General features: G+C 43.4%; 62 protein-coding genes and 2 tRNA genes (2 of these 64 only partly in view). 24 read left to right on the top strand and 40 right to left on the bottom strand.

Annotated elements, in window-relative coordinates:
- The 3 genes in view from FD973_RS05665 to FD973_RS05675 are tightly spaced (at most 53 nt apart) and all read left to right on the top strand, a layout consistent with a single transcriptional unit that may run on beyond the window.
- Positions 1 to 546, top strand: the 3' portion of a protein-coding gene (locus tag FD973_RS05665; protein WP_215324633.1) for a septation protein A. 3 nt of this gene lie to the left of the window's left edge; the window shows 546 of its 549 coding nt (coding positions 4-549); its start codon lies off the left edge, out of view; it ends in the stop codon at positions 544 to 546.
- A complete protein-coding gene (locus FD973_RS05670; protein ID WP_215324634.1) occupies positions 543 to 827 on the top strand; it encodes a BolA family protein in 285 nt (94 codons plus the stop codon). The genes FD973_RS05665 and FD973_RS05670 overlap by 4 nt, the downstream gene beginning before the upstream one ends.
- Positions 828 to 880: 53 nt before the next feature.
- Entirely contained in the window at positions 881 to 1672 is a 792-nt protein-coding gene (locus FD973_RS05675) for a peptidylprolyl isomerase (protein ID WP_215324728.1), read from the top strand.
- A 7-nt stretch (positions 1673 to 1679) separates the two neighbouring features.
- Here FD973_RS05675 and FD973_RS05680 read toward each other — a convergent pair whose 3' ends face one another.
- The 4 genes from FD973_RS05680 to FD973_RS05695 form a co-directional block, all read right to left on the bottom strand.
- Entirely contained in the window at positions 1680 to 2837 is a 1158-nt protein-coding gene (locus FD973_RS05680; RefSeq protein WP_215324635.1) for an MFS transporter, read from the bottom strand.
- Between the two features lie 13 nt (positions 2838 to 2850).
- Positions 2851 to 3966 (bottom strand): chorismate synthase, encoded by a 1116-nt coding sequence (aroC, locus tag FD973_RS05685; protein ID WP_215324636.1) that lies wholly within the window; start codon positions 3964 to 3966, stop codon positions 2851 to 2853.
- Positions 3967 to 4009: 43 nt separating this feature from the next.
- Positions 4010 to 4465, bottom strand: coding sequence for a CBS domain-containing protein (locus FD973_RS05690; RefSeq protein WP_215324637.1), 456 nt, complete (start codon positions 4463 to 4465; stop codon positions 4010 to 4012).
- A 79-nt stretch (positions 4466 to 4544) separates the two neighbouring features.
- Positions 4545 to 5393 carry a YhjD/YihY/BrkB family envelope integrity protein gene (locus FD973_RS05695; RefSeq protein WP_215324638.1) on the bottom strand — a complete coding sequence of 283 codons (849 nt, stop codon included), beginning with the start codon at positions 5391 to 5393 and terminating at the stop codon, positions 4545 to 4547.
- 22 nt (positions 5394 to 5415) lie between these two features.
- Between FD973_RS05695 and wrbA the strand changes: the two genes are divergently transcribed.
- From wrbA to ppk2 (FD973_RS05725), 6 genes are all read left to right on the top strand, one after another.
- Positions 5416 to 6024, top strand: coding sequence for an NAD(P)H:quinone oxidoreductase (gene wrbA, locus FD973_RS05700; RefSeq protein ID WP_215322383.1), 609 nt, complete (start codon positions 5416 to 5418; stop codon positions 6022 to 6024).
- A 15-nt stretch (positions 6025 to 6039) separates the two neighbouring features.
- On the top strand, positions 6040 to 6429 hold the full coding sequence (locus FD973_RS05705) for a DUF2069 domain-containing protein (protein WP_215324729.1): 390 nt from the start codon (positions 6040 to 6042) through the stop codon (positions 6427 to 6429).
- Positions 6426 to 7844, top strand: coding sequence for an FAD-binding oxidoreductase (locus tag FD973_RS05710; protein ID WP_215322384.1), 1419 nt, complete (start codon positions 6426 to 6428; stop codon positions 7842 to 7844). The genes FD973_RS05705 and FD973_RS05710 overlap by 4 nt, the downstream gene beginning before the upstream one ends.
- Positions 7845 to 7943: 99 nt before the next feature.
- Entirely contained in the window at positions 7944 to 8129 is a 186-nt protein-coding gene (locus FD973_RS05715) for a hypothetical protein (RefSeq protein WP_015420997.1), read from the top strand.
- A 360-nt stretch (positions 8130 to 8489) separates the two neighbouring features.
- Positions 8490 to 8711 carry a hypothetical protein gene (locus FD973_RS05720; protein ID WP_215322385.1) on the top strand — a complete coding sequence of 74 codons (222 nt, stop codon included), beginning with the start codon at positions 8490 to 8492 and terminating at the stop codon, positions 8709 to 8711.
- The gene (ppk2, locus tag FD973_RS05725) at positions 8704 to 9486 is read left to right on the top strand and encodes a polyphosphate kinase 2 (RefSeq protein ID WP_215322386.1); all 783 of its coding nucleotides are present in this window, start codon (positions 8704 to 8706) and stop codon (positions 9484 to 9486) included. The genes FD973_RS05720 and ppk2 (FD973_RS05725) overlap by 8 nt, the downstream gene beginning before the upstream one ends.
- Positions 9487 to 9488: 2 nt before the next feature.
- Here the strand turns inward: ppk2 (FD973_RS05725) and FD973_RS05730 are convergent, their stop codons facing one another.
- From FD973_RS05730 to FD973_RS05755, 6 genes are all read right to left on the bottom strand, one after another.
- Entirely contained in the window at positions 9489 to 10385 is an 897-nt protein-coding gene (locus FD973_RS05730) for an alpha/beta fold hydrolase (RefSeq protein ID WP_215322387.1), read from the bottom strand.
- A gap of 58 nt (positions 10386 to 10443) precedes the next feature.
- On the bottom strand, positions 10444 to 10707 hold the full coding sequence (locus tag FD973_RS11055) for an EF-hand domain-containing protein (RefSeq protein WP_251368726.1): 264 nt from the start codon (positions 10705 to 10707) through the stop codon (positions 10444 to 10446).
- 9 nt (positions 10708 to 10716) lie between these two features.
- A complete protein-coding gene (locus tag FD973_RS05740; RefSeq protein ID WP_215322388.1) occupies positions 10717 to 11400 on the bottom strand; it encodes a DUF3313 domain-containing protein in 684 nt (227 codons plus the stop codon).
- A 71-nt stretch (positions 11401 to 11471) separates the two neighbouring features.
- Positions 11472 to 11879: a hypothetical protein gene (locus FD973_RS05745; protein WP_215322389.1), complete on the bottom strand. Its 408-nt coding sequence runs from the start codon at positions 11877 to 11879 to the stop codon at positions 11472 to 11474.
- Between the two features lie 53 nt (positions 11880 to 11932).
- Positions 11933 to 12009: transfer RNA gene (locus FD973_RS05750), tRNA-Arg, on the bottom strand.
- 43 nt (positions 12010 to 12052) lie between these two features.
- A tRNA-Pro gene (locus FD973_RS05755) sits at positions 12053 to 12129 on the bottom strand.
- A 60-nt stretch (positions 12130 to 12189) separates the two neighbouring features.
- On the opposite strand from FD973_RS05755, the gene FD973_RS05760 reads away from it, so the two are divergent.
- Both FD973_RS05760 and FD973_RS05765 read left to right on the top strand, forming a co-directional pair.
- Positions 12190 to 12558, top strand: coding sequence for a hypothetical protein (locus tag FD973_RS05760; RefSeq protein ID WP_215322390.1), 369 nt, complete (start codon positions 12190 to 12192; stop codon positions 12556 to 12558).
- A gap of 129 nt (positions 12559 to 12687) precedes the next feature.
- Positions 12688 to 14715: a TonB-dependent receptor gene (locus FD973_RS05765; protein ID WP_215322391.1), complete on the top strand. Its 2028-nt coding sequence runs from the start codon at positions 12688 to 12690 to the stop codon at positions 14713 to 14715.
- 12 nt (positions 14716 to 14727) lie between these two features.
- Here FD973_RS05765 and FD973_RS05770 read toward each other — a convergent pair whose 3' ends face one another.
- The 5 genes from FD973_RS05770 to FD973_RS05790 form a co-directional block, all read right to left on the bottom strand.
- Entirely contained in the window at positions 14728 to 15258 is a 531-nt protein-coding gene (locus FD973_RS05770) for a chromate transporter (RefSeq protein WP_215322392.1), read from the bottom strand.
- Entirely contained in the window at positions 15255 to 15827 is a 573-nt protein-coding gene (locus FD973_RS05775; protein ID WP_215322393.1) for a chromate transporter, read from the bottom strand. Before FD973_RS05775 ends, FD973_RS05770 begins: the two co-directional genes overlap by 4 nt.
- Positions 15824 to 16651 (bottom strand): hypothetical protein, encoded by an 828-nt coding sequence (locus tag FD973_RS05780; RefSeq protein ID WP_215322394.1) that lies wholly within the window; start codon positions 16649 to 16651, stop codon positions 15824 to 15826. The genes FD973_RS05775 and FD973_RS05780 overlap by 4 nt, the downstream gene beginning before the upstream one ends.
- A gap of 47 nt (positions 16652 to 16698) precedes the next feature.
- Positions 16699 to 17604, bottom strand: coding sequence for a polyphosphate kinase 2 (gene ppk2, locus FD973_RS05785; RefSeq protein ID WP_215322395.1), 906 nt, complete (start codon positions 17602 to 17604; stop codon positions 16699 to 16701).
- Positions 17605 to 17669: 65 nt separating this feature from the next.
- Positions 17670 to 18452 carry a 1-acyl-sn-glycerol-3-phosphate acyltransferase gene (locus FD973_RS05790; protein ID WP_215322396.1) on the bottom strand — a complete coding sequence of 261 codons (783 nt, stop codon included), beginning with the start codon at positions 18450 to 18452 and terminating at the stop codon, positions 17670 to 17672.
- 101 nt (positions 18453 to 18553) lie between these two features.
- Between FD973_RS05790 and FD973_RS05795 the strand changes: the two genes are divergently transcribed.
- The 4 genes from FD973_RS05795 to FD973_RS05810 are packed head-to-tail and all read left to right on the top strand — an operon-like array spanning position 18554 to position 21770.
- On the top strand, positions 18554 to 19360 hold the full coding sequence (locus FD973_RS05795) for a UDP-2,3-diacylglucosamine diphosphatase (RefSeq protein WP_215324731.1): 807 nt from the start codon (positions 18554 to 18556) through the stop codon (positions 19358 to 19360).
- Entirely contained in the window at positions 19357 to 20385 is a 1029-nt protein-coding gene (locus tag FD973_RS05800) for a glycosyltransferase family 1 protein (protein ID WP_215322397.1), read from the top strand. Before FD973_RS05795 ends, FD973_RS05800 begins: the two co-directional genes overlap by 4 nt.
- An 11-nt stretch (positions 20386 to 20396) precedes the next feature.
- On the top strand, positions 20397 to 20801 hold the full coding sequence (locus FD973_RS05805) for a diacylglycerol kinase (protein WP_215322398.1): 405 nt from the start codon (positions 20397 to 20399) through the stop codon (positions 20799 to 20801).
- Positions 20802 to 20843: 42 nt separating this feature from the next.
- The gene (locus FD973_RS05810; protein WP_251368727.1) at positions 20844 to 21770 is read left to right on the top strand and encodes a GNAT family N-acetyltransferase; all 927 of its coding nucleotides are present in this window, start codon (positions 20844 to 20846) and stop codon (positions 21768 to 21770) included.
- A 23-nt stretch (positions 21771 to 21793) separates the two neighbouring features.
- Here the strand turns inward: FD973_RS05810 and FD973_RS05815 are convergent, their stop codons facing one another.
- From FD973_RS05815 to FD973_RS05835, 6 genes are all read right to left on the bottom strand, one after another.
- Positions 21794 to 23332, bottom strand: a complete 1539-nt coding sequence (locus tag FD973_RS05815) for a Ppx/GppA phosphatase family protein (RefSeq protein ID WP_215324733.1) — start codon at positions 23330 to 23332, stop codon at positions 21794 to 21796.
- A gap of 122 nt (positions 23333 to 23454) precedes the next feature.
- Positions 23455 to 23688, bottom strand: a complete 234-nt coding sequence (locus FD973_RS11110) for a GDCCVxC domain-containing (seleno)protein (RefSeq protein ID WP_371816852.1) — start codon at positions 23686 to 23688, stop codon at positions 23455 to 23457.
- Positions 23689 to 23719: 31 nt separating this feature from the next.
- Positions 23720 to 24436 (bottom strand): MgtC/SapB family protein, encoded by a 717-nt coding sequence (locus FD973_RS05820; protein WP_215322399.1) that lies wholly within the window; start codon positions 24434 to 24436, stop codon positions 23720 to 23722.
- 2 nt (positions 24437 to 24438) lie between these two features.
- Positions 24439 to 26193, bottom strand: a complete 1755-nt coding sequence (locus FD973_RS05825) for an alkaline phosphatase (RefSeq protein WP_215322400.1) — start codon at positions 26191 to 26193, stop codon at positions 24439 to 24441.
- Positions 26194 to 26272: 79 nt separating this feature from the next.
- A complete protein-coding gene (locus FD973_RS05830) occupies positions 26273 to 27715 on the bottom strand; it encodes a DUF2252 domain-containing protein (RefSeq protein ID WP_215322401.1) in 1443 nt (480 codons plus the stop codon).
- A 65-nt stretch (positions 27716 to 27780) separates the two neighbouring features.
- On the bottom strand, positions 27781 to 28278 hold the full coding sequence (locus tag FD973_RS05835; protein WP_215322402.1) for an arsenate reductase ArsC: 498 nt from the start codon (positions 28276 to 28278) through the stop codon (positions 27781 to 27783).
- Positions 28279 to 28674: 396 nt separating this feature from the next.
- On the opposite strand from FD973_RS05835, the gene FD973_RS05840 reads away from it, so the two are divergent.
- Both FD973_RS05840 and FD973_RS05845 read left to right on the top strand, forming a co-directional pair.
- Entirely contained in the window at positions 28675 to 29151 is a 477-nt protein-coding gene (locus FD973_RS05840) for an MgtC/SapB family protein (protein ID WP_215322403.1), read from the top strand.
- Between the two features lie 82 nt (positions 29152 to 29233).
- Positions 29234 to 29434 carry a hypothetical protein gene (locus tag FD973_RS05845; RefSeq protein ID WP_215322404.1) on the top strand — a complete coding sequence of 67 codons (201 nt, stop codon included), beginning with the start codon at positions 29234 to 29236 and terminating at the stop codon, positions 29432 to 29434.
- A 3-nt stretch (positions 29435 to 29437) separates the two neighbouring features.
- On the opposite strand, the gene phoR is transcribed toward FD973_RS05845, so the two are convergent.
- The 8 genes from phoR to FD973_RS05885 all read right to left on the bottom strand — a co-directional run bounded on the left by phoR (position 29438) and on the right by FD973_RS05885 (position 37208).
- Positions 29438 to 30736 carry a phosphate regulon sensor histidine kinase PhoR gene (gene phoR / locus FD973_RS05850; RefSeq protein WP_215322405.1) on the bottom strand — a complete coding sequence of 433 codons (1299 nt, stop codon included), beginning with the start codon at positions 30734 to 30736 and terminating at the stop codon, positions 29438 to 29440.
- A 63-nt stretch (positions 30737 to 30799) separates the two neighbouring features.
- On the bottom strand, positions 30800 to 31513 hold the full coding sequence (gene phoB, locus FD973_RS05855; protein ID WP_215322406.1) for a phosphate regulon transcriptional regulator PhoB: 714 nt from the start codon (positions 31511 to 31513) through the stop codon (positions 30800 to 30802).
- Positions 31514 to 31531: 18 nt separating this feature from the next.
- The gene (phoU, locus tag FD973_RS05860; protein ID WP_215322407.1) at positions 31532 to 32236 is read right to left on the bottom strand and encodes a phosphate signaling complex protein PhoU; all 705 of its coding nucleotides are present in this window, start codon (positions 32234 to 32236) and stop codon (positions 31532 to 31534) included.
- 13 nt (positions 32237 to 32249) lie between these two features.
- Complete coding sequence (pstB, locus tag FD973_RS05865) at positions 32250 to 33086, bottom strand: phosphate ABC transporter ATP-binding protein PstB (RefSeq protein ID WP_251368728.1); 837 nt, start codon at positions 33084 to 33086, stop codon at positions 32250 to 32252.
- A gap of 8 nt (positions 33087 to 33094) precedes the next feature.
- Complete coding sequence (gene pstA / locus FD973_RS05870) at positions 33095 to 33961, bottom strand: phosphate ABC transporter permease PstA (RefSeq protein WP_215322408.1); 867 nt, start codon at positions 33959 to 33961, stop codon at positions 33095 to 33097.
- Positions 33958 to 34944, bottom strand: coding sequence for a phosphate ABC transporter permease subunit PstC (pstC, locus tag FD973_RS05875; protein WP_215322409.1), 987 nt, complete (start codon positions 34942 to 34944; stop codon positions 33958 to 33960). Before pstC ends, pstA begins: the two co-directional genes overlap by 4 nt.
- An 86-nt stretch (positions 34945 to 35030) precedes the next feature.
- On the bottom strand, positions 35031 to 36053 hold the full coding sequence (pstS, locus tag FD973_RS05880; RefSeq protein ID WP_215322410.1) for a phosphate ABC transporter substrate-binding protein PstS: 1023 nt from the start codon (positions 36051 to 36053) through the stop codon (positions 35031 to 35033).
- Between the two features lie 141 nt (positions 36054 to 36194).
- Entirely contained in the window at positions 36195 to 37208 is a 1014-nt protein-coding gene (locus FD973_RS05885) for a CorA family divalent cation transporter (RefSeq protein WP_215322411.1), read from the bottom strand.
- Between the two features lie 105 nt (positions 37209 to 37313).
- Between FD973_RS05885 and FD973_RS05890 the strand changes: the two genes are divergently transcribed.
- The 3 genes from FD973_RS05890 to FD973_RS05900 all read left to right on the top strand — a co-directional run bounded on the left by FD973_RS05890 (position 37314) and on the right by FD973_RS05900 (position 39615).
- Positions 37314 to 38150 (top strand): transporter, encoded by an 837-nt coding sequence (locus FD973_RS05890; RefSeq protein WP_215322412.1) that lies wholly within the window; start codon positions 37314 to 37316, stop codon positions 38148 to 38150.
- Between the two features lie 81 nt (positions 38151 to 38231).
- Entirely contained in the window at positions 38232 to 38651 is a 420-nt protein-coding gene (locus FD973_RS05895; RefSeq protein ID WP_215322413.1) for a hypothetical protein, read from the top strand.
- Positions 38652 to 38754: 103 nt separating this feature from the next.
- Positions 38755 to 39615: a hypothetical protein gene (locus tag FD973_RS05900; RefSeq protein WP_215322414.1), complete on the top strand. Its 861-nt coding sequence runs from the start codon at positions 38755 to 38757 to the stop codon at positions 39613 to 39615.
- A gap of 23 nt (positions 39616 to 39638) precedes the next feature.
- On the opposite strand, the gene glmM is transcribed toward FD973_RS05900, so the two are convergent.
- From glmM to FD973_RS05920, 4 genes are all read right to left on the bottom strand, one after another.
- Positions 39639 to 40982: a phosphoglucosamine mutase gene (gene glmM, locus FD973_RS05905; protein WP_215322415.1), complete on the bottom strand. Its 1344-nt coding sequence runs from the start codon at positions 40980 to 40982 to the stop codon at positions 39639 to 39641.
- Positions 40983 to 41032: 50 nt separating this feature from the next.
- Complete coding sequence (folP, locus tag FD973_RS05910) at positions 41033 to 41899, bottom strand: dihydropteroate synthase (RefSeq protein ID WP_371816853.1); 867 nt, start codon at positions 41897 to 41899, stop codon at positions 41033 to 41035.
- A gap of 20 nt (positions 41900 to 41919) precedes the next feature.
- Positions 41920 to 43800, bottom strand: a complete 1881-nt coding sequence (gene ftsH / locus FD973_RS05915) for an ATP-dependent zinc metalloprotease FtsH (RefSeq protein WP_215322417.1) — start codon at positions 43798 to 43800, stop codon at positions 41920 to 41922.
- 145 nt (positions 43801 to 43945) lie between these two features.
- Positions 43946 to 44620, bottom strand: a complete 675-nt coding sequence (locus FD973_RS05920; protein WP_215322418.1) for an RlmE family RNA methyltransferase — start codon at positions 44618 to 44620, stop codon at positions 43946 to 43948.
- 126 nt (positions 44621 to 44746) lie between these two features.
- Here FD973_RS05920 and FD973_RS05925 point away from each other — a divergent pair, with 126 nt between their 5' ends.
- On the top strand, positions 44747 to 45373 hold the full coding sequence (locus tag FD973_RS05925) for a YhbY family RNA-binding protein (protein WP_215322419.1): 627 nt from the start codon (positions 44747 to 44749) through the stop codon (positions 45371 to 45373).
- A gap of 25 nt (positions 45374 to 45398) precedes the next feature.
- On the opposite strand, the gene FD973_RS05930 is transcribed toward FD973_RS05925, so the two are convergent.
- The 7 genes from FD973_RS05930 to gloB all read right to left on the bottom strand — a co-directional run bounded on the left by FD973_RS05930 (position 45399) and on the right by gloB (position 55265).
- Positions 45399 to 45863, bottom strand: a complete 465-nt coding sequence (locus FD973_RS05930) for a DUF4149 domain-containing protein (protein ID WP_215322420.1) — start codon at positions 45861 to 45863, stop codon at positions 45399 to 45401.
- A 7-nt stretch (positions 45864 to 45870) separates the two neighbouring features.
- Positions 45871 to 46347: a transcription elongation factor GreA gene (gene greA, locus FD973_RS05935; RefSeq protein WP_215322421.1), complete on the bottom strand. Its 477-nt coding sequence runs from the start codon at positions 46345 to 46347 to the stop codon at positions 45871 to 45873.
- A 58-nt stretch (positions 46348 to 46405) separates the two neighbouring features.
- Positions 46406 to 49669: a carbamoyl-phosphate synthase large subunit gene (carB, locus tag FD973_RS05940; RefSeq protein WP_215322422.1), complete on the bottom strand. Its 3264-nt coding sequence runs from the start codon at positions 49667 to 49669 to the stop codon at positions 46406 to 46408.
- Positions 49669 to 50856, bottom strand: coding sequence for a glutamine-hydrolyzing carbamoyl-phosphate synthase small subunit (gene carA, locus FD973_RS05945; protein WP_215324735.1), 1188 nt, complete (start codon positions 50854 to 50856; stop codon positions 49669 to 49671). Before carA ends, carB begins: the two co-directional genes overlap by 1 nt.
- A 244-nt stretch (positions 50857 to 51100) precedes the next feature.
- Positions 51101 to 52996: a propionate--CoA ligase gene (locus tag FD973_RS05950; RefSeq protein WP_305798655.1), complete on the bottom strand. Its 1896-nt coding sequence runs from the start codon at positions 52994 to 52996 to the stop codon at positions 51101 to 51103.
- Between the two features lie 23 nt (positions 52997 to 53019).
- Entirely contained in the window at positions 53020 to 54456 is a 1437-nt protein-coding gene (locus FD973_RS05955; RefSeq protein ID WP_215322424.1) for a transglycosylase SLT domain-containing protein, read from the bottom strand.
- Complete coding sequence (gene gloB, locus FD973_RS05960) at positions 54456 to 55265, bottom strand: hydroxyacylglutathione hydrolase (protein WP_215322425.1); 810 nt, start codon at positions 55263 to 55265, stop codon at positions 54456 to 54458. Before gloB ends, FD973_RS05955 begins: the two co-directional genes overlap by 1 nt.
- 6 nt (positions 55266 to 55271) lie before the next feature.
- Between gloB and FD973_RS05965 the strand changes: the two genes are divergently transcribed.
- From FD973_RS05965 to FD973_RS05975, 3 genes are all read left to right on the top strand, one after another.
- A complete protein-coding gene (locus tag FD973_RS05965; RefSeq protein ID WP_215322426.1) occupies positions 55272 to 56099 on the top strand; it encodes a class I SAM-dependent methyltransferase in 828 nt (275 codons plus the stop codon).
- A 4-nt stretch (positions 56100 to 56103) separates the two neighbouring features.
- The gene (gene rnhA / locus FD973_RS05970) at positions 56104 to 56556 is read left to right on the top strand and encodes a ribonuclease HI (protein ID WP_215322427.1); all 453 of its coding nucleotides are present in this window, start codon (positions 56104 to 56106) and stop codon (positions 56554 to 56556) included.
- A gap of 109 nt (positions 56557 to 56665) precedes the next feature.
- Positions 56666 to 57671, top strand: partial view of an efflux RND transporter periplasmic adaptor subunit gene (locus FD973_RS05975; protein ID WP_215322428.1) — the 5' portion only. The gene runs 314 nt beyond the window's last position; only the first 1006 of its 1320 coding nucleotides appear in the window; the start codon lies at positions 56666 to 56668; the stop codon falls past the right edge of the window.

Consider the following 57671-nt stretch of genomic DNA (forward strand, 5'->3'; position numbering starts at 1 on the left):
AAATTTCTATTTGATCTTTTCCCCATCATCTTATTCTTTATCGCCTTTAAATTTGGTGATATTTATACCGCCACCATTGTCGCGATGGTTGCAACAATAGGCCAAATTTTATGGGTCTACTATCGCCATCGAAAAATAGATGCGATGCAATGGGTAAGCCTAGTAATGATTCTTGTCTTTGGTAGCTTGACTATATTTTTGCATGACAAAACATTTATTCAGCTTAAACCTACTGCGCTTTATTGGTTGTTTTCAGGCGCTCTATTTATTAGCGCTCAGTTCTTCCAAAAAAACTGGATTCAAGTCTTAATGGGTAAGCAAGTCACGCTCAAGGCGAATTCTGCTCACTCAGTTTGGCATCGTTTGAATATGGCGTGGGCCATTTTCTTCTTCATTATGGGAGCACTAAATCTGTATATTGCTTTTGAATACTCAGAAGAAACATGGGTCAACTTTAAATTGTTTGGTAGCACCGGCCTGCTATTAGTTTTTGTGATTATTCAGGGTGTTTGGCTTGCACGTCATATGGAGCATCCAAGCGAATGAATGTAAATGAATTACGCATTGCAGAGTTTGATCGCGACCTAAGAAAAGCATTTCAAGTTCAGCGCCTGAAAATTGAAGATGAAAGCCATCTTCATGCTGGGCATGCCGGAGCTGCAAGTGGAGGCGGTCACTTTAGGCTAGAAATTATCGCTCCAGAATTTAAGGGTTTAAACCTAGTAGCTCGCCATCGAGCGATTTACTCAGCTCTAGAACGCCATATCCCCAAAGAGATTCATGCTCTAACGATTTCTGCCCTTTCACCTGAAGAGGTCTGTAGTTAAAGCTCCCTTAAAATAGACTTATCTTTTTTATATTTAATTATTCAATTCCTATGATGAACTCAAGACAACTTTTTCCCCTTGGCCTTTTGGTTGCCACCCTTTTATCAGGGCATGTACTCGCTCAAAATGCGGTCATTGTGAATGGAAAGTCTATTCCTAAAGCGCAATTAGATAAGTTAGTGCAACGCTCTGGTCAGCCTGACAATCCGCAGGTGCGCGATCAGGCACGTGAAATGCTGGTAACGAAGGAATTAATCTTGCAAGAAGCGGACAAACGTGGCGTTATCCAAAAAGAAATTGTGCGTGAACAGTTGGAGCAAGCGCGTATGGGGGTTTTAGTTGCCGCCGTCTTTGAGGACTTTGTTGAGAAGGAAGGTATTGCTGAAGCAGATCTTCAGGCTGCATATGAGTCAGTTAAGGCGCAGTTTACAGGTAAGGAATATCACGTTGAGCATATATTGGTAGAAAAGGAAGCTGATGCGAAGGCTATCATCGCCCAACTTAAAGCAGGTGCTAATTTTGAAGAAATTGCAAAAGCAAAGTCGCTTGACCCTGGTTCAGCCAAAAATGGTGGTGATCTTGGCTGGGTAACAGAAAAAGCATTGGTTCCTGAATTTTCAAAAGCGATGGTTCAACTTAAAAATGGTCAGATTACTGATAAACCAGTCAAATCTCAATTTGGTTGGCACATTATCAAGATGATAGATTCACGTGATGTGAAGGCGCCAAGTATGGAAGAAATGAAAGATCAATTGAAGCAGATGATCATATCTGACAAAAACTGGCAAAAAGCAAAGTTCTCAGAAATGATGCAAAAGCTTCGTGCTAAGGCAAAAATTCAATAACTAAGCTCTACCTGGCAGGATAACGGCGCGGCCTCAATTTCTGAATAGCCATACCTGCCAGTCCGCATGCAAATGCGGACATTACAAAGACATCTCTGGGTTGAGAAGCTTCCCAGATCCATCCGGCAACCAAGCCTCCTAAAGTCCCTCCAAGCCCATAAGAAACAGTTGCCATAAGGGCTTGGCCTCTGGCCTGTACAGGTCCAGTAAACCATCGTTGCAATAACTTATTGGCAGCGCTATGGTGGGCAGCAAATGTACCTGCATGCATTAACTGCGCCACAATTAACACTGATGTGATCGGCATAAAGGCAATCAATACAAAACGGATTACTCCAATCCCAAATGTCGCCTGCAAAATCACTTCTGCATCGAGCCTGCTCATGACCTTGCTCTGAAAATAGAAGAAGACTACTTCTGCAAACACTCCTAGAGCCCAAAACAGTCCAATTTGAAATTTATCGTAACCTAAGCCAGCCAAATACAAAGAATAAAAAACATATAAAGAAGCATGCGCAAAGATCATAAAAAAGCCTGAAACCAAGAACCAGCGAACATCAGGATTAAATAAAACAACTAATAACTCCCCTTTGATCATTTTGCGACGTTCCATTTTGGGTTCGCGCAAAGAAAAGGTAATAAGCGCTAATAAACCCAAAACTACCGTGCCTACTATCGGATAGAGTTCAATAGTCTTGCGCTGAAATAACTCACCCGCAAGCAGGACCATTGCAATAAAACCAATAGACCCCCAAAGACGGAGGCGCCCATAACGTTTATCAAAAGAATTATCTTTATATAGGGCATGAATGGTTGCCGATTCACCAAGAGGCATTAAGCTACTAAGAATGGTATGCAGAACAAACATCCATATAAAAAAGCCGATGTAGCTCTGCAAAAAGTAGATACATAAAAAAATGATTGCAGCTAGGCACGCACAAAATCGAATAATGCCAATACGATTAGAAAGATAGTCTGAGAGCCACCCCCAAGAGAAGGGTCCAACTATACGAGTAATTTGTAGCATCGACATGAGCGCTGCGATTTCAATGACGCTAAATCCGCGATCTAAGAAAAAAAGACTTGCATATGGAGACACAAGTCCAACATAAGCAAAATATAAAAAGAAAAAGGACCCGAAGGCCCAGCGTAGTGAAGGCGTCATCTAATAATCTAAATTAATCGCGGTAAGAGCCTGGCTGAGATGCTGGAATATTGGCCGTGGGTGTAGATACGTCAGCGCACTGAGCACGATGACGCAAGGCGTGATCCATTAAAACGAGCGCCAGCATTGCCTCTGCTATTGGTGTTGCTCGAATACCAACGCATGGGTCATGCCGCCCTTTCGTTTGAACTGTTATTGGCTTTCCGTCCAGATCTACAGACTGCTTGGGGCTCATAATGCTAGAGGTGGGCTTAATGGCGATCGAAACACGTAAATCTTGACCGCTACTAATGCCACCCAAGGTTCCACCAGAATTATTGGATGCAAATCCATCGGGATGAATTTCATCACCATGTTCGCTGCCACGTTGAGAAACTGATTTAAAGCCCGCACCAATTTCAACGCCCTTTACGGCATTGATACCCATCATGGCATGAGCAATATCGGCATCTAACTTGTCAAACAATGGCTCGCCTAGCCCAGCAGGAACATTGCGAGCACGTACCTCTATGCGAGCACCACAAGAGTCCCCTGCCTTACGCAATTCATCCATGTAAGACTCAAGCTGAGGAATGATTTCGGCGTTAGCAGCAAAAAAAGGATTATTACCAATATGGGCAGCATCCTTGAACGGAATTTCTATTTCGCCTAGTTGGCTCATATAGCCATAAAACTCAGTGCCATATTTTTCATGTAGCCACTTCTTAGCAATCGCTGCCGCTGCCACAACAGGAGCAGTTAAGCGTGCAGATGAACGACCTCCCCCACGAGGATCTCGGATGCCGTATTTATATTGATAGGCATAATCAGCGTGACCCGGGCGAAACGTTTGCAGAATACCCCCATAGTCTTGACTTCGCTGATCGGTATTTCGTATTAATAACGCTATGGGCGTTCCTGTAGTTTTGCCTTCGAAAACACCAGAGAGAATTTCGACCTTATCTTCTTCTTTGCGTTGAGTGACATGGCGCGAAGTGCCTGGTTTGCGGCGATCCAAATCAAATTGAATATCGGATTCAGACAAACTCATGCCCGGCGGGCAACCGTCAACAATAGCCCCAATCGCTGGACCGTGGGATTCGCCAAAGGTAGTAACAGTAAAGAGAAGGCCTAAAGTATTTCCTGACATACCTACATTATGTCATTTGTGGGAAAAATACAGCTAGAAGAGCTTAAGAGGCAGCTTTTTCAGTATCCTCTGGCCAATCTCTAATATAGGCTTTGAGCATCGTATTCTCAAAGTCTTGGGCTTCAACAACGGATTTAGCCACGTCGTAGAAAGAGATCACACCCATCAACATTTTTTGATCAATCACAGGCAAATAACGAGCATGATCTACCAGCATCATGCGTCGAACTTCATCAATTTCGGTTTCCATATTGCAAGTTAGCGGTTTTTGATTCATGACTGATCTGACTTGAAGACCTTCAAGCTTGCCATGATGTTTTGCTAGGGCGGCAATCACTTCGCGGAAAGTTAGGATGCCCACCAGCTTGTCATACTCCATGACTACCAAAGAACCAATATCGTGCTCGCTCATGACTAGCACTGCTGTTTGCAGAGCGGTATCTGGTGCTACTGTAAAAAGGGTGCTCCCTTTAACGCGTAAGATGTCACGAACTTTCATTTGGTCTCCGAAAAACAAAGCATTTATGTTATCAATATAGACTTAAGACCTCTTTGAATCAAGGCTTTAGAGGCAACTTTTAGTAACGAATAACCCTAATGAGGCCATTCCGAATGTCTGGCAAGTTGGCCACTAGGACAGCGCCAGCCAGGGTAATCCACCACGTCAAATAGATCCAAATAAGACCCAATGGAAAGATGGCAAAGGCTCCATAAACCGTTTTATAGAAGGCGGTATGGCTCAGAAAAATAGCAAAACCGAACTTCATGAGTTCGAAGGTAAGCGCTGAAAATAAAGCACCTGTAAATGCATCTGCCCAGGAAACTTTGGCGTAAGGCAGGATTTTATAAACAACCGCATAAACGGCAATTGCAAGCAATATTGGCGCAAATGTTGCCACTAAACGAAAGCCCAGGGAAACAGCCTTGATCCACCCTTCCGAAGCGCTAAATAAAACGCCGCTCAAATAGATGCCGATACCTAGAAGCAAGGGTCCCAAAAAGGTGGCGGCCCCATAAATAAGAATCTTTTTAAAAACTGGCCTCTTTAGCTCTACCTTGAAAATATGATTAAACGCATCTTCAATGACGGCCAATGTCATGACGGTGGTGACTAACAGACCAAGCAAACCCAAATAAGTAAGGCCACGAGCCTGAGAAGAAAACTGATCCAAATAGATAAAGACCTGCTGATTCAGTCCACCAGGCATATAAGTTTCTAACAACCAGCTCCTAAAAGCATTCTTTACTTGAATGACGCTAGGAAGATAGCCAATCAGAATGGTCGCAATAGTGACCATTGGTATCAGGGATAAAGTAGTCGTAAAAGAGAGGCTTGCGGCAATTTGCTTCAAATTTTGGCCGCGATTACGCTCCCAGATCTCTTTACCCAGAGAGAGCCATAATTGAGGATTACGAATAATGCGCATCGCCTTATCATAAGAGATGAATATGAGCCAACACGATATTTTAGTTTTGTACTACTCCCGTTATGGTGCCACCAAGGATTTGGCTCGACTTATTGCCGAAGGAATCGAGAGTGTTCCGGGCGTAAATGCCCGTCTTCGGACTGTTCCCGCTGTATCGACAGTTTGCGAAGCTACTGAAGCGTCAGTCCCTAAAGATGGTGCACCATATGTTGAATATTTGGATTTGCAAGAATGTATTGGCCTTGCTTTAGGATCGCCTACGCGTTTTGGCAATATGGCTGCCCCAATGAAATACTTCTGGGATGGTAGTTCATCGGAGTGGATGAATGGCGCCCTGATAGGTAAACCAGCGTGTGTTTTTACCAGTACCGGCAGCATGCATGGCGGCCAAGAAAGCACTCTTTTAACCATGATGATCCCCCTCTTTCATCACGGCATGATGCTACTTGGCATTCCTTATAGCGAACCAGATTTAATGTCTTCCAGTACCGGTGGAAGCCCATATGGCGTAACACATCTTGCTCATGCAGATGGACGAGCTCCTATTAGCCCTGAAGAGCAACGTCTAGCTAAGGCTCAAGGCAAAAGATTGGCTGAGACTGCTTTAAAGCTTCAAATGAATAAGGGCTAGCATTATCAGTGCATGATGATGAATAAAATTCTTGAAAAAAATCCCTATCAACTTTTGGCCACAGCGGCATTCATAGATTTATTTATTCTCTGTGTTTGCTGGGAGTGGTTTATCTCCCCCCTTAGGCCAGGAGGTTCTTGGTTAATCTTAAAAGGTGTACCGCTACTATTTGCCATTCCAGGGATATGGAAAGGCAAGGTTTACACAATGCAGTGGGCATCCATGCTGATACTGCTATACGTTACAGAAGGCTTAGTTCGTATATTAGAAACAGGCGCTAATTTTTGGCTTGCTCTTCTTGAAACTGCCTTTGCGACTATTGGGTTTATCTGTTTATTAATGTATTTGAAGCCGATTAAAAAAGAAGCAAAACTTTTAAAGAAACAGCGCGAATCCGAGCAATGATCGAATCATTCTTTAAAGGCTTAAAAGATATCCTTGATCAGAAATATATTCTGGTTGAAGAAATTGATAAGGCACCATACCTTACTGATTGGCGCAAGCGTTTCACTGGTAAAGCCCAAGCAGTAGTGCTTCCAGGCAGTAGCGATGAAGTTGCTCGAATCGTAAAACTTTGTGCTTCAAACAATATTTCTATCGTGCCTCAGGGTGGCCATACTGGCTTTTGTGGTGGCGCCACTCCAGATGGTAGTGGCAATCAAATCATCATGAACTTTAAGCGCATGAATCAGATTCGTGAAATTGATATTGCCAACCAAACTATCACGCTTGAGGCGGGTTGTATTTTACAAGCCATACAAGAAAAAGCGGCTTCAAATGGTTTTCTATTTCCCCTTAGTCTTGGTGCTGAGGGTAGTTGCATGATTGGTGGCAATTTGTCCACCAATGCAGGTGGAACAAATGTCCTACGTTATGGCAATGCTCGTGACCTATGTTTAGGCCTTGAGGTGGTAACTGCCTCGGGTGAAATTTGGGATGGCATGAAGGGCTTGCGCAAAGACAATACCGGCTATGACTTAAGGGATTTATTTATTGGATCCGAAGGCACTCTTGGAATCATCACTGCAGCGGTTATGAAGCTGTATCCCCTACCCATTTCTCAATGGACTACGTTAGTTGCCGTCGAGAATATTGTCTCTTCGATAGCGCTTCTGAATCTATTTCAAAAAAGAGCCACTTCCCTACTAACGGGCTTTGAGATGATGACGAAAGAATCATTGGATCTCAATGAAAAACACTTCCCTCAAATGGCGAATCCGCTTCAAGGTAAACCGCCATATACGGTATTGATTGAGCTGTCCGATTACGAAAGTGAGGCGCATGTAAGGCAGTTATTGGAGTCTATTCTGGAGGAGGCTTTTGAGTCTGATCTGATTAGTGATGCTGTGATCGCAAGCAATTTAAGTCAAGCAAATGCATTTTGGCAAATGCGGGAGCACATTACCCTTGCTCAAGCTGAAGAAGGTGCAAATCTAAAGCACGACATCACCATTCCCCTTTCTTCGCTAGATTCATTTATTAGTGAAACAGATAAATTGATGAGAACAAAATTCCCAGGCGTCAGGATCATCAATTTTGGCCATCTGGGCGATGGGAACCTGCATTACAACATTGCCCCACCCTTGGGCATGGATCCAAAAATCTTCAATGAAACCCATGAAAAGCCGATTCATGAGCTTGTTTATGAGCAGGTTGAGCGGTGCAAGGGCTCTATTTCGGCAGAACATGGGGTTGGACAGCTCAAATTGGAGGGCTTAAGGGCTCATAAGGGCGCTGTTGCGCACGATCTCATGAAGACCCTAAAACGGGCTCTAGACCCTCAAAACATCCTTAATCCCAATAAAGTGGTCTCTATTTAGGCAAATGATCACTTTTTTCTAAAAATTTAGCAAATATTTTGTAATTCATGTCATCTCGACCTCTTTTCCATGCGTTACATGGTCATGGAGGTAGCAAATATGTCAACAAGACTTAAACGTTGGGCCCGTGCAATTCAACAGATCGACTTGTCCAAACGGACGCCTGAAGTCGCTATTGGGTACTTAGATAGCAAATATCGAGATATTGCTTGGCGTTATATTCGCATCCTAGGCTTTGAGCGCACTATCAGCTTCATGGCTAGCAACAACTTTCATCCGGAATAATATAAATACACCCTAAGTAATTGATTTACTTGGGGTTTTATTTTAGATTAGTAGTTTGCTTAAAAAATCAAGCAAAATCATCATTCCTTTTGAATGAGTTTCAAGCCTCATTCATTTGGTCTTGAGTTTGTAAAGTAATTAACTCCATCCAGACCTTCACCGCTTTTCAGCAAACTCCGCAAGAAGGTAAATCTATTCCTTTATTGCTATTGAATGCTAGCTCTTTGGTCATTCAACAGACTCAATTGCTTCAAAGTATTAAAGAAATATCTTCCCAAAGTGTCATAAACACTTGTATCAGATGCTATTAAATCGTAGGATCAAAAGGTTGAAATCAAATTAAATAAACAAGGAATCGTCATGAGCCAAAAGAAAAATATTAAAGAGCTATTTAAGAAGTTGGACAAGCTCGAAGCAGATAGAGAAAAGCTCATTGATAAGCTCACAAAAGCTTTAGAGAAGTTAGAAAAGAAACAGGCCGCCAAAAAAGCTCCTGCAAAAAAGGTGCCTGCAAAAAGAGTAACAGCTAAGAAGACGGCTGCAAAAAAGACCACCACACCTCCTTCCGTAAATAATGGGTAAAAAGGTTAAAGCAAAGGAACACGAGAGGGAATACGAGGACGAGCTCAGACTACTGCAGATTGAACTCGTTAAGCTTCAGCGCCAGATTATTGCCGGTAATCTGCGCCTCTTGGTTATCTTGGAGGGTCGTGATACTGCTGGAAAAGACGGCACTATTAAACGCATCGTAGAGCACCTTAGCCCTCGAGAAACGCGTGTTGTCGCTTTAGGCAAGCCCTCATCACGCGAAGAAGGCGAATGGTATTTTCAGCGCTACGTTGCCGAATTACCATCCTCTGGAGAGTTTGCAATATTCAATCGTAGTTGGTACAACCGCGCTGGCGTTGAAAAGGTAATGGGTTTCTGTACGCAAGCTCAATACAAGCAGTTCATGGATTCAGTAAATGAGTTTGAGTCTTTATTGGTTGATTCTGGTATTCAGATTTTGAAGTACTACCTTGATATCGACAAAAAAGAACAAGCGGAGCGTCTAGAAAGCCGAAAAACTGATCCTCTAAAGCAGTGGAAGATTAGTCCTATCGATCAGCAAGCCCAAAAATATTGGAAGGCATACAGCATTGCTCGCAATGCAATGCTATTAAAGACTAGTACAAGCTCCGCCCCCTGGACAGTGATTAATGCGAATAATAAAAAGTTAACTCACATCAATTTAATTCAAGATTTATTGTCTCGCGTAAGTTATCCAGGTAAAGATAAAAAACTATTAAAGACTCAACCAGACATAGTCATGCCATGTCCACCATTAGGTAAAAAGATCCCTAAATTGGCGCCCTAGTTTTAGACTCTAAAGAACTCCAATACTTCTTTTAGCAACTCTTGAGGCTGCTCTTCGGGAATGTAGTGACCGCAAGAAAGAGCTCTGCCTGAAACCTCTTGTGCAACTACTCGCCAATCATTCAACGGCTTAAAGCATTTATTCACTAGACCGTGCTCTCCCCACAAAACATGCAGAGGCATTGGTAATTGCTTCCCCGCCGTCCTATCAGCGCGGTCATGAACCAAATCAATCGTAGCAGCAGCACGATAGTCTTCACACATGGCGTGCATGGATTGTGGGTTGCTCACACCTGCTAAATATTCAGCCCATCTCTCTGCAGAAAATATTTCAGTGCCAGCATGGCGACCCATATGATTTTTAAGCCAATATTCTGGATTTGCACCAATCATGGTTTCAGGAACAGGTTCTGGTTGAATCAAGAAGAACCAATGCCAGTAACCTTTTGCAAATTCCATGGTGGTGTTGTCATACATGGTTAAGGTTGGAGATATGTCCAAAACCATTAAGCGCAAAACACTTTCTGGAAAATCCATAGCCAGTCGATGAGATACTCTGCCTCCCCGATCATGCCCAAGCAAGAAAAATTGTTGATGTCCTAAAGATTGCATTAATGCGTGCTGGTCTGCCGCCATAGATCTTTTTGAGTAGCTTGAATGGTCAGCCTTTCCATGGGGCTTTGATGATGCGCCATAGCCACGAAGATCAGAAGCTACTACTGTAAATTTTTTCGCCAATTCAGGAGCAATATGCTGCCAAATTGCCTTGGTCTGTGGAAACCCATGGAGCAACAATAAGGCCGGTCCTGATCCACCAACTAAACATGCAATTTCTATGGAACCGTCAGGAGAATCAACAGTAATCTTTTTTTCTTCAAATCCAGGAAAGATGATTGACATACAAGTTCCAAAAAAAGAGTCTCCATGGAGACTCTGTGTTGTTGTAAGTTATGAATGGTTATCGGTTAGCCATTGCCTGAATTTCAGCAACAGTTACATAACCCTTGTTACCAGTATCAATCGCGCTAAAGTGATCATAAATACGAGGCATGCATCCTTTAGCCTCGGCTTGCGTTAACTTGCCATCGTGATTGATATCGCATTTAGTGAATCGTTCAACTATCTGCTGATTTCGTGATGCCTCATCAGCAAAAGCAGTCAATGGAGCAATAAGCAGAAAAAAAGATACCGCTAAATAGCTAAACAGGTTGCATGCCCTCATGTTATTTGCTTATTTGCCAGTAGGTGTTGGATTTGCTGATGTTTCCATAGCAACTCGCACCACTTTTTTAGCCATGGCAATAAAAGAGTCTGCCGATCCCGATGCCGTTCTAAATGACTCACCTTGCACCGTTACCAAACCTTCGCCTAAGAGCTGTTTTGACTGGCTGTCCGTGATCTTGCTTTCAACCAATAAAGCTGGCGTTTTTGAATTAACGCCACCAGCATAGGCTGCAGCATTCATAGCCAAACCAATCGGGGTGAAATTCCATGGCTGCAAGCTATCAGCCGAGCTTTCTGCGCCAGTAATACCTACAGATATGCGAGCTACGCCAGGACCTGGCTGTGTAACGATACGAATGTTGCCACGGCTGTTAACTGCCTCAACCATTGAAGCCTGTAATGCTGCCTTGGCCTTGTTGATTACATCAGCGCTAACCTCTTTGGTGGCATTTTGATTCAAATAGATTGGATCCAAGATCACAGCACTATAGTTTCCAGGATTAACTCCAGAGATGCGATATCTCCACACGCGTGTATCAGATTCATTAGTGGCAATAGGAATCAAAAGATTGTAGTCAGGCAAGAAACCAGACCTTGGCATTGATTGAGTGGCTAATTTTGGTGCATTGCTACACGCAGCCAAAATAAGCGCTGTTGTGATGAAGGCAAATACTAAGGTAATTTTTTTCACTTACATTCCGATCTGGAGTTGGTTAATTGGCTATGGCTTGATACAGATAAATCATCATACTTATTTTGAAATTAATCTGCCGCAGGACAAGGTAGAGTTCCACCAGTCTTCTTGTGAATCTGAGGTTTGCATTCTGGGGTAATTGTGGAAACTGGAGCCGCGCTTGATGAGCTACTTGAGCCTACTCTTGCTTCTGCTTGGTTCGAGCTTGAGGCTACCCCACTAGGCGATTGAGTGGATGCTGAGGTCGGAGTAGATGAAGCATTAGTGCCAGCGGCATTTGTTTTAGCTGGCGCCAGTCCAACTGATGCATAAAAAGCCTTGTCGGATCCTGGACATGGCATTAAGGCGCCTGTTTTCGGATTTACAACATCCTTACATTGAGGATTTGCCTCAAGACGAGCTTCTAGCTTAGCAGTAGAGCAAGCGGAAATCACTGAGATAGCAGCAATCAGAAAAAATGGCTTAAAAGTAATCATCAAATCATTCTAAGGCAAAGCTTTATATGAATGTTGATCAAAACTTGGAAGGGTGGCCTGCCCAGCAGGAGTCGAACCTGCGACCTACGGCTTAGAAGGCCGTTGCTCTATCCAGCTGAGCTATGGGCAGATAAACGCTGGGTATTTAAATATCTAGAACTAAATAGAGAAAGTGGTCGGAGTACAAGGATTCGAACCTTGGACCCCCTGCTCCCAAAGCAGGTGCGCTACCAGGCTGCGCTACACTCCGACGGAATCGATATTCTACACCGAGAGCGCTATTGCAGGCAAATCCTGTAAGATTCGGGTCATGGTTGCCTATTTTTCCAGCAAATATACAAAGCAGTTTCAGTCTGCGTTAGCAGCTTTTTTGCTTATATTTTGTCTGCTTGGCACTCACTGGATTGGGCTTTCCCATAGCATTTCTCATGCTAACCCTCAAAGCCAGTCCATAGAAAAATATACAGCAGCTACTCCAGACAAAAGTTTCAATCACAGCTCTGATGCATGTCATTTATTAGACTCGTTGACATTGGCTGGATGCCTGCCAAGCGCACCTTACAGTCTCACCAATTTACATATTCAAGCGCTTGGAAAATTTTTTAATGCGCTTCAATTATTGCGTCAAGATAGTCTTGCGTTTTATCAGTCGCAAGCACCCCCTACTTTCATTCTTTAAAACTTTTGCGCATTAGCGCTTCCTCGTTTTAATTAATCGTCATCATTGTGACGAATTTGGATGAATATGAATTTCCGGTTTTACTCTACTCAAAATCCTTTTCTTGGGCTGCTAGTGTTTTTATTAGCCATGTCTTCTGCTCAAGCGCAGAGTCAGGCTCAAGCTTTACCAGAACTAGAAGTTACTGCTGTCCGAGAAGACGGGCAAGGATTTTTATCTCCCACCAAAGTTCTTGCTGGAGATGAACTTCAAAACAAGCTTTCCGGAACTCTGGGAGCAACATTGGCAAATGAACTGGGCGTCTCAGCGACTGGTTATGGCGCAGGTTCCTCCAGACCCGTTATTCGTGGCTTAGAGGGTGCGCGCGTCCAAATATTGCAGAATGGATTGTCAGTGGGAGATGTTTCCAGCATCTCACCTGACCATGCTGTAGCAAGTCCGATGCAAAATACCCATCAGATTGAAATCTTAAGAGGCGCCTCTGCCCTCCTGTATGGCTCTGGCTCTAGCGGTGGATTAGTCAATGTGGTGAATGATCGAATAGTTACAAGCAAGCTCGAAGAAGCCTCTGGAGCTATCAATACCAGTTATGAAACCGTGAACCAAGGAAAGACCGCCAACATTGAGCTAGATGCACCTGCGGGACCCTTAGCACTTCACTTTGATTCAGCGATTAGCAACTCCAACAACTATCGCATTCCAGGTTACGCCGAACAAGGTGGTCCCAATGCCAATTGGTCTATTAACCCTAGTGAGCCAGTCAATATTCCCTATAGCGGCAAACTTCCTTTTTCATTTAGCAATCAGAATAGCTTGGGCTTAGGCGCTAGTTATGTGCGTACCGATGGGTATACCGGCATTTCTCTTGAGCGTATGAACCATAACTATGGCATTCCTACTTCTGAGGGTGGATTTATTCAGCAATCACAAAATCGTTATGACTTCGCCCATCAAACGAATGATCCCTTTGATGGCTTTTCTTCAGTCAAAATTAGTGCTGCTAATACCAATTATCAACATACTGAATTTACAAATAATGGAGTAGCTTCAACCCAGTGGAACAATACCGCTACCGAAGCACGTGTTGAATTGGCGCATAAAGAGTTGCTTGGCTCAAAAGGTATATTTGGACTGCAAGTAACTGGGTCGACACTAAATGCCACCGACCTATCCACCAATAGTTATGCGATTGTTCCGCAAACGAAATCGAATTCAAGCGCTCTCTTTTGGGTTGAGGAAGGTCGTTATGGGCCTGTAAAAACCAGCCTCGGCGCTCGTTACAACTACGTTACCCAGAACCCCAATTCTGGAACGCAGTTCCCCAGCGTTGACAGCCAGCAATTTGTGCCAACCTCATATGCGCCACCCGGCTTGCAAAGTCGTCAATTTAATTTGATGTCATATTCAGTTGGTGGATTGCTTGATATCGCTAAGGGCTACGGTCTTGGGTTGATCTATACCGTATCGCAAAGAGCGCCATCAGCACAAGAGCTTTACTCTTACGGACCACATGACTCAACAGCCACTTTTGATATTGGCAACTCCAATTTGAGCACGGAAACTTCTCATAATCTTGAGCTGAGTTTTCAGAAAACTATGGGCTTAATTCGCAGCAAAGCTAGCATTTATCAAAACCAATTTAGTAACTACATTTATGGTTACTACACGGGCGCTTATAGTCAAGCCAATCAAAACTTTTCAGTTGTACAAGCATCACAAGCAAATGCTGCAATTCGAGGTATTGAGGCGGATGTGAGCTACAACTGGAATCAAACTGGATTAGGTGGCCGAATTTTTGGTGACGCCTCTCAAGGTACATTTAATGCCGGTGGCAACCTTCCTCTTCAGCCAGCCCCACGCTTAGGCGCTGAATTTACATACCAACATAATGGTTGGTTAACGGGTGCCACTTATGTTTATAGTTTTCAGCAAAATAAACTCGCCAGCTGGGAAATCGGACCAACGCCCAGCTACAACCTCTTAAATGCCAATCTCTCCTATACCGAGCGAATAGGTAAAGTGAATTGGACAGGTTATCTCACGCTGAAAAATTTGCTAAACGAAGAGATTCGTTATGCGACCTCTCCGATGGCTGTAAGACTCTATGCGCCTCAACCAGGAAGAAGTCTTTTGGTGGGTATAAGAGCTGCCTTCTAATCTCTCTCTGTGTTATGCGGAGAAGTATTTTAGAAGTACAAAACTGATCAGCCCTGATCCCAGTATTACAAACACTGGATTTATTTTTGTTTTTAAAATCAAAATCAATGTTGCTAATGCTAAGACCGCTGTAACAGGGCTAACAATAGAGGATTTAGCAACGGAGTAAACGCCTGATGCCATCAATCCAATGGAGATAGGTTCCAGCGCATTTTGAATACTTCTGCGCCAAGGACTATCACCAAAACGATCCCAAAGACGGCCCACATAGAAACATAAAATACTAGAGGGCAAGAAAAAAGAAGCTAGCACTACAGCAGCTCCAATTAGTCCCGCAACCTTAATCCCAATAACCAATACCATCAACATATTGGGGCCAGGGGCAATTTGACCAATACTGTAAATATGCACGAAATGTAGATGATCAATCCCAAATTGATGGGCCATCAACCTTTCCATTTCAGGCAAAACTGCAGTACCCCCTCCGACGGCCAACAAGGAAAGCAAGCCAAAACTTAGCGCAAGAGATATCAACTGAGTCATTCGTTGCCTCTTGGTCGATAAATGTAAATTGCAATTGGAGCCATGATCAATAAGACATAAGGCAAGCTAAGCTTAGCAATACTCATTAACAAAAAGGTGGCAATAATGATGCTTAAGGACTTGAAGCTCTTCCATTGATCATCGCCAATGCGATAAGTGATTGCTGCCAGCAGTCCGCAAGCAGCAGCTGCAACACCAGCCAAAATCACATTCGCCAGAGGATGATTTGTATTGGTCGTGTAAGCAATTCCAAGCACCAATACGAATAGTGAGCCTGGCAGGATGAGCCCAATCGTCGCTACAAAAGATCCAACCACCCCTCGTAGATGGTCACCCGCAAGCACCGCCAAATTAACTGAATTTAAGCCGGGCATGGTTTGGCTAATTGCCAAATAACCCATGAATTCATCAGGCGTTAACCATTTGCGCTTCTCTACAAGCAAAATGCGTTCATAAGCAATGATTCCGCCACCAAAGCTAATGGCACCTATGATGAGGAACTGAACAAACAGATCAATTAAGCTGGTTTGTGCAGATGATGGGATGTTCCCCTCAACTAAATCACTCATTCGGGCTTACCATAAACAAGGGCGGTCTTGGTGCTACCAATTTCCAGCCAATCCTCAAGTTCGTGCTGAAGTTTTTTGAAGAACTTGTCAGCGCGCTTATGGGATTTACTATCTGCTCTATTGCGGTCGTTTACGCGATAAGAAAAAGCTAGCTCTCCAATAATGGGATCGCCGACGCTTTTCATCCAGATTGCAATTTCACAATGGGCTTGAACACCATCTCCAAAGACCAAATTTCCTAATGGTAAACAAGCCTCAAGAATCTTATTAGTACTTCCGCCAACAATACGAAGAGGAACTTTTTTATTGATCGGTAATTTAGAGAGACTTGGGAAAAATTTAATCACGCTACTGAGTTTTCTCTCGAAAACCTTATCGATGGGAACGCTATCCATGATGGAGTTATTCGAGTAGATTTTTCTTTTAGATCCAATATCTTCGCCACGCAAAATTTCCTCTTTAAGGCGAATACGAGATTTGACATTGGTCTTGGGTGTTGGGTCGAATTTCTTGGACTCTTCTAAGTCGTGGGTCCTGCATTTAAGAGTCACTTCGCACCAGTCATCCACCCAAACATTCTGTCTAGATTCGCGAACTCGCAAGATAATATTATTTAGACGAAAATCCTCACCAGGTGTGTCAAAGAAATAGATGTTACGCAAGCCAGTGGTGGCGTTATCTAGGTGGAAAAACTCTACCTTATTCTTTTTGCAAAATGCAAGGATTTGTTCGCTTAAAGCCGTAATCCGACTACGACGATCAAGACCGCTTGGCTTGATTAATAACTTGAATTCGCGATTGGTAATCGATGGGTGAAGTTGCATAAATAATCCCTCAGGTTAGTGAGAGATTATCACCTTCTCGATATGATTCAGTAAATCTCTGGAACGTACATCTCGGGGGGTACTGGCCCGCGTAAATAGTCGGGGTTATGAACTCGCGCCGGCAAGGTAATGACTGGGTGATCGATTTCTTGATATGGAATCTGGCTCAAAAGATGGGAAATGCAGTTTAAACGTGCTTTTTTCTTATCATTAGCCGCTACTACCCACCAAGGAGCTTCTGGTATGTGGGTACGCTCAAGCATGGTCTCCTTGGCCTTGGTATAGGCCTCCCATAAGCGTCTAGCCTCTAAATCCATCGGACTCAATTTCCATTGCTTCAATGGATCATGAATGCGCATCATGAAACGGTTGTATTGCTCATCATCAGAAATAGAAAACCAGTATTTAATTAAGATGACCCCAGATCGAATCATCATGCGCTCAAGATCAGGAACAGTACGCAAAAACTCCTCGTATTCATCATCCGTGCAAAACCCCATTACCTTTTCAACACCAGCGCGGTTATACCAACTACGATCAAACAGGGCGATTTCACCGCCTGCAGGTAAATGTGAGATGTATCTCTGAAAGTACCATTGGGTTTTTTCACGTTCATTGGGCGCAGGTAAAGCAACCACCTTACAAACGCGGGGATTGAGACGTTGCGTAATGCGCTTAATAGCACCACCCTTACCAGCGGAGTCACGTCCTTCAAAAAGGACCGCTACTTTTACCTTATTGGCTACAACCCAATCTTGTAATTTAACAAGTTCACCTTGCAGTCGAAATAGCTCGCGGAAATAGAGGTTACGAGGGATGGATGACTTTTCACCACCATCGGGTGTCAGGCGGTCGTCATCAAGCTCCATTTCAAGCTCTTCGTCCATGCTATCCAGAATTTCTTCTTGGGCACGTCGATACCACTCAGCCATTTGCTTATGCTTAGAGCTCATTCTTTTCTCGCAAAATATTATTTATTCTACGCCTCAAATGATGACATATTTATTACATACAGCCTTTAGGTTGTATCTGTAAGGCATTTACTAATCTGTTCTTGACTATGTAAAGCCAGCCATTTGCGGTCTGTTGGAGGCAAAGGGCTAGAGGCAGCCGAGGGCAAGAATGTCAAATGAGCAATTAAATTGCGATGTTTAAGGATTTTTGCCATTGATTCTAATAAGCCCATATCTCCTACAAACGCAGCCACTTCAGATTTCTTGCCAGTTGATTTCGAGATGTATTGAATGGCCAAGGAATATACCGGAACGTTTGCCTGTATTGCAGCTTCAAATAAATTAGGTTTAAAGGGACGAACATCATGACCAGTAGTAGATGTACCCTCAGGAAATATACAAATCGGCTCTACTTTGAGAACGTCGCTCATCTGGGCAACTACTTGGTGAGCATGTCTGGAGCTGGCTCTTTTAATAAATACAGTGCCTAATTGTTTTGCCATCCACCCAAAGATGGGCCAAGATCGCACCTCTGATTTGGCAACAAAACGAATCGGGTGGAAGGAATTGATAGCATGAATATCTATCCAGGAAATATGATTGGAAGCTAAAAGAAAAGATTGGTTTTTTATAACGGCAGCATTTGTCACCGCTAATTCAATACCAAAAATAATTAACAAACGCTTTGACCATGATTGAATGTGCGCATGCTTTCTTGCTGTGCTTGCGCATGGAAATACTAAAAAAAGAATGACTACCCCATAAAGAACGTGCAGCACAATTAGCAACCAAAGGCCGGCTCTTAAAATGCCAGAGCTTGGTTTATCTATGATCTTAGTCTTGTTCATATGGTTTGAATATAAATCATTTTGAGAAGCCAAATTGTCATCAAATTGACTTGAAAGTGTCACTACACTTTCATGGAAGCTTGGCTTAATGTGGTTTCATGATGCATTACAGAGCCATCTGGATTTCAGACGTACACCTAGGAACAACAGGGTGTCAGGCAAACTACCTCCTCGATTTTCTTAAGCATAATGAGGCAGAAAAATTTTATTTAGTTGGCGACATCATTGATGGATGGCGATTAAAAAAATCTTTCTATTGGCCTCAGGCTCATAATGATGTTGTGCAAAAGCTCCTTCGAAAAGCCAGAAAAGGTGCCGAAGTCATATACGTTCCGGGCAATCATGATGAAAGTGCCCGCCAATTTTTTGGACTCTCATTTGGTGATGTCAAAGTGGTTGAGGAAGTAATCCACACGACTTTAGATGGAAAAAAACTTTGGGTAACACACGGCGATCTTTTTGATGGCGTAATGCAATATGCCAAATGGCTTGCCTATGTTGGCGACACCTTATATTCTTTTATTCTCTACGTAAATCGTTATTTCAATATGTTGCGAGTCAAGATGGGCTTGCAATATTGGTCTCTATCTCAATATCTTAAGCATCAAGTAAAGAATGCTGTTAGTTACATAGCGGATTTTGAACACATCATGGCGCGTGAAGCGCGTCTTCGTGGTTGTGATGGCGTTGTTTGTGGACATATTCATAAAGCAGAAATCCGAGAAATTGACGGATTGCTCTATTGCAATGATGGCGACTGGGTGGAGAGCCTCACTGCTTTAGTAGAGACACACACTGGCGAACTCAAAATTATTCACTGGCCGCATATTAAAGGCGAACCCATTGAGACTCCTGAAATTACTTATCAACCCGCTATTGAATCATTCATTAAAGAGGCTACGCTATGAAAATCATGATCATCACTGACGCTTGGGATCCACAAGTTAATGGTGTTGTACGAACATTAAAGCAGACACGTGAAGAACTGATTGCGATGGGTCATCAGGTTGAAATCATTACACCCAACGGCTTTAAATCCATCCCCTGCCCGACCTATCCAGACATTGCCTTATCTTTATTTCCAGGCAAAGAAGTATCTCGCAGAATTAAAGCCTTTGCTCCGGATGCGATGCACATTGCTACGGAAGGCCCGCTTGGTTTATCTGCACGCGCTTACGCAGTTAAAAATAAACTTCCATTCTCAACCGCGTATCACACTCGTTTTCCGGAGTACGTCAAAGCAAGAACTGGTATTCCATTGGCAATTACTTATGCCTTTATCCGCTGGTTTCATAGCCCCTCTATGGCCGTGATGGCACCGACAATAGTGGTGAAGGATGATCTTGAAAAATACGGCCTCTCCAACGTGGTACTTTGGTCAAGAGGCGTGGATCTTGATATTTTCAAGGTTCAAGAATCAAAAGCCCTGAATACAGCCCACCCTATTTTCTTGTACGTAGGACGGGTAGCGGTTGAAAAAAATATTAATGCATTCTTAGAAATTGATTTACCTGGATCAAAATGGGTTGTAGGTGATGGACCCGCTATGGCAGGCATCAAAGATAAATATCCTGAAGTGAATTATCTGGGCGTTCTTCAGCAACATGAGTTAGCAAAAGTCTACGCTGCCGCTGATGTATTTGTATTTCCCAGCAAAACCGACACATTTGGATTAGTTCTTTTGGAGGCTATGGCATGTGGTACTCCAGTTGCAGCCTATCCCGTCACCGGACCAATCGATGTACTGGGCAACTCTACGGCAGGCGTGATGAATGAAGACCTACGCGAGGCATGCATACAGGCTTTAAAAATTCCTCGTGAAGTTGCGCGTGCACATGCTGAAAAATTCTCATGGCGGGCAGCATCTGAGCAGTTTGTAAAGCATCTCAAACCAGTACCCACAACCGAAGTACATGTGACTGCCCTAGCTTAAAAGGACTTCTTTTGGATACCAAGTACCACATCGATCAAAATCCCCATAAAGGGAATCGAGGCTTAACAAGAGCATGGCATGCAGCCAAGAATTCATGGTGTGGACTGGTTTATGCATTTCTCGAAGAAAGTGCATTTCGTCAAGAACTCACTCTATGTACTTTGCTTACACCGATTGCATTCTTCTTACCAATAAGCCATTTTGAAAAAGCGGTCCTCATTTCTTCGCTTATTTTGGTTTTAGTGGTGGAACTTCTGAATTCTAGTGTCGAGGCTGCAATCGATCGTATTTCATTTGAACATCATGACTTATCAAAACGGGCTAAAGATTTCGGCTCAGCAGCGGTGATGCTCGCCCTTCTCATTGCATTATTACTGTGGGCTTCAGTTTGTATACCCATTGTCTTCAATGTGTAATAAAAACCTCCTAAGATCAGAGTAGATCAGATAAGGACAACTATGTCAGATATACCTAACCCAATTGCAGCATTCGAAATTTTTTCACCAAAGAAGGTGAAGAAACTCAAACCAAGCAAGGGCGACTCATTAAAAAAACTATCGAAAAAATTAGCTAAAAAGTTATTTGGTAAAAAGTTTGCCACCAAATCTCGGACACAAATCTCTGCGATTGAGTCAACTGTAGTCTTACCTAAGCTAGAAAAGGTTAAAAAACCGGCTTTTAAAATTGAATGGGCCTCTAGCCAAAATGAAATAAAAGAAGCGCAACGCTTACGCTACAAAGTTTTTGCACAAGAAATGGGCGCCAATTTACCTCAAAATGCCGAGGGATTGGACATCGATGAGTTTGACGCTTATTGCGACCATTTGTTGATTCGTGATCAAGATTCTCTAAAAGTTGTTGGTACCTATCGCGTACTGCCTCCACATAAAGCGCTGGAAATTGGTCGTTTGTATTCTGATGCAGAATTTGATCTATCTCGACTTAATCACCTACGTCCAAAATTAGTGGAACTAGGCAGATCATGTGTTCACCAAGACTATCGCTCTGGTGCAGTCATCATGGCACTTTGGAGCGGACTAGCCCAATACATGCAAAAGAATGGCTATGAAATCATGTTGGGCTGTGCCAGTATTCCCATGGCCGATGGTGGTCACTATGCGGCGAGCCTGTATAACTCTTTGGGTAACGACCAAATGGCTCCAACAGAGTTTCATGCATTCCCACGCTTGCCATTACCACTAGAAAAGCTTAATGGTGGTTTAGAGGTGGAACCACCTCCACTCATTAAGGGTTACCTTAAACTGGGAGCAAAAATTTGTAGCGCACCAGCCTGGGATCCAGATTTCAATACTGCAGACCTATTAACGATGTTGCGTTTATCGGAGATTAATCCGCGTTACGCCAAGCATTTCTTGGGTTTATAGGCTCCCGGCTAAGCCCTAGGGGCTTATTTCAGACTAACTTGATAAGAGCGGCCAATTCTTTCCCATTCGGCCGCTTCTTTAAGAAGACTAAATTCCGTCAGTGGATGTTCTGCAGCCCACTCCTTAGAGAGACTCACCAAATAAGAGCCATCATGCTCTGATACCTTAACCTTTGGTAGATCTGTATCACTTCTTCCGCGGCATAGAACCTGAGCTAAGCGAAGACAGAACAGCATTCTCCAGTCCTGAAAGCCTTGGTTATTTGCTAGCTTACCAAGCTTACCAGTGTGCCCAATGAGAAGCGCCGCAAGGCGTGCTTGATCATTCTTTGAGAAGCCTGGCATATCAGCATTTCCTGCAATATAAGCGGAATGCTTGTGATAGCCATTGTGCGAAATGGATAATCCAATTTCATGCAAGTTAGCCGCCCACTGAAGTAGCGCTACGTTATCAGCCCTACTTTCTGATTCTGGCTTAGGAAGTTGTTGCAAAAAATCAGCGGCAAGTTTGCCAACACGATCAGCCTGCTCTCTATCAACTGCGTATCGTTGCATGAATTGTTCAACTGTGACGTAACGCATATCATGGTGTTGTGAGCGGCCAAGTAAGTCATAGAGAACTCCTGTTCGCAGTGCCGCATCCGTTACTTCCATTGTTTCAATGCCTAGCTCGTCAAAAACGGCGATCATGATAGCTAAACCACCTGGCCAAACTGAGCGTCTATCATCTTTGAGGCCCATTAATTCCACGTGGTTTACATGTTCATATTTGAGTAAATGCTTTTTTAGCGCCTTCAGCCCGTCTCGCGTAATCAGACCGCTAGAGGCATTCAAACTGCCCATGGTTAATGAATCGCCATGCCCATTCAAGTCGTTTGCGCCTATCAACTCAGCCAATGCTCTAGCAGTTCCTGACGAGCCTATGGCTTGTTTCCAGCCGCTTTTAAGATAAGCCCCTGAGATAACCTGAATCTCTCGTCTAGCGGCTAATTCAGCCTCCTTAAAAGCATGGGCATCAATATTCCCTTTTGGGAAAAATCGCATGCTATGCGAAACACAGCCAATATAAAGACTCTCCATGAGCTTAGGTTCATAACCTTTGCCAATAATAAATTCAGTAGAACCGCCACCGATATCAACTACTAGTCGGTTACCCTGCACTGCTTGAACTTCATGCGCAGCACCAATATAAATAAGACGCGCTTCCTCAACTCCAGCAATTACCTCGATCGGAAAACCTAAAGCCTCTTGAGCATCGTCAACAAATTGTTGGGCGTTCTTAGCAACCCGCAAAGTATTGGTAGCAACAGCCCTAACATTGGATGGATCAAAACCCCTGATACGCTCACCAAAGCGTCTGATTGCGGCTAAGCCGCGTTGATATGCATCATTGCCTAGCAACTTATTTTCTGTGAGACCGCCAGCCAATCTGACTGACTCTCGCAAGGTGTCAATAGGTCGTAATTGAGTGCCCGAGGGGGTATTAACAGCTTGAGCCACTAGCATCCGAAAACTGTTAGAGCCCAAATCTACGGCCGCAACGAGATCTTCGGAGTTAGACATTAAGTCGACAGGTTGATGAGCCAAAATGTTCCTTGATGGGTAAAAGCTGTACGAATATGTCTATTTTATGAAAAATCCATGACATATTGATGAATATACAGCCCATCACCATCAAGAAGTTACTATGCAGCCAGGTTTTGTTCTGGACTTGAGCAATCCATGTCACCAAAGCTACAGTAGATGCAGCAATCTCCCGACTTCGGTTTCAAGATATTGTTACAGGAACCGCATCTATAAAGATGCATAGAGGATCCCAAAGGCATAGGATGACTTTCAGTAGCCAAGCAATGGGGGCAAGTAATGTTTGAGTATCGCTGTTCAATATTTATATTCACAAGTCGCATATTGAACTGCATTTGTTACGAGAATATGTCAAGCCTTAATGGGTTAATCGGTAGTACTGGGACTCCAGAATGCTTGGTTAACATACTCTTGATTAGCAATTTTCTCGATTAATAAATCCATCTCATCCCCATCTACTGCGGAAGTGGTTAAGACCGCCTGAATTTCTACGTCATCCGCACCAAATTGATGAACTTCGATATCTTGTGTTTGATATCCAGCCTCTTCTAGGGTGTGAATAAATTGTTTTAAAGCTAATTTTTGAGCATGCTTAGGCGTAATGATGTATACGGAGTTGGTAACCTCAACTGATTCAGTATCTAGGGGCTGTCGATTTATAAATGTAACCACTGGTCGCAACAATGTATTGGCAGCCAATACAAATAATGTAGCTAAGCCAGCTTCCAAGATAAGGTCTGCGCCAGCGCATGCACCCACTGCACCTGAGGCCCATAAGGTGGCAGCAGTATTAATCCCGCGCACATTACCTTCTTCACGCATGATCACGCCAGCACCTAAAAAGCCAATACCGGACACCACATAAGCCATGATATGGACGGCACCCTCATGGCCAGTTAAACGATTACCTGCATCCACAAAAATTGCAGCACCAATAGCTACCAATATATTGGTGCGCAATCCCGCAGTACGCTGACGATATTGTCGCTCCAAGCCAATCAAACCCCCGAGAATAAAAGCTGCTCCGAGACTAATGGCTGTATCAGCTAAGGATACTAAGTTAACGCTATTTAAGGATTCCATCCTTATTTCCCATGGTTATTTTGACCAAGACCCAATGATTCGACCATGATTTTAAATACCTGTGTGTTATCCATAAACCCTTTAAATTTTTCGGAACCTGGACCCATAGCATTTAAAAGGGCATCATCAGCAGTATGCACCCCTGATTCTTGAGTCGAGGGTAAATTACCGCCTATATGTATAGCATCTTCTTGCAGTTGCTGATACTTTGGGTTGGCAATATATTTACCGTCAGTACCCTTAATCGCTGGAACGAAGGTGCCATCCAGCTTAGGATGAAGTGTTTCAAAGTGGTCGGGGTAATTTCCATAGAAATAAGCCAGTCGTTTTGAGACGTCAATCTGACTTGGATATCCTTGTGTATCTGCTTTAGGATAATTAGGGTATCCAGCTTCCGCGTATACGCCAACCTTTTCACGCAGAGGTCCTGGCTTTTCATCATGAACAACACCGCTAATGGAGCCGCTATGTGTATGATCGGGTGTGACGATGATTAAAGTATCAGGGTGTGTTTTGGCAAAGTCCTTAGCGATTTGCACCGAGTTACTTAACATGATGGTATCGAATGCCGCCCGCTCCCAATCTAATGGATGATTAAATTTGTCAATCAGAGCCGCTTCAACCATTAAGAAAAAACCATTTTGATTTCTTGATAGAACATCGAGGGCTGCCTTGGTCATTTCAGTTAAATCAGGCTGATTTGGATACTGTTGAACAGTGTTCTTTTTTAGGTACAAGCGATCAAGAGACCCATCCATATTATCTGGATGAAAAACGCCAAATAATCTGCGTGTTGCTTTGTTTTCAGAGGCTGCTGCTAACTCTTGCTTTGTAAACGCTAATTCATATCCCTTACGTTTAAATTCCTGTACGAGATCATTTTCATCCTTACGCTTAGAGCCCTTTGAAGATTGAGGGTAGAAATAGGCTGAACCACCTCCAAGAATGACTTCTGCTCCACTAGACAATAATTGATCTGCGATATATTGCTTATCTGATCTCCGTCGCGTATGCGAAACCATCGCACCGGGGGTAGCGTCCTCTAGCTCAGCATCCGACACAATGCCGACTGACATTTTTGTATTACGTTTTATCAGCTCTGCAATTGTCTCGACTTTGGGGTGAGATAAATTATCGTTAGCTCTAGATACATAAACACCCATTGCATTCACGGCTGTTTTATGTCCCGTGGTGTAAGCGCTCATCGAATTTGCCGAGTCGGTAATCAACGAATCTGATCCAGAGGTACCAATTAGAGCGGTGTTGGGCATATCGTCAAATGCTAGCTTACCTTGGTATTTGCCTTCAAAAATCCCTTTAGATAAGACGCGAGCAGCTGTTCGATTTGCAATCGTCATGCCATCCCCTATGAAGAGAATGACATTTTTAACGCGGCGCGGTCCACTACTATAGACTTCCCATGTAACTTGCATTTTTTCTTTTGGGGTTCGCGCAACAATTTGGTAATTTCCCGCCTTTAGGATCTGAACATCACGATAAATCAGTGAACTGCCTTTACCATTTTCATTGACAATAAATTCAGGTTTTACAGTCACAAATTTACTTGCCTGCAAGCCATTTATTTCCACCGTTAACTCATCTTGAGAGACTACATTATCAAACTCAATTTTGATATCAAACTTCGAGCCAGATAAGATGCTTGCATTGTCAATTGGATACACTGCCGAAGCATTTACTAGCGCAAAAGGAAAAATAAGCGTTAATGAAAATACAAGCTTGTTAAAAGTATTAGCCATCAGAAAACATTCAGGATAGAAAAATAGACCCTAAACTATCTAATAAACAAATGACACCTTGATGACAATATTTAAGTACCTAAAAAGCTTCTTTTTTACTTGCCACCGGTAGTTTTTTATTCTTTACAGCTTTGCAAAAGAATTCATAATCAGCCTGATTTTGCTTCGCATAGGAACGAGCAAAGGCATACATCGCCTCATTAAACTCTTCAGATTGTCCACAATAACCTGCAATCATGGCTGCATCACCAGAGCGAGCATGCCCCAAGGCCAAAGCCCACCCAAACAGTTTTGCATAATCCGGGAAATTCTTTAGAGAGACACCCCCAGTACCAATTGCAATCCCGCCTTTCATATCACGCAACTGACGGAGATAAAAACCTTGGGTGTTATCAATATCGTATTGCATTGCACCGTAGTTTAAAAATATATCGGGAGCACCTTGAAGCAATCTTTGACCCGCTACTACCCTTCTTCCCATGTCTCTAAATATAGACTTTCCCAAATATGGCGTCAGAACTGATTCTTGCGCTTCTTTATATTGCAAAAATAAAGGGTCCTTTTCGCTATCACCCTCAAAATAGAGAACCATGCAATTAGTGCCGACGCTTCCGACACCAACCACTTTTCGAGCAAAATCTTTCAATGAGTAGCGCTCAAATAATGCCTGCCTATCCGCCAATAATGTGCTTGAATAATTGATTAAGGCTTTATCGATTAACGATAAGAGAGAAACGCCATCATTTTTCTTTTTAAAATGTTCAATTAATGGAGGCTTATTAATGATCTTTCGGTTCTTGCCTACCAATGTTGTCAAACTCTGAAGAAACTGGATATTTCCTTGGCCCTTCGTTTCACGGAGATATTCATCCAATTTCTTTTGATGATCTTTGCTAAAGTGTTTACGAATATCCCTTTCACCAATAAATTGCTGTGCTAACTCTAAATAAGGCATTTGTGCATATTGGGCAATACGCTTTTGGTATTCAGAACTAATTCGAAAAACTAGTTTCTTGCAAAGTTCTTTGTCTCCGCCAATGCTCTCGCAGGCAACAACTGCGCTCGAAACTAAGCGCTTGAGATCCCATTCCCAGCTTCCGGGCAGCGTTTCATCAAAATCATTTATTCCAAACACCATCCGATGTTCTGCTGTTCCAAATAAACCAAAATTAGAAACATGCATATCACCACAGAGTTGGACGGTAATATTCGTTGTAGGTTGATTCGCTAAATCTTGCGCCATGATTGCGGCTCCACCACGAAAAAAAGCGAAAGGGGATTGCAGCATTCGGGTATAGCGAATTGGAATTAGTGCCTGAATACGTGACTTCGCTTGCTTCTCTAATATTGTTACTGGGTCAATTCGATTTTTCGGGGGTGTGTAAATTCCCTGCTCTGAAATACTGACTTGTTTTCGCAGTGCCCGGCCATCAGAAATTCGTTTTTTAATGCTCGGGCGGGGGTCTTTAAAAGACTCAACGGTATGGAGGACGGCAAATTTTGGATGGGTTGTAGTAGACATTAGGTGAACACGAATTGGTATCTAATGCTTCATATTACTGCGATATGCAGAAACTTCGATTTACTTCAATCAGTTTGACTATGAATTAGATGAAGCTCCTCTTTAATTTGTATGTGATCTAAGGTGTTGATTGGTAGATCAATTAACAACTCAATGCGATTGCGTAAACCCATTTCAACTCTTTTAAAGGCTTCCAGAATTTCCTGCTCAGAACCAGCCACTGCAGCAGGATCAGGGAAGCCCCAATGTGCTGTCGCAGGATGTCCAGGCCAGTATGGGCATTCCTCGCCTGCTGCACTATCGCACACAGTAATAATGAAATCCATATGAGGCGCCCCTTCTCTACCAAACTCATCCCAGCTTTTACTTCGGAGAGTAGCGAGCGGATAACCCATTTCCTTAACCATTCTTTGAACGATAGGATGAATTTCACCTTTTGGTGTTGAGCCGGCAGAGTAGCCTATGAAGCGTCCATGACTTAGAGTGGTAGCTAGCGCCTCACCAAGAATAGAGCGAGCTGAATTACCTGTGCACAGAAAGAGAATATTGTATGGGCGCATCATCGTTTTAGGTTGTATAAATCACGCAATCTCGTCAAGACGCAATGAGTACTTATTTTCGGTTATGAAGCGCTCTCTGCTTATTTGTCGAGCCTGGGCTTCTGATGGCGAGATCACCTCCTGTGTGCTTGTTTTATTATGGGTACTCACCCCAGCTCTGAATACATTAGAGAGATATTGTTTTAAATCCGTCTTCATCGTTTTGCCTTTTATCTATGGAATATGAAGATCCTAGTGCTTGTATATGGCAGTTTTATTAAGCAATTGATTTTTTGCTTCCAAACCAGATCTTTTTCACATTTGGCGTAGGCTTGCGCAGGGAGTCTACATCGTGACGAAAAGAAGTTAATTCTATAAACTGACACTACTGATGATGTTCAGACAAATAAAGGATTTTTCATGCCGGAGATGAATCTCTACGCCTTAATCGCTCTCAGATTATTTCTAGCTCTTTTGGTGGGGGCTATCTTAGGTCTAAATCGCTGGCTACACCATAAATCAGCGGGGATTCGGACGCATTCTTTAGTGGCCATAGGATCCGCTACCGCAGTGATGCTTATTAGTGATTTTGTTAAGGACGACGCACAGTCTGTTAGCAGAGTACTACAGGGTTTAATCACTGGCTTAGGCTTTTTGGGTGCAGGTGTCATCATCAGGGAACAACGCTCGGACAAGATACATGGACTCACAACCGCAGCTAGCGTTTGGGCTTGCGCCCTTATTGGTGCATCTTTTGGTGCCGGGCAATTTGCCCTAGGAGCCCTATCATTAGCGGCAATCTTATTTGCCCTTTTTGTTGGAGGCCCTCTTGAGAGGCTTGTCTCCCATTTCAGGGGTGTCAAAAGAGCATCTGAAATTTCGGGTGATCCAGACTAAAACAACATAAAAATGATAAAAATCGAGTTTTGTCATATTACTTTGATAGGATTGACCATCCGACAATCAACATGTTAGAAATATGAGCAAATATCAATACGAAGACGCAGTGAAGCAGCTGCAAGAAACCGGATCCATTGGTCTTGCTGACTTAAAAAATCTACCACACGATGATTTAACCGAGCTTTTCGAGGAAATTAAAGTTTGGTGTCTGTATGCAAACGGCAAAGCTGAAAAGTTGCCTAAAGAATCTAAAAAGAAAAAGAAAAAGAAAAAGGATTGAGTCCTAGGCGCTAACCCGCTCTTTTGGAAAACGCAGGGTGAATTTGCTTCCCCTGCCTGGAGTACTTTCAATTACTAACTGGGCTTGATGACGATTGGCGATATGTTTAACAATTGCCAATCCAAGGCCAGTACCACCTGTATCGCGTGATCGACTTCTGTCAATTCTATAAAAACGCTCAGTCAATCGCGGTAAATGTTCGGCAGCGATTCCAGGCCCAGTATCCGTTACCGAAAACTCACCCTGGCCATCGGCGTTCACATTCCATGCAATATTAATTGACCCAATGTCAGGTGTATATCGAATTGCATTAGATACCAAATTACCAAAAGCTGAGAGAACTTCCCGTTCATCACCTAAAAGATTCATTGATGAATTTGTATTGAAATTTAAAGCGTGTTTGCCTTGTGAAAGTGCTTGAGCATCATTTTTGAGAAGCGCCATCAGCGTCTCCATCTTGACAGTTGCATTTGTGGCAGGCAAGGAATTAGCTTCAAGATTAGCAAGCATCAGCAAGTCTTCGACTAAGCTTTTCATACGTTGAGCCTGAGACATCATCATCTCAAAATATTGATCTTGCTGCTCCTTTTTTAGATCAAGAGACTGCACAGTTTCTAAAAAACCCATGAGCACTGTAATGGGGGTACGCATTTCATGCGATACATTTGCCACGAAATCCCGACGCATAGCATCAGCCTTTTGCAGATCTGTGACATCCTGAATAAGAACTAAATGTCTATTGCGTCCGAATGGAAAGGCTTGCAACATGAGACTTAAGGAGCTATCTGGCCCCATTCTTTCTAACAATAAAGGATCATCAAAGTTGCGTTTCTGGAGGTATTGAATGAATTCTGGGCGACGTATTAAGAAATTAATGCGCTGCATGACATCGCGCTTAAAGCTAAGCCCAAAAAAACGCTCCGCAATACTATTGCACCATTCAATGTGATCCCCCTCATCTAGCATCACTATGCCATTTGGCGACGCCTGAAAAGCTTCAATAAAGTGATCATGCTGCTGCTCTATCGTTCTAATTTTTTGTTTGAGATTTCGAACTAAACGCTGCAATCTAAAGAAAACCTCTTCCCAAAATCCACTTGGTAAGGGCATTTTTTCCACAGAGTCGTTGAGCACATATTTTCTCAACCTAGCTAGATTGATGTAGGAGTACACCAAAGGGATTGATAGGATCAGAATTCCTATGCCAATTGCCCATTTATCACCCAAGTTAGCAAGCGTTATAAATGCCGCAATAAAGGCTAGGCAGACTATAAATAAAAAGCGAGTTAAAGCTGAAATCATGAGGCAATATTAGTGCATCTTTAGAATTGCCCAAAAAATATAGGAAATTATAAAAACAGGTGCTTAGGTTTCAGTTGGGGTCTTGGTGATTCGATATCCGCTACCGCGAACAGTCTCAATGAAGCGATCACAGTCAAAAGGAGCCAAGGCCTGCCTTAAGCGCTTAATGTGTACATCCACTGTACGCTCTTCAATATAGACTTCATTCCCCCAAACATTATCCAATAGGCTTGTGCGTGAATGGACTCTCTCAGGATTTGCCATAAAGTACTGTAGGAGTCTAAATTCAGTTGGACCCAATGAAATTGGTCTTGGCTCTAAATTAGGCCAGACGGCTAAAACCCGATGTGAGCTGGAATCTAATTTTAATGGGCCTACAGCCAGTGGGCCGGTATCTTCAACAGGTGCTTGACGACGCAGTATTGCCCTAACCCTTGCAACCAATTCTTTTGGTGAAAATGGCTTAGTAACATAGTCGTCAGCTCCTGAGTCAAGCCCAAGGACTTTATCTGACTCTTCACTCTTAGCTGTCAGCATCAAAATAGGCAACGATTTAGTTCGTTCATTAGCCCGCAATTCCTTAGCAAATTGCACACCAGATTTTCCAGGCAACATCCAATCTAGTATTAATAGATCAGGCAAACGAACCTTCATCATGCTTAATGCCAGGTCGGTTTGCAATGCTTTTTCTACCTCGTAGCCAGCATGAGTCAGATTAATAGCAATCAGCTCAGCAATCGATGGCTCATCTTCAACTATCAGTATGCGGTGAGTCATTGGTTGGAATGTATCTTTTTATTTATTTGCTTCGCGCACTAATTCGTCGTGCGGAATATGTCTAACATCGGAACCTTTAGCAATGTATATAATAAACTCAGCAATATTTTTTGCGTGATCCCCAATGCGCTCGATAGCCTTTGCAATGGTCAACATATCGAGACCGGTGCTAATAGTATGGGGATCTTCCGACATATATGAGATGAGTTTGCGTACAAAACCCCTGAATTCTTCATCAATTTGACGATCCTCTGCAACAACCTCTGCTGCAGCAGTAGTATCCAACCTTGCAAATGCATCTAAGCTACGGCGTAATAAATTAATAGCCATTTGACCTGATAAACGAATTTCTGCAACATTAATCTTGTACGGAGTATTGGATTCAATAATGCGTTTAGTTCGTTTTGCTACACGCTCAGCCTCATCTCCAGCACGCTCTAGATTTGTAATGGCCTTTGAAACAGCCATCACTAACCTTAGATCTCTAGCAGTTGGCTGTCGTCTGGCGATTAGTTCAGTACAGGCAAGATCAATTTGAATTTCAAGATCATTTACAAGCTTTTCATTCTCAATGACGATATTGCAGGTCTCAATATCCATTGAAGTGAAAGCTCGCATTGCAGTAGAAATTTGTGATTCAACTAAGCCGCCCATCTCTAGCAAGCGACTTGAGAGTGAATTTAAATCAGCATCAAATTGTGATGAAAGATGTTTATCTGGCATTTAATGTCTCCAATCAACCAAAGCGGCCGGTAATATAGTCTTCTGTTTCTTTGCGCTTAGGCTTAATAAAGATTTCATCCGTCTTTCCGTACTCAACCAAACTTCCAAGATACATATAAGCAGTGTAATCCGATACACGAGCCGCTTGTTGCATGTTATGAGTAACGATGGCAATGGTGTACTCGTGTTTGAGTTCATTGATCAATTCTTCAATCTTGCCAGTTGAAATAGGATCCAATGCAGACGTAGGCTCATCCAATAGGATTACAGATGGTTTAACGGCAACTCCGCGTGCAATGCACAAACGTTGTTGTTGGCCACCAGATAAGGAAAGTCCGCTTTGGTTCAATTTATCTTTTGCTTCAGTCCATAATGCGGCTTTATTCAACGCCCATTCAACACGCTCATCCATCTCAGAACGGGATAGCTTTTCATATAAACGGACGCCAAAGGCAATATTTTCATAAATAGACATCGGAAATGGTGTTGGCTTTTGAAAAACCATACCAATTCGGGAGCGCAGTAAATTTAAATCTTGACCGGGAGCTAAGATATTTTGACCATAGAAATTGATCTCACCCTCAGCACGTTGGCCTGGATATAAGTCATACATCCGATTGAGCGTTCTGAGGAGAGTGGACTTTCCGCAGCCTGATGGACCAATAAAAGCCGTTACTTTGCCCTGCTCGATATCCAAGTTAATATTCTTTAGACCTTGAAAGGCGCCATAGAAAAAATTAAGATTTCTTACTTCAAGTGCATTGACTGCAGCTTGTGCTGAATGTTGATTTGTTGCGTCCACTCTACCCCCTTGACTATCAACCTTGTTTAAGTCAAACATTGTTTTCATATTACTCATCATCCTTGCACCTTCTCACGGAACACTACCCGCGCCAATATATTCAGGCCTAATACAGCAAATGTGATGAGTAACGCTCCGCCCCATGCGAGTTCAACCCAGTTATCGTAGGGACTCATTGCAAATTGGAAAATCACCACTGGCAAGTTAGCCATTGGCGCATTCATATTCGTTGAGAAGAATTGATTGTTTAATGCTGTAAAGAGAAGAGGCGCCGTCTCACCACTGACGCGCGCTAATGCTAGCAAAACCCCCGTCATCACCCCACTTTGCGCTGCTCTTAAAGTAATCATAAAAGCAACTTTCCATTTTGGGGTGCCTAAGGCATAAGCAGCTTCACGCAAACTACCAGGCACTAAGCGCAACATATTTTCTGTTGTACGCACCACTACAGGAATGGCAATAAGAGCTAAAGCAATCGTACCCGCCCATCCTGAAAAATGCTTAACCTGAGCAACCACAAATGCATAAACAAACAAACCAATCACAATTGAAGGGGCCGACAACATAATGTCTGTTACAAAACGTGTAACTGAGGCCACGCGACTACGATCACCATATTCAGATAAGTACAGACCAGCCAAAACACCAATTGGAGTGCTAATTAAAGTGCATGTCCCTACAAGTAATAGGCTTCCTACGATTGCATTCGCAAGACCGCCGCCATCAGAGCCTGGTGCAGGCGTGCTGTGAGTAAATAAACTGAGATCAATTGCTGACAATCCTTTAAAAAGAAGCACACTCAAAATCCAAAATAAAAATATCATCCCAATGAGCATTGCACCCATTGAGAGAGTTAAACCAATTTTGTTAGCCCGCTTCCTTTTGGCAAAGATAGCTTGATCAATGTTAGAGGTATTGTTCATGTCTTTAACCCCTGCTTTTTCTCCATATTGTTTAGCATCAACTTAGCCAAAGCTAGAACTACGAAGGTAATAATGAACAGCGCTAAGCCAAGCGCAAATAAGGATGAAAGATGATTGCCAGCTTCGGCTTCACCAAATTCATTAGCTAGAGTAGAAGCTATTGATGTGCCTGGCGAGAATAAAGAAGCAGATAAGCGATGAGCATTACCAATTACAAAGGTCACGGCCATTGTTTCGCCTAGCGCTCTGCCTAGACCCAACATAACACCACCGATAACACCCGCTTTGGTGTATGGAAGAACAACATTCTTCACCACTTCCCAAGTAGTACAGCCAATTCCATAGGCTGATTCTTTAAGAACGGGTGGGACGATTTCAAAAACATCTCGCATCACTGAGGCAATAAAGGGCAAAATCATCATCGCCAAAATCAATCCGGCGCACAAAATACCAATGCCATTAAATGCACCAGAAAATAAGATGCCTAGCCCAGGGATTTGACCTAAGGTTGCAGCTAAAAAAGGTTGAATATATTCAGCAAACAAAGGTGCAAATATAAACAAACCAAACATACCGTAAATAATGGATGGGACGGCAGCTAGTAACTCTACAGCGGTACCCAAAGGCCTACGCAATGGTCCCGGGCACAGCTCAGTTAGAAATACTGCAATACCGAAACTTAATGGAACAGCTATCAGCAAGGCAATAATTGAAGTAACAATAGTGCCGTAAATTGCAATCAGGCCACCAAATTCACCATTAACTACATCCCACTCTTGCGAAAAGAAGAATCCAGGCCCAAATGTATGAAGAGCGGGCCAAGCATTGATCACCAATGAGATCAGAATGCCAACCAAGGCAATGAGAACGGATAGCGCAAAAAATTGCGTAACACCATGGAATAAGAAGTCTTGAATGCGCTGTAATTTAGCTATCCTCAGAGCCTGCGGAGTAGGTGCTGAATGAGACTGTGTAATATCCATTTATTTAGACTTATTAATATTGAAACAGCTCCACAATTATGCGGAGCTGCTCATTAATGTATGTTCGAACAGAATGTTGTCAAACCTTATTTAGTAATAATCTTCGTAAATACATTCTTACGAATAAATTCTGTCGTTTTATCAGGCATTGGAACGTAATCCAACTCTTCTGCCATTTTCTTGCCATCCTTAAAGGCAAAATCAAAGAACTTAATGACTTCTGCGACATTCGCCTTGTTCTCTGGATTCTTGTAGATCAAGATAAATGAAGCACCAGTAATTGGCCAGGATTTAGCACCTGGGGCATTCGTAATAAATGTTCCCATACCAGGAATTTGAGCCCAGTCTGTACCGGCTGCAGCAGCTGCAAATGTAGCATCATCCGGCGCTACATAGTTACCATCTTTATTTTTCAAAGAGATAAAAGTCATTTTGTTTTTCTTGGCATACGCATACTCAACATAACCAATAGAGTTTTTCACTCGAGTTACGTTGGCCGCTACACCCTCATTACCTTTGCCGCCAACTGTAGAAGCAGCAGGCCATTTGACGTTTGCACCAGATCCAACTGAATCTTTAAATAGAGTACTTGTTTTTGCTAAGTAGTCTGTAAAGATTGCTGTAGTACCTGACCCATCAGCACGGGTCACAACTGTGATTGGGCCTGATGGAATCTTTACGCCTGGATTCATGATGGCGATACGTTTGTCACCCCAGTCAGAGATAACCCCTTGGAAAATATCAGCAAGAGTTGGGCCATCTAGCTTGATTTCACCAGGCTTTACTCCATCAACGTTAATCACTGGCACTACCCCACCGATAATTGCTGGAAACTGGACTAATCCGTCTTTTTCCAAATCTTCAAATTTCACTGGATTATCAGTCGCACCAAAATCGACTGTTTTGGCTTTAATTTGCTTAATACCACCTGAAGAACCGATGGATTGATAATTCAAGTTTGAACCGGTCTTTGCTTTAAAAGCTTCTGCCCACTTTGCATAAATTGGATACGGGAAGGTAGCGCCTGCACCCGTCATGTCCACTGCAAATGCAGCTGGAGCAAGAGAAATTGCGCCAATCACTAGAGCTTTTTTCAAGAAAGTTTTCATGTACTCGGTCCTTAAAACGTAGAAAACGCACGATTGCGATAAGAAGACGATACTTTTGGTCTGTGACTATTTGATGACAGTCCAATAAATATAAATATTTTCCTTATAAATCAATAACTTACTTATTATTTATAAGTCTGTTCAAATGATTCTTTTAACTTTCAAAGCTCCATAGACGGAAGCACCAGCAATTGACATGAGCGTCATTACCTCATAAAAAGATCCTCTTAAGCCCGGAAGATCTTCCATATTCATGCCCATAATTCCAGTAAGCAGAGTCATTGGTAAAAAAATGACTGTCATTACAGACAAAATCTGCAAGTTCTTGGCATTAAATTCGGCCACATGAGCGGCTTGTTCATCTTGCAGAACTTTTGCCCGATCATAAAGACTTGAGATTTCTTGCGCCAAGTAGGAAAGTAGATCTAAATCATCCACAAGACGATTTTTGTCCTCGTCTCCAAACCAATAAGGAGGTCTCTTGACGAGCCTATGAAGAGCCACTAATTCAGGGGAAAAATGCCTTCTCAAACGACTACATTGAATCCGTATCCTGCCTAGATTTTCGTGCTCAGGAAAATCTTTACCTCTGAGAAGATTTTCCTCTAGCGCATCCATATTCTCGGATAGATGCACCAATAAGGAACGCAGATGTTCTGCACGTAGATCAAGCAATTCATGAAATAACTCGATAATGGATGCAGGATTTAGCTGTCCATTTCTCAAATCAGCGCGCAACGTATCGGTGGTTCTTAATGGGTTATTTCTCAAGGAAATCATTAGCCTGGGGGTCACAATAGCCCATAGGGTGCCCAATCCGGCATCTCCGCCCTCCTCGCCAAATTCCTGTTGAAAGTCATTCATCACCATCAATAGGCAATCATTCAGCTTTTCAATTCGCTCAAGTCGACTGAGATTGACTCCCTCTTGGATCATCTCCACCACGCGCTCTGGTATGAATGGAGTATCTACAAGCCAACGCTGAATTTGAGAATTTGAGAGATTCAAATGTAACCACACTGAAATTTCTGGGTTACCTAAAGCATGAGTAATTTCAAACAAAGGTATCTCGAAACCTTTGCCAGACTCTGTAATAGCCCATGCGAATACAACGCCTGCTACGGGAAATGGTTTAGTGACGATCTCTTGAGGCATAAATAAATTGTATGACACCACTGGACGAAGTCTCTTATGAGGTGACATCAAACTGTCATAAGACTCGACTAAACAGTTTGATTGAGCTTAAGTCAGCATTAAAAGATGAATGTTAGAAACTATTGCTTCGCTTTTCTTTGTATTTCAGCAAATGCATATGCATTTGAGCCGCTAAACACGGATGATGCCGGAACCGTCAAAGCCGGCGGCAACCAAATCGAGCAATACTTTTTCTCAATCAATCGAAATGGAAGCGCTCAGCAAGCGGACATTATTACCCCAGGCGAAGAGTATGTTGGCAGAACTGATGCAAAAGCATTCCCTTTTACATATACACGTGGCTTGAGCGAGAAAGTTGAAGCTTCATTTTCTGCCACCTACTACAACGAACCAAGTGGTAATTTTTCTAAATTTTCTAATTATGTGTTCGCAGCAAAGTGGCGATTTTATGAGGATGAAAAAAATGGTTACGCCTTTGCAATTAAGCCTTCAGTGATTCTGCCTGCTGGGAAACAGCAGCAAGTAACTGGGCTCGGCATGGCGGCATTTAACTATGGGGCCAATTTAATTGCATCAAAATATTGGGAAGACTTCGAAGTGCATATCAATGCTGTATACATGCACTCTCCCTACAACACCAATTACACCGTGGGTCTATCTGCAGATCCAAATCGTACCAATCTATTTATCGTATCAGTGGCACCTGTTTGGACTGTGATTAAGGATTTTAAAATTGCGCTCGATATTGGCGCCACAACCAATCCACCTACCACCGAACAATACTTGAGTCATTACGCGCTAATTGCTGCCATCTACTCTATTACTGAAAATATCGACTTAGGAGCTTCGTATATGAGGACAGGATTGAACTATAGCGAAACAATTGCCGCCCAAGCTTCCGGCGCCACTCGCACTGAAGTTGGAGTTACCTGGAGATTTTGAATCTTAGTTTCCAGCTTTAATGGATTGTCATAATTTTCTAGCAAACTAAATTGACATTTCATAAATTACATTGGAGATAGGATGATTTATCAAATTATTCCCTTAGAAATGGGCTCTTTAGTCGAGCGCAACATATTCCAACAGAAGAACAAAGAAATTAAGTGTGGTACGGTTTGGAAATTAGGCTCAATAATCACCGAAGTAAAGCCAACCTTTATAAATACATATGATCCCAACGTAGGGATATCCATTAAAGATATTCCAGGAGGAGTAATTAGAAAAACATATGGGGGAGAGAAGATAATCTACTTTTCTGAAACTGTGCATAAGACAGAACAAGATGAGCTAACGGACATTTTCTATCAAACCAATAGCAAATATTCAAAAAATTATGCTGACGTCTTTCATGATCTAGGATGGATGCAATTTAGTCGAGAAGAATATATATTTGGTGAAATTGAGATAAAAGAAATAAGAAAGCAACCAAGCTATCATAAATAATGTGAAAACGAATCGACTATTAATATCCTTATGGTTCCTAGCAAATACGCTCGCGGCCTCTGCTCAGTCAACTGAGTCATTTCGTTTTGTTGCTTTGGGGGATATGCCCTATTCCATACCTGATGATTATCAACGTTACGAAAGGTTGATAGCTGAGATCAATAAAATCCAGCCAAGTTTTAGTATTTTTATCGGTGATACAAAATCAGGATCCACCCCATGCAGCGATGAATATAACCTCAAAGTTAAGCAGCATTTCAATCAATTCACATCCCCACTCATTTACAGCATCGGTGACAACGAGTGGACAGATTGTCATAGACCGGCGGCGGGCTCATACGATCCTATTGAACGCCTGAATGTACTAAGAGCTACTTTCTTCAGCAACAATAAAAGTCTGGGCAAAAAACCAATTGCTTTGACAAGGCAGGCAGATGTCGACCCTGTACATTCAAAGTTTGTTGAAAACTCATATTGGGTAAAGAACCAATTTTTATTTGTTAATCTTCATATTCCAGGATCAAATAATAATTTTGAGCGTAATGAGCAATCCAAAGCTGAATATGCTGAACGCAATCAAGCCAATCTAGCCTGGATAAGTAATGCTTTTTCACTTGCCTCAAGTAAAGGCTACAAAGGGATAATCTTTTGCTTTCAGGCTGATATGTTTTATTCGCCCAAACAAGCCATAGATGAAAGTAGCGGCTATCGAGATACTCTACTTCTTTTGAGTAAAGAAGCACAAAACCATAAGATTCCCGTACTTCTAATTCATGGCGACAGTCATCGCCTTATTCTTGATCAGCCTCTCAAGACAGTGGATCAAAAATATATTATCGAGAATGTTCTGCGCTTACAGGTAATGGGTGCTGAACAAGTTCAGGCGGTGGAGATCACTGTCAATCCAAAATCTGAGCAGCCTTTTGGGTTTATTCCAATTCTGCTAAAGAAGAATATGAAATAGCACAAGTCAAAGTAAGCTTGAATCTAGGCAGTTGGGACTAGTTCAGCAATGCTCTTGGCTGAGTTCATGGCAACATCACCATCCTGAGTTTCAACCATGACCCTGAGCAAAGGTTCGGTGCCAGAAGCTCTGATCAATACCCTGCCGATATCTTTGAGATCAGACTCTACCTTGGAGACTTGATTTTTTAATGCTGAGTCAGACTTCCAGTCATAACCAGGTTTGAATCTCACATTCAAAAGCACCTGAGGAAAGATATTTACCTTTTCTAGCAATTGAGCAAGACTCTTTTTGTTTTGACTCATAGCAGCCAATACTTGCAATGCCGCAATAGTGCCATCGCCAGTGGTGTGCTGATCTAGGCAAAGTAAATGTCCAGAACCCTCACCTCCAATTAGCCACCCTTTTTGTTTAAGCATTTCTAATACATAACGATCACCGACATTAGCGCGCTCAAATCCAATTCCCAATTCTTTAATCGCGTTTTCAACCGCTAGATTAGTCATGAGAGTACCAACCGCTCCTCCGATAGCTTGCTTTTTATCTAACCTATCTTTTACGAGGACATACAGCAATTCATCACCATTAAACAAACGTCCTGAGGCATCAACCATTTGGAGTCGATCAGCATCTCCATCTAAAGCAATGCCGATGTCCGCATTCACCTCTTTCACTTTTTCAATCAAGGCTTGTGGTGCGGTGGCGCCGCAACCATCATTAATATTGCGCCCATCTGGATTTACGCCTATTGAAATGACTTCTGCACCCAGCTCATGGAAAACATGAGGAGCAATGTGATACGCAGCGCCATTGGCGCAGTCCACCACAATTTTTAATCCCTTGAGATTGAGGTCTCCCGGAAAAGTAGACTTGCAAAATTCAATATAACGGCCAGCAGCATCATCTAAGCGGAATGCCTTGCCTAATTCTTTGGAGCTAACGCAACCCATGGGTTTTTCTAGCTCAGTCTCAATGGCTAATTCAAAATCATCAGAGAGCTTATCTCCGTTGGCTGAAAAAAACTTAATGCCATTATCTTGATAAGGATTGTGTGAGGCTGAAATCACCAAGCCCGCAGTTAAACGCAAGGCTTTAGTAAGATAAGCGACTCCAGGGGTCGGTATGGGGCCACAAAGCATAACATCGACACCTGCAGCAGCAAAACCCGCTTCTAAAGCAGCCTCCAACAAGTAACCAGAGACTCGAGTATCTTTGCCAATCAATACTTGGCAACGCTCACCTAGCTTGCAATCTTTCGTTAATACTTTGCCGGCTGCATAGCCAAGACGAGTCATAAATTCCGGAACAATCGGAAATTGCCCGACTTCGCCGCGAATGCCATCAGTGCCAAAGTATTGTTTTTTCATGGATATCATTATAAAACTTAGACCCTTTATATCTTTGTTTTATTCATTCATTAAAAATTAACTGCTTCCCAGAGTTTTAGGGCATCAACTGTTTCAGCAACATCATGAACACGAATGATTTTAGCCCCCCGATCAGCAGCCATAATGGCAGCCGCAACACTAGGAGCTACACGTTCATTAGTCTCTTTCCCAGTGACCTTTCCAATCATAGATTTTCTAGAAATACCCGCCAAAACTGGGTAGCCCAATTTTGTGAAAGCATTAAAGCGAGACAGCATAGTAAGGTTATGCTCAAGGCTCTTTCCAAAACCAAAGCCTGGATCGATAGCAATTCTGTCTGAGCTAACACCCTTTTCTATTAGAAATGCAGCTCTATCTTTTAAGAACTGTATTACCTCTCCAGTGACATCTTGATACTCGGGATTGAACTGCATTGTGAGAGGATCACATTGCATGTGCATTAAAACAATACCGCATTCTTTAATGTTAGTAACAGCATCAACTGCCCCCTCTTGCCTGAGTGCCCAAATATCATTTACACAATCAATGCCAGCAAGCAGTGCTTGGCGCATCGTTTCAGATTTGTAGGTATCAATTGATAAAGGTACGCCGCAATTTTTTAATGCCTCAATAACTGGAAGAACTCTATCGAGCTCTTCTTCAAGACTTACTGGCACCGCTCCAGGACGAGTGGATTCACCACCAATATCAATTAAATCCACACCATTGGCAATCATGATTTCTGCTTGAGCGATAGCATCTTGGGCATTTCTGAACCTACCGCCATCCGAAAAAGAATCTGGCGTGGCATTTAGAATGCCCATCACAATAGGACGCTTACGTTTTGTGAAATCAAAAAGAAAACGCCCACAACGCCAAGTTGTGGGCATCTCGATCAAACTTTGATTGAGCATCAAAAACTAAAACTCAATAGAGCTTAAGCAGTAGCGGGAGCGTTACCAGTAGCAGGACCAGGCGTTCCAGCGGAATTACCAAACTGGGTTGCAGGAGGCGGTTTTGGCGCACGAGGTGGACGACCCTCCATAATGTCGTTAATCTGCTCTGCATCAAGGGTTTCCCACTCTAACAACGCAGCGACCATGGCTTCGACCTTGTCACGATTCTGCTCCAAGATTGACCTTGCTAATGCATATTGACTATCGATCAATGTACGAATTTCAGCATCTACTTTTTGTTGCGTCAATTCAGAAACAGTCTTCGTGCTATTGCGACCAAAAATACTTTCAGATTCGGTATCGACATACACCATCGTGCCCAAGCTATCGCTCATGCCATAGCGAGTAACCATATCCCGCGCCATCTTAGTTGCACGTTCAAAGTCATTCGATGCACCAGTGCTCATAGAATGCAAGAAGACTTCTTCAGCAGCACGACCGCCAAATAAAATTGCCAACTCTTCCAACATGCGATCTTTATACAAGTTCACTCGGTCGAACTCTGGCAATTGCCAAGTCACGCCCAAAGCCATCCCACGAGGCATGATGGTGACCTTATGCACAGGATCAGATTTAGGAAGCACTTTAGCGACAACAGCATGTCCCGACTCATGGTAAGCAGTATTACGACGCTCTTCTTCGCGCATTACAGCTGACTTACGCTCAGGACCCATGTAAATCTTATCTTTGGCGTCTTCAAAGTCCTTCATATCAACTGAACGTTTATTGCGACGTGCAGCAAACAATGCAGCCTCATTCACAAGGTTTGCAAGGTCGGCACCAGAGAAGCCTGGCGTGCCACGAGCTAAAACGGCAGCATTGACATCTGGATCAATCGGAACCTTACGCATATGTACTTGCAGAATCTGCTCACGACCACGGATATCAGGTAAGCCAACATGAACTTGACGATCAAAACGACCGGGACGCAATAAGGCCCTATCCAACACATCTGAACGGTTGGTTGCAGCCACCACGATTACGCCACTATTGCTTTCAAAACCATCCATCTCAACCAACATCTGGTTGAGAGTTTGTTCGCGCTCATCATTACCACCACCCATGCCGGCACCACGATGACGACCTACAGCATCAATCTCATCGATAAAGATAATGCAAGGTGAATTCTTCTTAGCGTTTTCAAACATGTCTCGCACACGAGAAGCGCCAACACCAACAAACATTTCTACAAAGTCAGAACCTGAGATTGAGAAGAAAGGAACTTTTGCTTCACCAGCAATAGCGCGTGCCAATAATGTTTTACCTGTACCAGGGGGGCCTACCAGCAATACACCATGAGGAATGCGACCGCCAAGTTTTTGAAATTTTTGCGGATCTTTTAGGAAGTCAACTAATTCAAAGACCTCTTCCTTCGCCTCATCACAACCAGCAACATCAGCAAAAGTGACTGTGTTGCTATTCTCATCAATGAGACGCGCTTTAGATTTTCCAAATGAGAAAGCGCCACCTTTGCCACCACCTTGCATTTGACGCATCATGAAAAACCAGAAGCCAATAATCAGCAGAGTTGGACCAAGGTAGTACAAAGCTGAAGTGATCATGTTCGGTTCATCTTCTGCTTTACCAGAAACTTGAACACCATACTTCATCAAATCACCTACCATCCAAATATCCCCTGGAGATATCAGCGTATATTTATTGCCGTCGACAGGAGTAACGGTAAGGTTAGTGCGCCCCTGAACATCAACACGTTTGATCTTTCCAGCTTTGGCATCATCCATGAATTGTGAATAGGTGACCTGAGTCTGCTCCTTCGGCTTATCAAATTGCTTGAATACCGTAAAAAGCACCAGACCCACAATGAGCCACACACCGATTTTTTGGAACATATTGCTGTTCAAAATAAGTCCTTTTCTGGATTGATCCAGGAGTTAAAGCGAATCGCTACCTAAGTATTTGATTCTACTACCACCCTTTTTCAAGGGCTAATGGCATATTTATTTATAAAAACCCTATAAAACGGGGGTCCATTACAGGAATTAAGCTCTATTTTGGGGGTTTGAGGTTTCTACCCAATAGGAATATCTCTGAAGATCGGGCCCTAGAAGCCTTGGGCTTTCGAGATGCCACTGTTTTAAACACCTTTTTAAACGATTCCACAATCTGGCTGTAGCCACTCCCGTTAAAGCACTTAATTAGCAAAGCACCCTCAGGCTTGAGGTGAGCAACAGCAAAATCGAGGGCAATTTCAGCTAAAAAGGCCATCCTTGCGGCGTCTGCTACCCCAACACCCGATAAATTAGGAGCCATATCTGAGAGAACCAGATCAACCTTACCGTCGGCATCTTTAGGCAATAGCGCCTCAAGAGCATTCAGACCCTCCTCTTCTCGGAAATCACCCTGAATAAAGCTGACATCAGCAATATCTTCCATGGGCAATATATCAATCGCGATAATTTGCCCATCTGGTTTGCCGGATTCAATTTTTGGATTGTTTTTACCAAGCTCGGTTAAACGATTGCGCACATATTGCGACCAACTGCCAGGAGCACTTCCAAGATCAACAATAGTCATGCCCGCTTTAATAAGGTGATCTTGTTCGTCTATTTCACTCAGTTTATAAACTGCTCTAGCGCGATAGCCCTCTTTCTGAGCCATCTTCACGTATGGATCTGTTAAGTGATCCTGCAACCAACTTTTATTAAATTTATTCTTTGCCAAAACTTACCCACTTTCGCCCTATATTTTCCTAGTTTCCGCCTTCTAAAGCAAAAGGAATTATGGAAAAACTCGCTAAATTAAGCCTAAAGAGCTATTTCTCTCGATGAATGCTCTATCATCAAGCCCATGACAGCACTAACTATTACCCCCGCACAGCGCAAATCTTTAAAAGCCGATGCTCATGACTTAAATCCTGTAGTGATGATTGGTGGAGATGGTTTGACCCCAGCCGTAATTAAAGAAGCTAAATCGGCAATTAAACATCATGGCTTAATCAAAATTCGTGTTTTAGGTGATGATCGTGAAGCGCGTATTGCTATCTATGAAGAACTTTGTGATCAACTTGATGCTGCACCTGTCCAACATATTGGTAAGTTATTAGTTCTATGGAAACCAAAAGATGCAGTTGAAGAAGCTTTTAGCAATTTAGATCGATCTAGCAAACAGACTAAAAAGTCACTACAAGCACCAAGAACAAAACGACAACCTAATCGCGTTCCAACTAAAGCTGGCGCTCGCACCAGTTCTTCAGATCGCTCCAACCGTCGCTCCGCCTCTAACGCCTCACCGTTTGCGCGGGCTGCCGCTGTTAAATCTGCCACTCCTAAGAAAAGGGTTTTACGTTCTGAGGCGGCAGAATCCAAAATTGGCTGGTCTTCTCCAGGCTATAGAAAAGCAGTTGCCGCCCCAGCACCTATCAAGAAACGCAAAACTAGAATGAGTAGTACCAAGAAAAAATCTTTAGGCTCTTAAGACCCGTCAAATAAAAAGAACGCTGCTAGTCAGCGTTTTTTGTTGTCTGCCAAACCAAATATATTCCCAGCAATGTTTGAATCATAAAAACCATGCTGGAGACGGAATGCAGTCGATTAAAAAGTTCTGCATTAGAGGTTTCCCGGACTGATAAGCCTAAAGATAAGGCTTGATCCCTTAGCGCATTCATCCAAGGAATCAGAATAAATCCAGCGGTAATTGCACAGGCCAACATCGCAAGCAAGATCCAGCGAATAAGCCGGTATCTGGCTTGATTCTGCCTTACAAAATAATGGGCGGCAACCATCAATATGGTACTGATACAGACGCCTATATAAGCGGTCGCTTTAAGAAGGCTTGCTGCCACCATACCGGCAATTTGCCTATCACCCAAACTTGAAAAGAGAATGGGGACAACCAGAAATCCAATGGTAATAAAGCTGCCTACCCAGATACCGGCAATCAGACTAAAAACTCTCTGGGCCTGCATAGAAGAATTAGATGTAACGAACCGCTAAGATCTCAACTTCACGATTACCACCAGGCGCCTGAACACCCACCACATCGCCCTCTTCCTTGCTAATTAAGGCGCGCGCAATAGGGGAGCTAATAGAGATTTTATTTAAAGCAATATCAGCCTCATCATCACCAACGATTTGATAGGTGAATTTAGTGCCATCCTCAAGATCTTCGAGTTCGACGGTAGCTCCAAATACCACTCGCCCAGATACATCAAGAGTTGCTGGATCAATAATTTGAGCGGCAGATAACTTGCCCTCTAATTCTTGAATTCGACCCTCAATGAAACCCTGCTTCTCCTTGGCGGCATCATATTCGGCATTCTCAGAGAGATCGCCTTGAGCGCGAGCCTCTGAGATTGCATTGATAACGGCAGGACGTTCTACATGTTTCAAGCGGTGCAACTCTTCTTTGAGAAGCTCTGCACCGCGTTTGGTAATCGGAATTGTGCTCATGCTACTAACCTAACTTAAATTCTTGCGCAAAATTACGCGTCTAAAAGTTAATTTTAGATTAAATAAGCGTCCGATGTAAGTTTTGCAACGAATAAACCTCCAGCGACTCCAGCTTGCCATTTTGTGAAGCCAGCAAACCATCCATAACCGCACGGGCTGCGCTAATAGTTGTGTAATAAGTTACACCGTTAGCTTGAGCACTTGTTCTAATAGATCTAGAGTCAGCGATCGCTGTACGGGTTTCATCAACAGTCGTGAATACCAAAGATATCTCACCATTCTTAATGAAATCTACAATGTGTGGACGGCCATCCTTCACCTTATTCACCACTCTAACTGGTAAACCGGCCGCTTCAATCGTCGCAGCAGTGCCTTTAGTGGCCACCATTGGAAAGCCAAGTTGATGCAATAACTTGGCCACCTCAAGCGCTTTTGGCTTATCGCTGTCTTTAACAGTCAAAAGAACAGTTCCACTCTTAGGAAGCTTGATGCCAGCACCCAATTGAGACTTAAACAATGCTTCACCAAAAGTTTTGCCAACACCCATGACTTCACCAGTAGAACGCATTTCTGGTCCGAGTATTGGATCAATACCTGGGAATTTATTAAATGGGAATACAGCTTCTTTGACAGAGAAATATTCTGGCTTGACTTCAGTCTGTATGCCCTGCTGCGCTAATGATTGACCAACCATGCAGCGAGCAGCAATTTTTGCCAATTGCAATCCAGTAGCTTTAGATACAAAAGGTACAGTGCGGGAAGCGCGTGGGTTGACCTCAAGGACATAGATAACATCCTTGCCATCGACATTTTGAATGGCAAACTGCACATTCATCAAACCAACCACCTTCAAACCCTTAGCCATGGCGGCAGTTTGACGCTTAATTTCTTCAACGGTTGATTCAGACAAAGAGTATGGGGGCAATGAACAAGCAGAGTCACCTGAGTGAACTCCAGCCTGCTCAATATGCTCCATGACGCCGCCAATAAATACAGTTGCACCATCGCTAATGCAATCAACATCGCACTCAATCGCATCATTTAAGAAGCGATCAAGCAGCACTGGAGAATCATGTGAGACCTTAACAGCTTCACGCATATAACGCTGTAGATCACGACCATCATGAACAATTTCCATGGCACGACCACCAAGCACATAAGAAGGACGAACTACCAACGGGTACCCAATCTCTTCGGCAAGCTTGAGGGCTTCCTCTTCGGTGCGGGCTGTACGATTAGGCGGTTGACGCAAACTGAGGTCTTGCAGCAACTTTTGGAAACGTTCACGATCTTCAGCGGCGTCAATCATATCTGGAGATGTGCCGATAATCGGAACACCATTTCGCTCCAGATCTAAAGCCAATTTCAATGGTGTCTGTCCACCATACTGAACGATCACACCCTTGGGTTTTTCTTTTGCCACAATCTCCAAAACGTCTTCTAGAGTTAATGGTTCAAAATAAAGACGATCAGAAGTATCGTAGTCAGTAGAGACAGTCTCTGGATTGCAATTGACCATGATGGTTTCATAACCATCATCACGCATCGCTAAGGCTGCGTGTACACAGCAATAGTCAAACTCAATACCTTGACCAATACGGTTAGGCCCACCGCCCAATACCATGATCTTTTCTTTGTTCGTTGGCTGCGACTCGCACTCACCATGCTCAGCTTCGTAGGTGGAATACAAATAAGCAGTATTGGTAGAAAACTCTGCGGCGCATGTATCAACGCGCTTATAGACTGGCACCACATTTAAGCGATGACGCGCTGCACGTACAGAAGCGGCATCAATCCCAAGTAATTTTGCCAAGCGACGATCCGAGAAACCCTTTTGCTTTACAAAACGCAACTCAGGTGCAGAGAGACTATCAATCTTGCGCTGCTTAAGCTCGGCTTCAATAGCGATTAGCTCTTCAATCTGTTCCAGGAACCAAGGATCGACTTTGGTCTCGCTATAAATCTCATCTAGACCCATACCCATACGGAATGCATCTGCCAAATACCATATGCGATCAGGGCCTGGCTCATTAATTTCATTGATGATGTCATCTAAGTCTGTAGACACCTCATCTAAACCATCAACACCAACCTCAAGACCGCGAAGCGCTTTTTGGAAAGACTCTTGAAAAGTGCGACCAATCGCCATTACCTCACCTACTGACTTCATTTGAGTTGTCAAACGAGAGTCAGCTTGTGGAAATTTTTCAAAGGCAAAGCGAGGGATCTTCGTAACTACATAATCAATTGAAGGTTCAAAAGATGCTGGAGTTGCGCCACCAGTAATATCATTTTTGAGCTCATCAAGCGTGTAGCCTACGGCTAATTTGGCAGCAATCTTAGCGATAGGGAAACCTGTGGCCTTAGAGGCCAATGCGGACGAACGAGAAACACGTGGATTCATCTCAATCACAATCATGCGCCCATCAACTGGGTTGATAGAAAACTGAACGTTTGAACCGCCAGTATCAACACCGATCTCACGGAGCACTGCAATCGATGCATTTCGCATGATTTGATACTCTTTGTCCGTTAGAGTTTGAGCTGGTGCCACAGTGATTGAATCACCAGTATGCACACCCATTGGATCTAAGTTTTCAATTGAGCAAACAATGATGCAGTTGTCGTTACGATCGCGCACGACTTCCATTTCAAATTCTTTCCAACCAAGGAGAGACTCTTCAATCAAAAGCTCGCGAGTAGGCGATAGATCGAGACCGCGTTTACAAATTTCTTCAAATTCTTCACGGTTATAAGCAATACCCCCTCCCGATCCACCCATGGTGAATGAAGGACGAATAACCACCGGAAAACCTGAACTACCTGTTTCTTTCTGAATCCGCTGCTGAACTTCATGAGCCTCGTCCATTGAATGGGCAATGCCAGACTTTGCAGAACCAAGGCCAATTTTGGTCATTGCCTCTTTAAACTTCTGACGATCTTCCGCTTTGTCAATCGCCTCGGGAGATGCACCAATAAGTTCACAGCCGTATTTTTCCAATACCCCGTGACGATGTAAATCCAATGCACAATTCAACGCTGTTTGACCACCCATAGTTGGCAGGATGGCATCAGGCCTCTCAGTAGAAATAATCCTCTCTACAACTTCCCATGTAATGGGTTCGATGTAGGTTACATCTGCCATCTCAGGGTCAGTCATGATGGTTGCAGGATTGCTGTTGACCAAAATTACTTTGTAGCCCTCATCACGCAAAGCTTTACAAGCTTGTGCGCCTGAATAATCAAATTCACAGGCCTGTCCAATGACGATCGGACCAGCGCCGATAATTAAGATGCTCTGAATGTCGCTACGCTTAGGCATTATTTGCCCTCCTTGTTGCTGGCAGCATTCATTAGCTCCACAAAACGATCAAATAAATAAGCTATGTCATGAGGACCTGGAGAGGCCTCAGGATGCCCTTGGAAACAAAGAGCTGGCTTGTCTTTCCAGGCCATACCTTGCAAAGAACCATCGAATAAGGAAACATGGGTAACATGAATATTGTCTGGCAAGGTATTTGCATCAACAGCAAAGCCATGATTTTGAGAGGTAATCGCTACGCGACCAGTATCCAAATCTTTTACTGGATGATTTGCACCGTGATGCCCAAACTTCATTTTCAAAGTCTTTGCTCCTGCAGCAAGACCCATAATTTGATGGCCTAGACAAATACCGAAGGTTGGAACACCCTTCTCGATAATTTCTTTTGCAGCAGCAATTGCATAATCACAAGGACCTGGATCGCCAGGACCATTTGAGAAAAATACGCCATCTGGGTTCATCGCTAATACTTCTGCGGCACTAGTTTGCGCAGGGACAACCGTCAATTGACAGCCGCGCTCAGTGAGCATGCGAAGAATATTGCGTTTCACACCAAAATCAAAGGCAACCACTCTTTTAACTGGTTTACCAGTATCCAAGGATCTATAACCTGGCTTACCATTTGGACCTTGCAGAGCCCATTCGGCTTCACGCCATTCATACGGCTTTTGAGTAGTAACGACCTTGGCTAAATCCAATCCCGCCATTCCAGGGAATGCCTTAGCCAACTCCAGCGCCTTTATACCTAAAGCTTCGTGATCATCCCCTACCTTGCCAGCAACAATGGCACCAGATTGGGCGCCCTTATCGCGAAGAATTCTTGTGAGCTTGCGGGTATCAATCCCTGCAATACCAAGCACGCCCGCTTTTGTGAGATAGACGTCTAAAGGACCTTCGGAACGAAAATTGGATACTCGTTTTGGCAAATCTTTGATAACTAGGCCAGCAGCATGAATCCGATCTGATTCTGCATCTTGAGCATTCACACCCACATTTCCAATATGTGGATAGGTCAAGGTAACTATTTGACGTGAATAGCTTGGATCGGTAATGATTTCCTGATAACCAGTCAATGCGGTATTGAAAACTACTTCTCCAGTAGTTTCGCCAGGGGCGCCAATACTAAATCCGGGAAATAAGGTGCCGTCAGCAAGAGCCAATACGGCGGGGGGAAAAGAAGGAAGCAAGGGTGACAAACCATCTCCAGTCCCTGCTCCATCCGACGCTCAAAACCCCCAAAAAGACCAGCCCGGGGATGTATTTGCGGGAGGTGAGTGTCTTTAAGCGCTAGGGTATTTATTAAGTTTCGAACCCTGTAATCATACCATTTTTACTCGTAAACCCTTGAATACCCAGCCAAATCAATCACCAAAAGCAAAAACTCCCCCAACGATTAGGTTGGAGGAGCAATTTAATACAAGTTACCGGTTTTTAAGCCTTGGCGCTCTGCTCAATAATGGTCTTAATTTGAGCCAAAACAGTTTGATCATCCATGGTGCTGATATCCCCTGGATCGCGACCCTCTGCAACAGCCTGAAGAGCACGGCGAACAATCTTGCCAGAGCGAGTCTTAGGTAAGGCAGTTACTACATATACTCTGCCAGGACGTGCAATTGCACCAAGAGTGCTGTCTACTGTCTTCATGCACTCCGCCTCTAATGTTGCCGTGTTAGAGGCATCTTTAGGAATCACGAAAGCAATGGCAGCTTGACCTTTAAGCTTATCCTCAATACCTACAACTGCAACCTCTGAAATATTAGGATGACTAGAAATACTCTCCTCAATTTCACGAGTTCCTAAGCGGTGACCCGCTACGTTAATCACGTCATCAGTACGACCTAAGATAAAGAAGTAACCATCTTTATCTTTAATACCCCAGTCAAAGGTTGAGTAAATTAATTTGCCAGGAATGGTTTCCCAGTAGGTACTAATAAAGCGTTTGTCATCACCCCAAACAGTTTGCATACAACCAGGTGGCAACGGACCTTCAATTGCAATCACACCTTTTTGATCTGGACCCAACTCTTCGGAAGTTGCATCATCCAGCAACTTCATGTTGTAACCGAAAGATGGAACGCCTGGAGATCCAAACTTATGAGGCATCACTTCGACACCACGTTGGATTGCAAGCATTGGCCAGCCTGTTTCAGTTTGCCAATAGTTATCCACGATTGGCTTTTTAATAGCGTCATGAATCCAACTTGCAGTTGGCTCATCCAAAGGCTCGCCCGCCAAGAACAGGGCGCGCAGTTTGGACAAATCGTATTTCGTTAAGAATGCGGGATCTTGTTTCTTGAGCACGCGAACTGCTGTTGGCGCAGAGAACATGACTGAAACTTTGTACTTATCAACCAATTCCCACCAAATACCAGCATCTGGGCGTAAGGGCGTGCCTTCGTACATGATGGTTGCCATGCCCGATAGTAATGGCGCATAAATAATGTAGCTATGGCCCACTACCCAACCAATGTCTGATGTGCAGAACATGGTTTCACCAGCATTGCCAGTAAAGATATGCTTCATTGAGGCCGCTAATGCTACCGCGTAACCGCCAGTATCGCGTTGCACACCCTTTGGTTTACCGGTAGTACCAGATGTGTACAAAATATAAGAAGGATGAGTAGCATCAACCCACTCAACTGGAACGAGATCGTTTAAATGTTTTTGACGCTCAGTTGCATAATCCAAATCACGACCAGCTACCGTTGTGAATTCGGTTAAGCCACGATTCACAATCAATACCCTCTCAGGTTTGTATTCAGCTAAGGAAATTGCCTCATCTAGCAATGGCTTGTAAGGAACTGCTTTACCACCACGCGCACCTGCTTCAGCAGTAACAATCAATTTTGGTTTTGCGTCATCAATTCGAGAAGCCAAGCTGTGAGAAGCAAAACCACCAAATACAACAGAGTGAATTGCGCCAATACGTACGCACGCCAACATGGCAAAACAGGCCTCAGCAATCATCGGCATATAGATCAAAACACGATCACCTTTTTGAATACCATTTGCTTTGTAAATAGCAGCCATACGATTAACTTCTTCGTATAACTCTTTAAATGTGTAAGCCTTCTCTTGGTTTGTTTCAGTTGAAACAGCAACTAAAGCAATTTGATCAGGACGATCTTTTAAATGACGATCTACCGCGTTGTAACAAAGATTGGTTAAACCACCTTCAAACCACTTCGCAAATGGAGGATTGTCGTAATTAAGAACTTTATCAAATGGTTTTTCCCAATGAATTAACTGTGCTTGCTCACCCCAAAATCCGTCTGGGTCTTTAATTGAGCGTTCGTGGTGTGCTTTATAGGACATGGTCAACCTAATTTCTTTTAAAAAAGTTACTGGGATTACTGACTTTTGCTCGCCCCTTTACTGCTCTTATTGTTACTTTGGGCGGCTGAACTACCATTTTTCGCAGATTTTGCAAGCCCTGTCGATGCGGATTTATGCTGAGATGCAGCATTTTTTTCAGAAGAATTACCCTTAGAAGCGCCCTTTTCGGCCGTTTTAGTAGAGTTTGGGGCGTGACATTTAGCCGCTTTAGCTCCCTTGCTTCCTTTGGTAGGTTTTGGGCACTTCGGTGCTGGTGGCGCAGGCTTCTCTAGACTTAAGCTGGCATTTTCAGCCATAGCAGTCGACACATCTCCTGGGCGGCGACTGGTTTTTGGAATCAATACCGTGGAGCCTGCGCGAATACGCATACCCTTCGGAATGCCGTTTACCTCTCGAAGGGTGTCCATATCCACTCCCAAAGTTTTGGCTGCCTGATCAACGCTTTCAGTTTTACTTACTTGAACTGCAGTCCAAGAAGATAAAGGTTTAGTGTATTGCTTTAAATTGCTCTGAAAAATTTCAGCGTGACCGAACGGTAACAAGATTTGTTGATTGGCGTTACTGAGAATGACTGGCTTATTAAATGATGGATTGAGACTATGAAATTCATCCTCTGGAATTTCAGCTAACTTAATTACCAATGCCACATCAATGTCGCTACCGACATCCAAAGCAACAAAGTATGGGTGATTCTCAAGTTCAGGCAAAACGATTCCATAAGCCTGTGGATCTAATACGATTTGTCGATAAGCCATCAGCTTGGGTACATAGTTCCGAGTCTCCCGCGGCATGGTCAGGCTTTCATAATCCGTGGGTAAACCTGCTGCCGCATTACGTTTTTGGGCTTTAGAAATATTTCCAGCGCCCCAGTTATATGCAGCCAAGGCTAATTCCCAACTGCCAAACTGGTTGTATAGGCGTTGCAGATAATCTAAAGCAGCGTCGGTCGATTGCAAAACATCGCGACGCTCATCTCTGAAGACATTTTGGGTTAGTCGAAAGTCTTTTCCAGTTGCCGGCATAAATTGCCACAGCCCTACTGCTTTTGCGCTTGATTTTGCGTTCGTGACAAAAGCACTTTCTACAAATGGTAGAAGCGCAATCTCCGTTGGCATATTGCGCGCGTTGACCTCTTGCACTATATAAAACAAGTAACGTGAAGAGCGGGCCATGGAGCGATGAACATAATCTGGGCGTGCACTTAACCAGCGAACTTGCTCAATCTCTAAGGGGCTATTCATTGGCTCCATTTGGAAGCCATCACGAATACGAATCCAGAGATTATCAGAAGGAGCATAGACCTTGCTGACACTCTGATTTTGAAGATTAACGCGTGTAGCCCTAGAGGATTTTGGGTTCGCTTTTGTAGGAGTGTCCGATGACCAGTCGCCTGTACTAGCGCATCCACTCAACAAGGCAGCAATAACTACTACTGCATACAACATTCGCATCAGAAACGATCTTTCCAGGCTCTTATTACTGCTAAGACATGAGCGGGTGTTGATAATTCGGCTTGACCTGAAACCTCTTTAGCCATTGCAATGACTTCTGGTTGATCACATCGCATAAATGGGTTTACTTGAAGTTCCTGACCAATTGTCGTTGGGAGGGTTGGCAATCCCTGCTCTCTGAGGGATTTTGCTTCATCGGCCCATGAGAACAAATTGAAGTTATTAGGCTCGACTGCCATCGCAAAACGAATATTCGATAAAGTGTATTCATGAGTGCAATAAACCAAGGTATTTTTTGGTAAGGCTGCAAATTGTGCGAGCGACTGGGACATTTGCGTTGGCGTTCCTTCGAACAAGCGACCGCATCCAGATGCGAATAAGGTATCTCCACAAAAAAGCATTGGCTCCACCACATTGGCTTGCATGTTGGCAAAGTAAGCGATATGACTTAAGGTATGCCCAGGCACTTCAAATACTTTAAAACTAATCCGCGGGGCAGTAATTTCAATCTTGTCATCTTGCATTGCAATAACAGAGCGGCCAGGGATGTTATCTCCTGCTGGGCCATAGACGGGAATATCTGAACCTAAAGCTTGGAGCAAATTCAGAATCCCGCCTGTATGGTCTGCGTGATGATGGGTGATTAAAATCCCCTTAAGAGAGAGATTATTTGCCCTGAGGAACTCTAGCGTTGGCGCTGAATCACCTGGATCAACCACTAAAGCCGAACTGCCATCGTGAATGCACCAGATATAGTTATCATCAAAAGCCGGTATAGGCCAAACTTGCAATAAAGTATTCTTATCCATATACCGATGATACCAACCCCACCCATCCCATCACAGATGCCTGCGCCCCCCTGGAGTTCATGGGAAAAATGGTTGCAATCACCTCCTGGACGCTATGTTTTAGCTTGGGAGCAAGGGTGTTTTGATCAAATAGTTGCCGACGTATTTGGTTTTCATGCCCTTCAAATTGGCCTGCCCCAATTAAACACACTAAATGAAAATCGGATGCCTTTGCAGGCCCTACTTATTCACTCCAATGACAACCGCAGTCATGCCGCTCGTTTTAACTGGCATCTAGTTCAAGGGGATAGCACAGAGCTTCCCTTTGCAAATGAAAGCTTGGATTTAATCGTGCTGCCCCATGTCTTAGAATTCGCTACCGACCCTCACCAGATTTTGCGCGAAGTGGATAGAGTATTAAGACCCGAAGGGCGCCTAATTATTTCTGGCTTCAATCCCGCCAGCCTGTGGGGTGCAAGACAATATCTCAGTAGATTGGTCGGAACTCCCTATCTTCCAAGAGATGGGCAATTTATCAGTCTTATTCGGATAAAAGACTGGCTAGAACTACTAAACTTTTCTCTCGATCGGGGTCACTTTGGGTGCTACAAGCTCCCCCTTCAAGGTGAGTCTGTAATGGGTAAGATGGACTTTCTTGAAAAGATGGGTAATCGTTGGTGGCCAATATTTGGTGCTGTTTTTTTGGTTTCCGCCATTAAACGTCAGCAAGGAATGAGAATGATTGGTCCAGCTTCGCTAGCCCGCATTCCAGCAATTAAGCAATTGAGCCCCGCTGCCGAACGAAGCAATATTCAAAAACAACTGGCACAACTGACGGATGGGAATTCGGAATAAATTTATGCCTCACTCCACACAACCCCACATCGTCATATATACCGATGGAGCCTGTAAAGGCAATCCTGGCCCCGGTGGTTGGGGAGCTGTTTTACGCTCAGGAAGTCATGAAAAGCACATACATGGTGGCGAGAAACTGACAACCAATAATCGCATGGAAATATGCGCAGTGATTTTTGCTCTAAAGGCGCTAAAACAGCGCAGTAGCGTAGAACTCTGGACAGACTCTCAATACGTCCAAAAAGGGGTTACAGAATGGCTGGAGGGCTGGAAGAAAAGAGGCTGGAAGACAGCCAGTAAGGATCCTGTTAAAAATGCTGACCTCTGGCAAGAGCTAGATTCCCTCCTCCCAAAACATGAAATATCGTGGCACTGGGTCCGAGGTCATAATGGGCACCCTGGTAACGAGCTGGCGGATCAGCTTGCCAATAAGGGTGTTGAGGAATTTTTGCCTTAATAGAAGACCTACTCTTGGGCACCTTTTGAGTCATCTTATGAGAGAATGATTCTGCTTCAAATTGCTGAAAACAGTAAAAATCCCATATAAAACCTAGAAAAACGAGACTGTGTCAAAAATAGAATCCTCATTCGACAAGGCACTCGCCAAGCTTGTGCAATTTAAAAATGCTGTCAAAGTCCGCCTATGCTCTGTTTGGCAAAAGCAGTCGCCCAGATTTGATGCACTAAAGCGCTTGGATTATCCAACCGTTAAGTCCTTTGTCCTTCAATTTAAATGGCGCATTCTATTAGTGCTGGTGGTCTTGTATGCGGGCTCAAAAGTCTATGACTACTTTTTTCCCGCCTCAGAAAAGGCAGGAGGTCCGATTACTGTAACTTCTGTTGTAGTTGAGAAAAAAGATATTCCTCTAATCATTGAAGCAACTGGCACGATTGTTTCCAATAGCATTGTCGATATTCGTCCAATGGTGACCAACACGGTGGCAAAGGTGGAAGTGAAAGATGGGCAGGAAGTTAAGGCGGGTGATTTGCTATTCACCCTCGATGACCGCAATGACAAAGCCAACTATGAAAAGCTAAAAGCCTTAGCCGATGATGCGCAAAAGCAATACCTTCGCGCCAAAGAACTAGTTGCTAAAAACTTTATCTCCAAAGCCGGTTTAGAAACTAGCCTTGCTAATGCCAAGTCCGCGCAAGCTGCTGCTCGCGCAGCTGAGGTTCAGCTCTCCTTTGACTATATCCGTTCACCAATTAATGGGCGCGCGGGAATTGTGAATGTATTCCCTGGATCACTTGTACAGGCTAGCAATATTGTTTCTACTGCAACGAGCTCCACCGCTACTTCAAGCGTTGGTTCTATGGTCACGATCACTCAATTGAACCCTATTAATGTTCAATTTGTTATTCCCGAAAAAGATATACCTATCATGCTGGAAAACCAGCTTGATGGGGAAGCCATGACTGTAAAAGTGGTCGTTGGAGAAAGCGGCAAAAAAACTTATGAGGGCAAGGTCTTAGTGATCGACAACCAAGTAGACCCATCAATTGCAGCGGTCCGAGTTAAAGCTCAGATACCTAATGACGATAAAACTCTGTTACCTGGCCAATTTGCTC

It is taken from the genome of Polynucleobacter sp. MWH-Braz-FAM2G, assembly GCF_018687635.1.
GTDB lineage: Bacteria > Pseudomonadota > Gammaproteobacteria > Burkholderiales > Burkholderiaceae > Polynucleobacter.

Coding starts and splice junctions, on each gene's coding strand:
- FD973_RS05670 (WP_215324634.1), top strand. CDS start 543: ATGAATGTAAATGAATTACGCATTGCAGAGTTTGATCGCGACCTAAGA.
- FD973_RS05675 (WP_215324728.1), top strand. CDS start 881: ATGAACTCAAGACAACTTTTTCCCCTTGGCCTTTTGGTTGCCACCCTT.
- FD973_RS05680 (WP_215324635.1), bottom strand. CDS start 2,837: ATGACGCCTTCACTACGCTGGGCCTTCGGGTCCTTTTTCTTTTTATAT.
- aroC (WP_215324636.1), bottom strand. CDS start 3,966: ATGTCAGGAAATACTTTAGGCCTTCTCTTTACTGTTACTACCTTTGGC.
- FD973_RS05690 (WP_215324637.1), bottom strand. CDS start 4,465: ATGAAAGTTCGTGACATCTTACGCGTTAAAGGGAGCACCCTTTTTACA.
- FD973_RS05695 (WP_215324638.1), bottom strand. CDS start 5,393: ATGCGCATTATTCGTAATCCTCAATTATGGCTCTCTCTGGGTAAAGAG.
- wrbA (WP_215322383.1), top strand. CDS start 5,416: ATGAGCCAACACGATATTTTAGTTTTGTACTACTCCCGTTATGGTGCC.
- FD973_RS05705 (WP_215324729.1), top strand. CDS start 6,040: ATGATGAATAAAATTCTTGAAAAAAATCCCTATCAACTTTTGGCCACA.
- FD973_RS05710 (WP_215322384.1), top strand. CDS start 6,426: ATGATCGAATCATTCTTTAAAGGCTTAAAAGATATCCTTGATCAGAAA.
- FD973_RS05715 (WP_015420997.1), top strand. CDS start 7,944: ATGTCAACAAGACTTAAACGTTGGGCCCGTGCAATTCAACAGATCGAC.
- FD973_RS05720 (WP_215322385.1), top strand. CDS start 8,490: ATGAGCCAAAAGAAAAATATTAAAGAGCTATTTAAGAAGTTGGACAAG.
- ppk2 (WP_215322386.1), top strand. CDS start 8,704: ATGGGTAAAAAGGTTAAAGCAAAGGAACACGAGAGGGAATACGAGGAC.
- FD973_RS05730 (WP_215322387.1), bottom strand. CDS start 10,385: ATGTCAATCATCTTTCCTGGATTTGAAGAAAAAAAGATTACTGTTGAT.
- FD973_RS11055 (WP_251368726.1), bottom strand. CDS start 10,707: ATGAGGGCATGCAACCTGTTTAGCTATTTAGCGGTATCTTTTTTTCTG.
- FD973_RS05745 (WP_215322389.1), bottom strand. CDS start 11,879: ATGATTACTTTTAAGCCATTTTTTCTGATTGCTGCTATCTCAGTGATT.
- FD973_RS05760 (WP_215322390.1), top strand. CDS start 12,190: ATGGTTGCCTATTTTTCCAGCAAATATACAAAGCAGTTTCAGTCTGCG.
- FD973_RS05765 (WP_215322391.1), top strand. CDS start 12,688: ATGTCTTCTGCTCAAGCGCAGAGTCAGGCTCAAGCTTTACCAGAACTA.
- FD973_RS05770 (WP_215322392.1), bottom strand. CDS start 15,258: ATGACTCAGTTGATATCTCTTGCGCTAAGTTTTGGCTTGCTTTCCTTG.
- FD973_RS05775 (WP_215322393.1), bottom strand. CDS start 15,827: ATGAGTGATTTAGTTGAGGGGAACATCCCATCATCTGCACAAACCAGC.
- FD973_RS05780 (WP_215322394.1), bottom strand. CDS start 16,651: ATGCAACTTCACCCATCGATTACCAATCGCGAATTCAAGTTATTAATC.
- ppk2 (WP_215322395.1), bottom strand. CDS start 17,604: ATGAGCTCTAAGCATAAGCAAATGGCTGAGTGGTATCGACGTGCCCAA.
- FD973_RS05790 (WP_215322396.1), bottom strand. CDS start 18,452: ATGAACAAGACTAAGATCATAGATAAACCAAGCTCTGGCATTTTAAGA.
- FD973_RS05795 (WP_215324731.1), top strand. CDS start 18,554: ATGCATTACAGAGCCATCTGGATTTCAGACGTACACCTAGGAACAACA.
- FD973_RS05800 (WP_215322397.1), top strand. CDS start 19,357: ATGAAAATCATGATCATCACTGACGCTTGGGATCCACAAGTTAATGGT.
- FD973_RS05810 (WP_251368727.1), top strand. CDS start 20,844: ATGTCAGATATACCTAACCCAATTGCAGCATTCGAAATTTTTTCACCA.
- FD973_RS05815 (WP_215324733.1), bottom strand. CDS start 23,332: ATGTCTAACTCCGAAGATCTCGTTGCGGCCGTAGATTTGGGCTCTAAC.
- FD973_RS11110 (WP_371816852.1), bottom strand. CDS start 23,688: ATGCAGTTCAATATGCGACTTGTGAATATAAATATTGAACAGCGATAC.
- FD973_RS05820 (WP_215322399.1), bottom strand. CDS start 24,436: ATGGAATCCTTAAATAGCGTTAACTTAGTATCCTTAGCTGATACAGCC.
- FD973_RS05825 (WP_215322400.1), bottom strand. CDS start 26,193: ATGGCTAATACTTTTAACAAGCTTGTATTTTCATTAACGCTTATTTTT.
- FD973_RS05830 (WP_215322401.1), bottom strand. CDS start 27,715: ATGTCTACTACAACCCATCCAAAATTTGCCGTCCTCCATACCGTTGAG.
- FD973_RS05835 (WP_215322402.1), bottom strand. CDS start 28,278: ATGATGCGCCCATACAATATTCTCTTTCTGTGCACAGGTAATTCAGCT.
- FD973_RS05840 (WP_215322403.1), top strand. CDS start 28,675: ATGCCGGAGATGAATCTCTACGCCTTAATCGCTCTCAGATTATTTCTA.
- FD973_RS05845 (WP_215322404.1), top strand. CDS start 29,234: ATGAGCAAATATCAATACGAAGACGCAGTGAAGCAGCTGCAAGAAACC.
- phoR (WP_215322405.1), bottom strand. CDS start 30,736: ATGATTTCAGCTTTAACTCGCTTTTTATTTATAGTCTGCCTAGCCTTT.
- phoB (WP_215322406.1), bottom strand. CDS start 31,513: ATGACTCACCGCATACTGATAGTTGAAGATGAGCCATCGATTGCTGAG.
- phoU (WP_215322407.1), bottom strand. CDS start 32,236: ATGCCAGATAAACATCTTTCATCACAATTTGATGCTGATTTAAATTCA.
- pstB (WP_251368728.1), bottom strand. CDS start 33,086: ATGAAAACAATGTTTGACTTAAACAAGGTTGATAGTCAAGGGGGTAGA.
- pstA (WP_215322408.1), bottom strand. CDS start 33,961: ATGAACAATACCTCTAACATTGATCAAGCTATCTTTGCCAAAAGGAAG.
- pstC (WP_215322409.1), bottom strand. CDS start 34,944: ATGGATATTACACAGTCTCATTCAGCACCTACTCCGCAGGCTCTGAGG.
- pstS (WP_215322410.1), bottom strand. CDS start 36,053: ATGAAAACTTTCTTGAAAAAAGCTCTAGTGATTGGCGCAATTTCTCTT.
- FD973_RS05885 (WP_215322411.1), bottom strand. CDS start 37,208: ATGCCTCAAGAGATCGTCACTAAACCATTTCCCGTAGCAGGCGTTGTA.
- FD973_RS05890 (WP_215322412.1), top strand. CDS start 37,314: ATGAATGTTAGAAACTATTGCTTCGCTTTTCTTTGTATTTCAGCAAAT.
- FD973_RS05895 (WP_215322413.1), top strand. CDS start 38,232: ATGATTTATCAAATTATTCCCTTAGAAATGGGCTCTTTAGTCGAGCGC.
- FD973_RS05900 (WP_215322414.1), top strand. CDS start 38,755: ATGCCCTATTCCATACCTGATGATTATCAACGTTACGAAAGGTTGATA.
- glmM (WP_215322415.1), bottom strand. CDS start 40,982: ATGAAAAAACAATACTTTGGCACTGATGGCATTCGCGGCGAAGTCGGG.
- FD973_RS05925 (WP_215322419.1), top strand. CDS start 44,747: ATGACAGCACTAACTATTACCCCCGCACAGCGCAAATCTTTAAAAGCC.
- FD973_RS05930 (WP_215322420.1), bottom strand. CDS start 45,863: ATGCAGGCCCAGAGAGTTTTTAGTCTGATTGCCGGTATCTGGGTAGGC.
- greA (WP_215322421.1), bottom strand. CDS start 46,347: ATGAGCACAATTCCGATTACCAAACGCGGTGCAGAGCTTCTCAAAGAA.
- carB (WP_215322422.1), bottom strand. CDS start 49,669: ATGCCTAAGCGTAGCGACATTCAGAGCATCTTAATTATCGGCGCTGGT.
- FD973_RS05955 (WP_215322424.1), bottom strand. CDS start 54,456: ATGCGAATGTTGTATGCAGTAGTAGTTATTGCTGCCTTGTTGAGTGGA.
- gloB (WP_215322425.1), bottom strand. CDS start 55,265: ATGGATAAGAATACTTTATTGCAAGTTTGGCCTATACCGGCTTTTGAT.
- FD973_RS05965 (WP_215322426.1), top strand. CDS start 55,272: ATGATACCAACCCCACCCATCCCATCACAGATGCCTGCGCCCCCCTGG.
- rnhA (WP_215322427.1), top strand. CDS start 56,104: ATGCCTCACTCCACACAACCCCACATCGTCATATATACCGATGGAGCC.